Genomic DNA, 57671 nt, shown 5'->3' with positions numbered 1-57671 from the left:
CATCTCCGATATTGAGAACATCGTCGGCTTGGCGGTGATGATAGTCGTCGCCAATGTCACCAGCAATTTACTGGAAAAGGCGCGCCTGCAAGCAGAAATTGCCCGGCAACGCGAAAATCGCACTAATGCGCTGTACCTCTTAAGCCAGGCTTTGTCCGACGCCCAAAATAGCCAAGCCGTCGCCCGTATTGCCGTGCAGCATATTCACGATGATTTTGCAGCGGCGGCTGTGTTGCTGTTTCCGGACGCTAATAATCAGCTGCACTACCCTGGCGCAAAACCGCTCCGGCAATCCCTGCGCGGCGTTAATCTGGCCGCCGCGCAACGCGCCTTTGAGCTGCGCACCCTTGAACGCCATTACGAGCTGAATACACCGATTTATTTCCCGCTTGAATATTCGCAAACCAGGCTCGGCGTACTCGCTATACAATTCGTAACCCTGTCTGCATTGTCCAACCCTGAATTAACCACTTTTTTCGATACTTTCCGGAACTTGATTGCGCAAACCCTGGAACGCCTACGCTTAACCGAACAGGCTAACAACGCCAGTCTTAAAGCCGAGACGGAATCGCTGCGCAATGAGTTGCTGAGCGCTATATCGCATGACTTGCGCACCCCATTGACCCGTATCATTGGCGCAAGCACCGCCCTGGTCGAGAACAGCGCCGGTTTTTCCGAGGAAGAAAAGCTCGATTTCAACAAAGTCATACTCGAAGAGGCGCAGCGTACCTCGGAGCTGACCAATAAAATCCTGGATATGGCCAGACTGAGTAGCGGAGAAATTATTCTCCATCAGGAATGGAACACGATTGAAGAAATTGTCGGCAGCGCGCTGCACCGCTTGGAAAAAAATCTGGGCACTCGTCCAGTCAGGACGCTGTTGCCCGACAATTTGCCGCTGCTCTGGATAGACGCAGTACTGATCGAACAGGTGTTGACCAATCTGATCGAAAACGCGATCAAATACACCCCGGCAGGAAGCCCTATCGACATCAGCGCGGAGCTCTTGCCGACTGCGTTAAAAATCACCGTATCCGATTACGGCCTGGGTATTGCAAAAGGCATGGAAGAAAAAATATTCGATAAATTCTACCGCCTTGAATCCGAAACTCAGCAAAACGGCGTGGGCGTCGGATTGACCTTATGCCGGACGATCATTGAAACGCATGGCGGAACGATTCATGCCGCTAATTGTTCTGAAAAAGGCGCGTCGTTTATCATTTATTTACCGCTCCATGAGCCGCCCCAGATCAATTGGCCTGAGGGAATGGGGACATCATGAACAAAGCCAATCCGTTGATATTAATCATTGAAGACGATCCGCAAACCCGGCGATTTTTGAAAACCACGCTCTGCAATCGGGGATGGCGCATCATCGAGGCCGAAAACGGCAAGACCGGGCTGTCAATGATCAAAAGCGACAGCCCCGATCTGGTGATACTCGATTTAGGCTTGCCGGACATAGACGGCATTTCGGTCACCCAGCGTTTGCGCCAGCTATCCGACTTGCCGGTGCTAATCTTGTCGGCCCGCAGCCAGGAGCAAAACAAGATCATGGCGCTGGATGCCGGCGCCGACGATTACATGACCAAACCGTTCGGCAGCGGAGAGCTGCATGCACGCCTGCAAGCCTTGCTGCGCCGCGTCACCCGCAGTATCAGCAGCAGCGAAACCTTTGAAACCGGCCAACTAAAGGTCGATCTGGTACGGCGTAAAGTCTTCAACGCCGGTAATGAAGTACACATAACGCCGATCGAATACCGGCTGTTAAGCATACTGATTCGTCATGCAGGCCTCGTGGTAACCCAGCGCCAACTGCTCAAGGAAGTCTGGGGCGTCGAGCATATTCACGACCAGCATTATCTGCGGATTTACATGGGGCAGTTGCGGCACAAACTGGAAGTCAATCCGGCACGTCCCCGTTATCTGCTGACCGAAGTCGGCGTGGGCTATCGATTAGTCGACGACGTAAGCTGATCGGCTCTTAGGATAGGGTCTCCCGAAACATAAACTCATCGTTCCCACGCTCTGCGTGGGAAGGCAGCCTGAACTGCTCTGCGGTTCGGGACGCTGGAGCGGCCCTGACTGGGTTACGCTGGTTCCCAAGCTCCCGCTTGGGAACCCAGTGAGCAAAGCTCCAGCTTTGCGAGCCGGGAAGCTAGAGCTTCCCGTACTGAATTCCCAAGCAGGAGCTTGGGAACTAGCGCGCAGGAGAGGGAGCTTTTTTCTTAACTTAATGGCAGTGACGCGGCGCGTGGGAACGAGGGTAATGTCCCACCCGTTCAGAACGTTGTAAGTTAGACCTTCCAGGTTTTAAAAACCTGGAAGGTCTGCCTATCGACATGTTTCTTACCCAACGCCCGGTAAGGGACTGCCGGAATGGCGACAGCGCGCAGGCACTTGTGTATAACGACGAGCGCAGAGCGTGGGAACCCTAAGCGGAAGTTATTATTGATGGAGTCCTTAGTACTGCCTGCCTATCGGTGATCAGGCCGGATTGCTTTTTTTAAAACACCTTAAGTCGTCAGGCGCTGTCAAAAAAACGGTAATTTTTACAAAAATAAACGCCGCATCATCTATTTATTAGATATTTATATCTAATAATGTTGTTTTATTAAACGGGACACGCGCATTAAGCTGTAACTGAAAAAATCGCGTCGGATTATGCTACGCTCTTATGTCCTTGCGGATAAACTCGGCCTGCAAGACTTTTATTACCGCGTATTACATTCCACTCATCAGGAGTCAAATCATGCTAATCGGACTACCCAAAGAAATTAAGGACAACGAGAATCGAGTCGGTCTGACGCCGGGCTCAGTCAAGACCTTAACGCGCCGGGGTCATCAGGTGCTGGTGCAAAGCGGCGCGGGCGAAGGCAGCTCGCTTTCGGACCAGGAATATCAAGCTGCCGGAGCCCAAATCGTCCCCTTCGCTGAAGATGCATGGGCGGCGGACATGGTGGTCAAAGTAAAAGAGCCGATTGCATCGGAATATCGTTATCTGTGTCAGGACTTGCTGCTGTTTACCTATCTGCATTTGGCTTCGGATAAAGCGCTGACCGACGCGCTGTTGGCCAGCGGCACCACCGGTATCGCTTACGAGACCGTACAAACCGAAGACGGCAGTTTGCCGTTATTGATACCGATGAGCGAGGTTGCAGGGCGCATGGCGACGCAAGCGGGCGCAACCTATTTGCAAAAATCGCATGGCGGCCGCGGCGTATTAATCGGCGGCGTGCCGGGCGTCGCCCCCGCCAATGTCGTGATTTTGGGCGGCGGCATCGTCGGCACCAACGCGGCACGGGTCGCGGTCGGCTTGGGCGCTCAAGTCACGGTGCTGGACATCAGCCATGCCCGCTTGAAATATCTGGATGATATTTACCGCGGGCAACTGCAAACGCGCATCAGCAATGAATCGACTATCGAAGAAGTCATCGACACCGCCGATCTGGTCATCGGCGCGATTTTAATCCACGGCGGGCGAGCGCCCTGGCTGATTACCCATAACATGCTGCCGACCATGCGCAAAGGCTCGGTGATCGTTGACGTGGCCGTCGATCAGGGCGGCTGCGTGGAGACCACGCGCCCTACGACCCATAGCCATCCGACTTATGAAATCGACGGCGTGGTGCATTATTGCGTTGCCAACATGCCGGGGGCGGTGCCGCGCACCAGCACCTTTGCGCTGAACAACCAAACGGCCGGCTACGCCTTGCGTCTGGCCAACGAAGGCCTGGACGCGGTGCGTAAAGATACGGCGTTGCAATACGGGCTCAACACCTATCGCGGGGCCGTAACTTATCCCGCCGTGGCGGAAGCGTTCGGATTGAAACATACCGACCCGCTACTGGCATTGGGTAATTCCTAAGACTAAAACTACCCCGGCAGGAGTGCTTACGCCGCTCCTGCCGGGAATCATCTTAAGTAGCCGACGCATGCAGAAAACCGATCAGTAAAGGTGGTTCATGAATAAACTTGCAACACTTGACAACGTCTTCCAATATGCCGACATCGACAGTCCCGAGGTAAAACTTGATCGACTGGCGCATTTACTGTCGCAGGCTCCCGTCACTATTTACACCTGCAAGCCTAATGGTGTTTTCGGCATTACTTTTTTATCCGATAACATCAAGGACCTGTTTGGGTATAAAGCTGAAGAATTTCTGCACAACCCGGATTTCTGGATAAACAATATTCACCCGGAGGACCGGGATCTGGTTATTTCCGGCATGAACGCTATTCATGCCGGTAAATCGCTATTGCGTAAATACCGTTTCAAGATGAAAAACAGTCATTGGAAATGGATCAGGGACCGCGCCAGACTCGTCACTGATCAATCCGGCAAACCTATTGAAATCATTGGCGCTTGGACAGATATGTCTGAACTTATTCAGATTGAGGACGCGCTCCGGCAAAGCGAAGAAAAACATCGTTTCCTGCTTGAGCAAATCAATGCAGGCATAATGATTCATGCCCCGGATACCCGCGTTGCCTCTTGCAACCGGCAAACCTGCAACCTGCTGGGACTGAATGAGCAACAGATATTGGGCAAGGTTGCCGCCGATTTCGAATGCGCCTTTATTTGCGAAGACGAAACCCCGATGCGTTTCGATCAATTTCCGGCGAATCAGGTTATCCGCCAGAACAAGGCGGTAAAAAACCTGGTCATCGGCATAGTCAGATCCGACCTTAGCGACAATAGATGGGTCATGGCGAACGCCTTTCCTGAATTCAACGACGAAGGAGAAATTCTTAACATCACCGTCACGCTTATCGATATTACCGAACACGTCAAGTCGCAGGAAGAGATTCATCGTCTGGCCCATTACGACTCCCTGACCCAGTTACCCAATCGCTTCCTGATCCACGAACGCATCGACCAGGCCATCCATAGTTCCCGCCGGGAGAATCAAAGCTTCGCCTTGCTGTTTCTCGATCTGGACAACTTCAAGATCGTCAACGATTCGCTAGGTCATCATCGCGGCGATCTGTTGCTGCAACAGGTCAGCGACAGGCTAAAGGACTGTCTGCGCAAAGGCGATATGGCGGGCCGGTTGGGCGGCGACGAATTTGTCGTGCTGCTGCCCAATACCGGAGCCGACGGAGCCGCTCATGTATCCAGCAAGATCATTGAAGCCATTAATGCACCGTTCGACGTTGAGGAATATTTGCTGAACATCGGCACCAGCATAGGCATCAGCATCTACCCGAACGACGGACTGGAGAGCGATACGCTGACCCGACATGCGGACATCGCCATGTACCATGCCAAGGCATCGGGCGGCGGCAGGAATTGTTTTTTCGATTCCGAGATGAACGCCAGAATCGAGTATCGCCTGGTGATGGAAAGAGATATGTATTTGGCGCTGGACCAGCATCAATTCCAACTGCACTACCAGCCGCAGATCGATCTTTCCAGCGGTAAAATGGTCGCCGTGGAAGCGTTGATCAGGTGGCCGCATCCCCAGCGCGGCATGATCTCCCCTGCCGAATTCATCCCCATTGCCGAAGACTCCGGGCTCATCATGCAAATAGGCCTGTGGGTGCTGCAGCGAGCCTGTCGCGATATTAAAACCTGGTTGGCGGAAGGACACCCCAGGATCAAGGTGGCGATCAACCTGTCGTTGCGGCAATTGCAAAATCCGCAGCTGTTCGCTCAGATCATCGATATTATCGATGAAACGGGCATTCCCCCCGCTTGCCTGGAGCTGGAGCTTACCGAGAGCGTGATGATGGAAAATCATGACGTGACCCTCGATTTCATGGCGCAATGCAGAAACTTCGGCATCAACTTTTCGATAGACGATTTCGGCACCGGCTATTCCTCGCTCAGCTACCTGACCAAACTGCCGCTGGATAAAATTAAAATCGACCGAGCCTTTGTAAAAGACATCGCTAAAGACAGTGATGCCAATACCATCGTCAGCGCCATTATCAGCATGGCAAAAAGCCTGCGCTTGAAAATCGTGGCCGAAGGCGTGGAAACCGAGGAGCAATTGAATTATCTTAAAGAATGCGGCTGCGATACCGTTCAAGGATTTTATTTCAGCCCGGCAATCAGTTACGCCATGCTCACCCAAATGATAAACCCATAATTATTTCGTCACGGTTATACGACAGACTCAGCCGATTGTTGGACAAGCGATGTTGTATAGATTATGTTGGACGGCGTCAGGAATTTTGTACTCGACCTTATTCAAAAGGAGAATTCAGATGCCGTCATGGCTCATATTCGTGATTATCGGTATTGTCGGCGGCATCGCTGCGGGCTTCTTCGGCATCGGCGGAGGCATCATCATCGTACCGGCGCTTATTTACTGGGCCGGTTTCTCTCAGCACATGGCGACCGGAACGACCCTTGCGTTGCTGCTCCCGCCCGTCGGTCTCGCCGCGGCATTCGAATATTACCGGCACGGAAACGTCGATATTAAGGCGGCCGTCATACTGGCCGCGACCATGTTCCTTGGCTCGTGGATTGGCGCCTACTTCGCAAACCAACTGGCGGGGCCGCAGCTCCGGCTGATCTTCGGACTTTTTGTTTGCGGTCTTGGCGTGTACCTTGTTTATGGCGCTTGCAAGCGGCTTGGGTGGATTTGAATGCTGCCAGCGACACCTTGTCATGTACGTTAGACGTGTTGCTGATTGAGCCTCAAGAAGAGGCTGTGTTAAACTCCCGGCATGAAAGTTAAAGATCTTATCGCTTTGATTGAGTCGGATGGCTGGCAGCTGGTGCGGCAAAGAGGAAGCCATCGTCAGTTTCATCATTCCATTAAATCCGGTACGGTCACAATTGCTGGCAAGCCCAGCGTAGATGTACCGCCCGGAACGCTTATCAGTGTTCTGAAACAAGCGGGTCTCAAGCAGTAGAGGTTTATATGCGTTATATGGTTGTTATTGAAGAAGGCCCAACGAGTTTTGGCGCCTATGTCCCTGATCTTCCGGGCTGCATAGCCGTAGGTGAGACATCCGAAGAGGCGCTGCAACTTATCCAGGAAGCTATCGAATTTCACATTGAGGGCCTTAAAGAAGAAGGTCAATGCATTCCGATGCCGCATTCTTCAAGTTCGTTCGTTGAGGTTCATGCCTGACATTACGCTCAATCGGTTGCGGCTTATACTCCCTCATATTCGTGTAGCTCGTATGTAGCGTAGCGGAATACGAGATGGAGCGTGGGAACCCAGAACGCGAAGCTCTAGCTTCGCGAGACAGGTAGCTGGAACTTGGGGACTAGCGTAATTATTTTCGCCTTACAGCGCTACAAGGCTACTGAAGACTGAGCCAAGCCTTATAGTTTGTATCACCATCGTCGAAACCCACTTCTTTTAATATGACTAGTTGAACAAGTAATTCTAATCTGCGTAAGTAATCAAACAAATCGAGTGAAACAGTTTCCTTTTCGCCTTTTTTAATGGAACCCTTAAACTCGTTTACGTGAAAGAGTTTATTCCGAAGTTCGGCATATGCAGCCATTGCTGCATACTTGTCGTATTTGATGGGTATCTTAGTTTTAATGTCTATCTTATCAGCCTTAAGACTATCGGTAGCGCCAAACACATCGCCATCTTTTTTGAGAAATTTGTAAATTGCATAAGAGGCAGAACGGTAGCTCCGCTTATTTGGCATTGGTTGCATACATTTTTCGCAAATCTGTTCAGGAGTCTCTTTTTTAAAGAGCTCGACTTTATTTGCCCAACTCATAGCAAAGGCTTCCAAGCCAGAAAAAAGGAGATAGTAAGAAATTTCGGGAAACATTGTGTTCTGACGAAACAACTCAACATACTTGAAGAACAAAGAATTAAATAGAGGAATCTTGAGCGTTTTTTCGGCTTCATTTTCTAACTTTTCAGTTTCAGAATTGAATCGAGTAAGCGCTGCTATTATGAATGATGTTCTTGCGGTAGGATTCAAGGTATCATCAAAAATGGCTGCTTTACTAGCCTTACCACGTAGTGAGCCTGCAATGCTCTCTGGAAACTGAGAGAAGGGACTTTCTTCATTGATCAACTCTTCCGCTGGAGTGATCAACACATCACGACTCTCAATAAAAGAGAGTATTGCTTCCAGATTGAAAAGGAAATGGTCAGATGTCGATTTCCTTTTTCCTTTTAATATGGCGGTTAGTTGGTAGCTTTGGTGGTTGTCCGTTCTTAACTTGGCATTAGTATAGTCACCAGTGAACGGTTCAATTCTTAAGTCAAGGCAAGGTAGATCAATTGGATGGGTAATGTGGTAACCATAAATACCGCAAACGAAGCTCACTGGTAAACCTCGTAGATCAGACATGCTATGTATGCACAACATTTCCATGCCCTAATAAGGCGGCGGGTTTTAGGTTTCGAGTGAATATTCATGGGTATATTGCCCCTCTTCTTTAATTGTAAAACTGAAAATGGCAGTGCCAGTCGCAATGTTGGGCATAAAAAGCATGTCCAACTTACAAACTAACGCCATTCACACCCCGCTAAAAATTAAACGCCTTAGCCTTCCCCGCCTGCGCCTTAAATTGCTTCAACCACGATTTCCCGGACAGCTTTTCAGCCAACGCCACCGCAAGATGCTGCGGATCAACCCCCATGCCCTTGTTCCGCCCCAAGCCCTGCATGCAGGACGGGCAGTTGGTCAGGATCGTGGCTCTGCCCTGCTCCGGCATAGCTTCCGCCAACGATTCGCGTTTGCGGTGCAGCATCGCGGCGGAGATGTCGGGACGCGACAACGACAGCGTGCCCGCTTCGGAACAGCAATTGGGTACCGACTGAACGCTGCCGAATCCGCCGAGCTGATCGAGCACGTCCAGCGCCTTGCCGTCCAGCGAGTCGTGGCACGGCGCGTGATACAGATAGCTCTCGCTGCCGGTGCCTGCCAATTGCAAGTCCCGCTCCAGCGCATAACGGGCTATATCGACCAGCCGACCGCCGAACAACTTGGCCGCTTCCATCTCGTTCAAGCCCTCGCGGCAGGTTCCGCAGGTCACCACGCAGCCGTCGAACTCCAGATGGGTGAACATGTCGCGAATTTGGTTCAACAGGATGGTCACGCGCAAGCCGTTTTGCGAATGCATTTCGGCTTGGCCGTTGGCATAGGCTGGAAACCCGCAGCACAGGAACGGCGGCGGTAACACCACACGGGTTTTCAAGCCCATCAGTACATGGATGGCGGCCATCGATATGTCGGACACCATGCGCTCTGAACCGCAACCGGGAAAATAGAATACCGTGCGTTCGGCTTCCTGATCGGGTTCAAACACCAAAACCTGGTCTTCCTTGCAGTTGGGCAACAAATCGCGCAGTGTAAGTGCCGGCACGGTCGGCATCGGCGAGCTCAGCAATTGCAACGGATAATGTTTTGACGGGCCTTTTTTCGGTTGCAACGGCTTGGCTAATACAGCGCCCAACTGCTGGCCTACAAAACCGGCCCTGAGCACTCCGAAGCGGAATACTTTGTTGAAGGTCGGCGAGTCGCTGTGCAAATAGCGCAGCGTCATCTTGGTCGCCGCCGCGGTGTGCTTATAGCCCCAGTCGGCCAGAATCCGGCGTTCCAGCACTGATACGTCGGCGGAATCGATGTCGACAGGACAGGGTTTGGCGCATTTGTGACAGGTCGTGCAATGATCGGACACTTCTTCCAACCATTGCAGCAGCTCAAATTTTGTCGAATATTCGCGCTGCGCATCAAACAGCAAGGCTTCGATAATAGCGCCGATCGCCAGGTTCTTGTTGCGCGGATGATAAAACAGGCTGCCCGCCGGGTGGAACACGCCGCAATCGGGTTTGCATTTTCCGCAACGCACGCAATGGGCGATTTTGTTCGCCAGCTCTTCCAGCTGGCCGTGGCGGAGAATGCGCGCTTCCAGCCCCAGCAGATTGAAAGACGGCGTGAAGATATGTTCCAGCACGGCGAAATCTTCGAGCTTGCCGGGATTCATCAGCCCGGTCGGATCGACTTCGCTGCGATAGGCGCTCAGTGCCGCAATGCGCTCCGGTTCCAGGTACTTGAGCTTGGTGACGCCGATGCCGTGCTCGCCGGACACAACGCCGCCCAATTCGACCACCTTGAACATCACCTGATCGATGACTTCGCCCGAGCGCTCCAGCATGTCCCGGTCGTTGGACAGCACCGGCAAGTTGACATGCACGTTGCCGTCCCCGGCATGCATGTGCGTCGCCAGCACGATGCGCCGGTCGCGCACTTCCTGATGGGCAAGGTTCACGGCGGCGATAATTTTGGGGAAGCCGCGCGCCAGTTCGGCGAATTCCTTTTTGAACTTTTTGATGATCGACAGGCTGCGCAAGGTTTTTTCGTCGGCGGTAGGCAGCGCGTTTCTGGCCGTTGCATCAAGCTCCAACGCAACGCTTGATCGGGCGTCGAATGAATCGTTATTGTCTTCAACCGGCGGTTCGCGGAATAATGCGGCCGCCCGGTCAAGGAACTTCAGCTGGGCATAACGCTCTTCCTCTACGTTGACCTCGTCGATAAAACGGGCAAATTCGGCCAGCGTTTCCAACGGAATGACGACGTCTTCATTCAGCTTGAAGGCGTTGGTGCGCCGTGCAATCGCGCCGAATTTTTTGCGGTCCGCCCAGTATCGCTCGGCCTCGGCCGCATCGTGGGCTTCAAAAAGTTCGCTATTGGGGTACTGATCGAGAATCGCGCGGATCTTGTCGATGCCTTGCTGCGCCTGATCTAAAGAATGCCCCGCGACATCGATCAGCAACACGGCTTTCGGTGTTTTGAATCGGCTCGATTTGACCTGGTAGTCGATCGCTCGCACATATTCGTCATCGAAATGTTCCAGCGCCACCAGCGTATCCTCGCCCTGGTCGGGAAACGGAAACGCCTTGGACAGCTCGACAATCACGCGGCTGGCTTCTTCCATGTCCTGCCCGAAAAACTCCAGGCAAATCGTGCGCGTGGCTTCGAATTTCGGATAAAGGATGAATTCGGCCGAGGTGATAATGCCGTCGGTGCCTTCCTTTTGCAGGCCCGGAACGCCGCCCAAGGCCTTGTTGGTAATGTCTTTCCACAGGCCTTTTTTCCTGATCTCGCTGCCTTTTAAAACAATGGTTTTGATCGACTCGCCGCTGGTCATGTCCGCTACTTCGAAAGTCACGTTATCTTCCGGCAGGATTTTACGCAACTGATGGTCGGTTCTGCGCACTTCCCAACGCTTACCGCCGGGCATCGCCATCCGCCAGGAAATCAGGTTGTCGATGCAGGTGCCCCAGCGCACCGCGCACTTGCCGCCCGCGTTTTCGGCTATATTGCCGCCTATCGAGGACGCCCAGGCGCTGGTCGGGTCGGTTGCAAACACCAAGCCCCGGCTGCCGGCGTATTGGTGGGCTTTTTCGGTGATGACGCCGACTTCAACTTCAAGCACTTGGGCCATGGCGGTCCGCCCATCCCAAAGCTTGAAGGCCATGTCCCGCGTGCCGCGAATGCGGTCGAGCTTTTCGGTGTTGATCACCACGCAGTCCGGCCGCAACGGGACCGCGCCGCCGGTTAGCCCGGTACCGCCGCCGCGCGGCACCGCTTTGAGTCCTATCTTGGCGATGGCGGTAAGCAGCGGCGAGAGTTTTTCTTCCTTGTCAGGCATCACCACCGCCACCGGCAGGTACAAGCGCCAGTCGGTCGCATCGGTGGCATGGGAAACCAGCGTGAACGGATCGAACAATACGTTACTGACACCGGTCACAGCGCCCAGCTCCCTTTTCATCCGGCGGCGCAAGCCCGGCACTTTTTCGACATCGTTGCGAAAATCGTCCAGCAGTTGGCGGGACGCGACCAGCACTTTATGCACTCGGGCTTCGTCGCCGATATTCTGCTCGATGATGCCCAAGTGCTTTTCGGCATTTTCGAACATGCGCTTGCGCCTTGCCGCCGAGCTGACCAGCTCCTGAAACAGATAAGGATTGCGGCGGTAAATCAGGATCTCCCCGAAAAAACGCATCAGCAAGCGGGCGGAGCGTCCGGTGACGCGGCGGTCGCGCAATTCCTCCAAAATCAGCGCGATTTCCGTCCCCAGCAGGAAAGACACGACCTGCCAATCGTCCGCAGACGTGTAGTTGAACGGAATTTCCCGGTAGCCTCTGGGAATGGTTATCGTAGAGTTGGATTCAGTTTTCAATGTGGTCGGCGACATGTTCAATCCTGTCCGGGTAGTCATCAGAACGTATTGTCTCTTAAATGATTGAGACGGTGAAGGTATTCGTTTTTCTGGAATCGTATCTATAGTGTTATACAGATAAATTATGACGAATCTTCGGGGGCTTTGTGCAACCGGCAGGTTGTAAGTTATAAGCGCTCTATTATTCACCACGAAGGCACGAAGAGCGCGAAGAAAAAACATAAACTTCGTGTCCCTCGTGCCTCGGCAACTGCTCCTTGCGTTGCTCTACCTCCTGCATCCTTGCAGTCGTTCGTGGGGAAAAATGATTAACGCTGAGATGCAGGGGCTTGCCTGAAGCCCCTAAAATGACAGGTGATTTCCTTACCGCTAAAAATCTTTGCCGCTCTGAATCCGTCTCACTGTTTTAACCAACAGATCGACTTCCTCATGGGTATTGTAAAACGCCAGTGACGGACGCACGGTGCTTTCCAGGCCGAATCGGCGCAAGATGGGTTGAGCGCAGTGGTGGCCGGTGCGCACCGCAATACCGGCGCGGTTTAATGCGACGCCAATATCCTGGTTGCTGTGCCCTTCCAGCACAAACGACAATACGCTGGTTTTTGCAGCAGCCGTGCCGATCAAACGCAAGCCGGATATGCTTCTCAGCGCATCCATCGCATACACCAGCAACTCGTGCTCGTAACGGGCGATATTATCGATGCCGATTTTCAGCACATACTCAAGCGCAGCGCCCAAGCCAACCGCATCGGCGATATTGCCGGTACCGGCTTCAAAGCGGGCGGGTGCGGGTTGATAGACGATTTTTTCAAAGGTCACGTCGTCGATCATATTACCGCCGCCTTGCCACGGCGGCATGGCTTCCAGTAATTCCGCTTTGCCGTACAACACGCCGATACCGGTAGGACCGAATATTTTATGTCCGGAAAACACGAACCAGTCGCAATCCAGCGCTTGTACATCGACGCGCAAATGCGAAACCGACTGAGCGCCGTCCAGCAACACCCGCGCGCCGACCCGATGCGCCATCTCGATCATTTCCCGAGCGGGCGTCACCGTGCCCAGTGCATTGGAAACCTGCGTGAACGACACCAGTTTGGTATGCGAATTCAGCAGTTTTTGATATTCGCCCAACAATACCTGACCGTCTTCATCAACCGGCACGACGCGCAATGTCGCTCCGGTTACTTCGCACAGCTGTTTCCACGGCACGATATTGGCGTGATGTTCCAGCCAGGTGATGACAATCTCATCGCCCGCACCGATATTTTGCCGCCCCCAACTTTGCGCAACCAGGTTGATCGCCTCGGTCGTGCCCCGCGCAAAAATAATCTCCGCAGAAGACGACGCATTCATAAACTTGGCAACGGTATCCCGCGCTTTTTCGTAAGCGTCGGTCGACCGCGCCGCCAGTTCATGCGCCGCACGGTGAATGTTGGAATTCTCGTGCTCATAAAAATACGAGATCCTATCGATCACCGCCTGCGGTTTTTGGGTGGTCGCCGCGTTATCGAACCAGACTAACGGCTGGCCGTTGACCCGCTCCTTGAGTATCGGAAAGTCCCGGCGCACCGCCTGCACATCAAAAGCCGGATGCGCGGAAGCCAAGGTTGGCGCTTGCGCATTAAATCCGCCGTTTTTCAATTCATCGAGAAAATAAAATGATGAACCCGACTCGGTGTTTGCCGGAATACCTGCTGAAGGCGCAGAAAACGAACCGAAAAGTTCTTTCAATTCGGCTTCGCCCGGCAGGCCATAGGCTTGAGGCGAAAGCCCCGCTATCAATGACGCATCAAAATCAGTCAGGGACGCAGCCAAACCGTACGTTGCCGTGCCCGCCTCACTTTCGGTAGCCGCTGTACTGGCAGCGAAAAGTTTTTGCAATTCCACTTCACTGGCCTGAGGCGAAGTACCTACTTTGGCTAATGGGTCGGCACCAGCCGCCGGAGACGGCACGGCAGGTACTGAAACACCCTCAACGCTTCCGGGAATGTTGCTGCCTGAAGGCACGCGCGAAACCAACAACTGTTGCAATTGCGCCTCATCGGGCAGCCCGAAGTCTTGCGGCAAGATACCCGCCAGCACGGATTTGTCCAAACCCGCCAACGGCGATGTCGTCGCCGAAGACGGATTACCGAACACCGAACCCGTATCAATACTGTCGGGAACGCTATCGAAAGACGGTTGATGCGGAGCAAACAACTTTTGCAGCTCCGCTTCCCCCGGCAAGTCGAAACCTTGCGGGATTGCCGATTTATCGGCACCCGGCAAAGATGACGTCAAGCCGCTCGACACTGCCGAAGCAGCGATGCCGATACGCGATCCATCGCAAGGCAACGCCGTAAACAGCTCATTGGCCAGTTTGGTCAATTGCGCTATGTCGGGCAATGATGCGTTTTGTGTGAAATCGCTGTTACTTGTATTCATGGTACTTGCCCACTTCGACATTCTCGAGCACGCCGAGCGCATCGTCAGTCAATACCGCCAGCGAGCAATACAGTGAGATCAAGTAAGAGGCAATCGCTTTGTGATTGATGCCCATAAACCGGACTGAAAGTCCCATGCTCAATTCGCCGGTCAGGTTAGGTTGATAAAGACCGACCACGCCTTGACGGCTTTCACCGGTGCGTAACAGCAAGATGTTGCTTTTGCCGTTGACCACTTTCAGCTTGTCGCATGGAATAATAGGAATACCGCGCCAAGTCAAAAACTGCGATCCGAACATGCTAACGGTAGCAGGCGGTACGCCGCGGCGGGTACATTCGCGACCGAATGCGGCGATGGCTAATGGATGAGCCAGGAAAAACCCAGGTTCTTTCCAGATTTTGGAAATCAGTTCATCCATATCGTCAGGTGTCGGCGCGCCGGTACGCGGCTGCACTTTAAAGCCCGGCGCTACATTGTTCAGCAAGCCGTATTCGGCATTGTTGATCAGTTCGCTTTCCTGGCGTTCTTTAATAGTTTCGATAGTCAAACGCAGCTGTTCATGGATTTGGTTGTGCGGGCTGCTATATAAGTCGGAAATACGGGTATGTACGTCAAGCACTGTGTTCACCGCATTCAAGCGGTATTCGCGGCCCCATTCTTCATAATCGACAAAAGTTTGTGGCAATTCTTTTTCATCGAGACTGGAACAATCGACCAGCAGGCCGGTTTCGTTTTTAACTTTATTGACGCGGTAAATACCGGCTTCAAGCGGTTTCCATTGCAGCAGATGAACCAACCATCGTGGCGTGATGGTTGATAGCATAGGGACGGTTTTGGTGGCGTTTGCCAGAGTGCGCGCAGCAACATCGCCTAGCGCGGTATGGGTTTGACCTTCGTGAATATCGGACATGACTTTTTCCTATTGTGGTTAGTGTAATTAGTAGTATTGTTCCCACGCTCCGGGCGTGGGAATGCAGTAGTGACGCTCCGGCGTCGCGTTTACGCTGGTTCCCAAGCTCCAGCTTGGGAACCCAGTTCAGAAAGCTCCAGCTTTCTATGTGTCGGGAAGCTGGAGCTTCCAAGACGGCATTCCCAAGCTGGAGCTTGGGAACGAGCGGTTACTCCCCGTCCGGCCCCGGTTTCTTCGCGCTAAGCGGGACGGGGTTTGCAACCCCGTCCCTAACGTTTCGATAACTATTACAATCTCTGCGTCCGTCAAACGTTTCGAACGGGGTAAATACCCCGTCCGGCTCCCGGAACTAGCGGATACTCCCCAAACAGCAGCGACGGGATTCTTTGCCTTTCGCCTATATCCCTCCCCCATCATGAAACAATTCACTGCGAACATGTGCCTGAGTAATATTGCTGCCGGGCGGTACGCTATACGTCAGCCAGACGTTGCCGCCAATCGTCGAGCCGCGGCCGATGGTGATACGGCCTAAAATCGTCGCGCCCGCATAAATGACGACATCGTCCTCAACGATAGGATGCCGGGCATTGCCTTTGACCAGAATGCCGTCATCGTCCTTCTGAAAACGCTTGGCACCCAAGGTGACGGCCTGATACACGCGCACATGCCGCCCGATTACGGCTGTCTCGCCGATGACCACGCCGGTGCCGTGGTCGATAAAAAAACTCTCGCCGATTTTCGCGCCGGGATGAATATCGATACCGGTGGCTGAATGGGCAAGCTCCGAGATAATGCGGGCCACCAGCGGAGCGCCCAGCTGATAAAGAATATGCGCAAGCCGATGGTGAGTGATCGCAGTAATGCCCGGATAACAAACCAGCACTTCGTCGGAACTTCTTGCCGCCGGATCGCCTTCATAGGCTGCCTGAATATCGCTATCGAGCAGCGTCCTTACCTCCGGCAAACGCGCGGCAAACTCGCGGGTGATAGCGACAGCCTGTGGGTACGCATCATCGACAGCCGTATGTCCTGAAGTAAATTGCAGTTCGCGGCGGATTTGCTTGTAAAGCTCGCGTAACAGCGTGTCGAGCGTATGGCCGACAAAGTAATCGATACCCTCGTCGTTCAAATCGGGCAGCCCCAACCGGTTGGGAAACAACACCGCACCCAGGCCGTCGAGAATTTTTTGCAGTTCCTTGCGCGACGGCAGCTTGGGCGGCCTGTCGCGTCGATGCCGGGTTTCCAGCGATTGCACGCGTAAATGGCGCAATTTTGTTACCAGCTCATCAATACCCCAATCCTGTTTGATATTTTGATAGCCGGGACCGTTCATGCTGCAAAACCGTCTGCATCGAAAACACCTTCAAACAAAGGCGAGCTCAGATAGCGTTCGCCGGAATCCGGCAGCACGACCACAATGGTTTTACCGGCGTTCTCGGGGCGCTTGGCGACACGCACCGCGACAGCCACCGCAGCGCCGCAGGAAATACCGGAAAGTATGCCTTCTTCCCTGGCGAGTCGGCGCGCGAAAGCGATGGCTTCTTCATTGCTGACCTGCTCTATTTCATCGATTAGCGACAGGTCGAGCACGTCTGGCACAAACCCCGCACCGATGCCCTGAATTTTATGAGGCCCCGGTTTTAGCGGCTCCCCGGAACGGTACTGGCTGAGCACCGGACTCGCCTCAGGCTCGACCGCAATCGAAATGATAGCCTTGCCCTGGGTCTGCTTGATATAGCGGGAAACGCCGGTAATGGTCCCGCCGGTGCCGACGCCGGAAACCAGAATATCGATAGCGCCATCGGTATCGTTCCAGATCTCGGGCCCGGTGGTTTGCTCGTGAATAGCGGGGTTCGCCGGATTTTTAAACTGCTGTAGCAATACGTAACGCTCGGGGTCCGACGCGGCGATTTCCTCGGCTTTGGCTATCGCGCCGCTCATGCCTTTGGCGCCTTCGGTCAGCACCAGCTTGGCGCCATAGGCGATCAGTAACTTGCGACGTTCCAGGCTCATGGTTTCCGGCATCGTCAAGGTCAACGGGATGTTCCGCGCCGCTGCGACGAACGCCAGCGCAATGCCGGTATTACCGCTGGTCGGTTCGACGAGTTCCTTGCCGGGACCCAGCAAGCCGCGACGCTCGGCATCCCAGATCATCGCCGCACCGATCCGGCATTTGACCGAATAGGCGGGATTGCGTCCCTCTATTTTTGCCAGCACGGTAACCGGCGCACCGTCGATGATCCTATTAAGCCGCACCAACGGAGTCTGGCCGATGGAGTGGGAATTGTCTTCGTACCAATGTGACATAAGAATCTCCTGTGATTTCAGCCGCTAAGCTGCCTGGTGAGCAATGTTCGAGTAACAGTCAGCCAAATTTTAGCCAAAAAAAAGCCAGTGATCCCCTAGGATTCACTGGCTTCCGGTTGTCCGGTCAGCTTGTGTTTTTTATAAAGTACTTTAAGTCGTTACGTTCTGTCAAGGCTCATAGTTGTATTCTCGCGAACACCCTAACGACACATTAGTTATCTTTTTATTAGATATAAGCATCGAATAATATCGTTTTATTAAGCAAAAAAATCACCTTAAGCTATTTCCAGGATTTGAAATATAAACACTTTGGAGAAACAAGCTTATGTCGTTAACAAATTTTAATCAGCCGCTTAGCAAAGCAATTCGACAACAGGGATTATCAGCCGGCATTGCCGCAATTATGCTTGTATTTCCTGCCGTATCGGAGGCAACCAACGGCTATTTTGCTCACGGCTATGGCGCCCGCAGCAAGGCCATGGCCGGCGTGGGCGCCGCCCTGCCCCAAGACGCGATGGCCGCGGCAGTGAATCCGGCCGGTATGGTTTTTGTCGGCAACCGGCTCGATGTGGAAATGGAATTATTCAATCCTAACCGTGAATACACGGTACAAGGCGCGCCTTCAATGGCACCGGGCACTTTTCCGCTAAACCCCGGAACGGTTAAGAGCGATAGCGACCTCTTCCCCATCCCTACGCTAGGCTGGAATCATAAGCTGGACCGCAACCAGTCTATCGGACTAACGGTTTTCGGCAACGGCGGCATGAACACCGATTATCCCGGTTTTACCAGTCAAACCTGCGCGCCCGGAGGAACTGGAACGTTCTGCGGCGGCAGTACCGGCATTGATCTGGTGCAACTGTTCATTAGCCCAAGTTACGCCCGGAGTTTTGCCAATAATCGGTTTTCTGTGGGTATAGCGCCGATTTTCGCGGTTCAATCCTTTAAAGCGCAGGGGCTAAGTTCATTCGCGGGATATTCCAGCGACTCGCAAAATCTTTCCAACAACATCCGGAATTACTCATACGGCGCCGGCGTTCGTATCGGCGGCATAGCGGAACTGCTTCCCGGCCTTCATCTGGGCGTTTCCTATAAAAGCCGCGTGTTCATGTCTCCATTCAGTCATTACGAGGGACTCTTTGCCGAACAGGGCGACTTCGACGTTCCGGAAAGCATTAATGGAGGACTGGCGTGGGACATCAATGACAGCGTCACCGCCGCTTTCGATGTGGAGCATATTCGTTACAGCAGCGTCAATTCGGTGGGGAATTCCTTTTTACCCCATCTGCAAACAGCCCAACTTGGCAAAACCAATGGCGCAGGCTTCGGCTGGAAGGACATGACGGTCTATAAATTCGGCACGCAATGGAAGCAAAACGCGGACTGGACATGGCGCGGCGGTGTCAGCTACGGCGAGCAACCTATCCGTAGCTCGGAAGTGCTGTTTAATATCCTGGCGCCCGGCGTGCAGGAATGGCATTTGACGACAGGATTCACGCGGACCATAACCGACAAAGACGATGTGACCTTTGCTTTCATGTATTCACCGACCAAGAAAGTCAGCGGCCCGAATCCTTTGAGCCCAGGCCAGACTATTGACCTGGAAATGCATCAGCTCTCGTTCCAGCTGGGTTATTCGCGACGATTTTAAAGTCTGCCGAGACCGTTATTTTATTGACCGACAGGACTCTTCAATGGAAAACTTTACACCTTATTCAGCACTGGCCGGCGGCGCACTGATCGGATTATCCGCCGCATTGCTGCTGCTTTTAAACGGCCGAATTGCCGGTATTTCCGGCATTATCGGTAGAGCGCTCCCGCCTCATCAGCGCGGCGATGTCGGTTGGCGCCTGTTTTTTCTTGCCGGTCTGTTATTTGGCCCGCTCATTTTAAGGTTGGCTGACGGTAACGCGGCGAATATCGGCATCGATACGCCATGGCCTATCTTGATAATTGCCGGCCTTTTGGTCGGCTACGGAACCGGCCTTGGCAATGGCTGCACCAGCGGCCACGGCGTATGCGGACTGGCGCGCCTTTCACCGCGTTCGACTGCGGCTACCGTCGTGTTCATGGCGGTTGCAGGCATTACTGTTTATATCGTGCGCCACTGGCTCGGCGCTGAGGATTGAAGCGATGATCAAGAATTTATCGAGCTTATTTTGTGGCATTTTGTTCGGCTTGGGTTTGGTCATATCGCAGATGGTCAACCCGGTGAAGGTGCTCGCGTTTCTTGATATTGCAGGACACTGGGATCCCAGCTTGGCGCTGGTCATGGCAAGCGCCCTGACAACGCTGGGACTAGCTTATAGACTGATTATTCGCAGGCCTTCGCCAATACTGGAACAAAGTTTCCATCTGCCTGATGCGACACGCATCGATGCCCGATTGCTGACAGGATCCGCATTGTTTGGGCTGGGCTGGGGACTGTCAGGATTTTGTCCGGGAGCGGCCATTGCCGCCATTGGCTATGGCCGTACAGAGGCCTTGTTGTTCACGCTCGCGATGTGCGTTGGAATCTGGCTGTTTCGTTTGATTCATAGACCCGCTCACTCTTAAGGCATTACCTGATTAGCAAGATGCTTCAGCCAACCAACCGTAGAGACGCGATTTATCGCGTCTTTCGATTTATCGCGTCTCTAATCGTTGCGCCTTTTCCGGATTGGAGAGCAGACGCGATAAATCGCGTCTCTACAGTGTTGGTATATCGAATATTTTGTCTCTGGCTGAAGCATCTTGCTAATCAGGAGGCATTAAATCTATCTTATCCAATTCACTGTCAGGCTCGAGTACAAAAAACCGGGAACATAGCAAGCCCAGCTCAAACAACATCCACATCGGCATCGCTAATAATGTTTGCGAGACGGCGTCGGGGGGCGTTAAAACAGCCCCTACGATAAACGCGCCGACGATAACATAAGGGCGTTTATCGGCGAGGCCTTCGGGCGTTACCAGTCCTGTCCAGACCAAAAGAATAGTGAATACCGGCACTTCAAAGCAAACGCCAAACGCAAAAAACAAGGCTAAAACAAAATCGAGATACTTGGCAATATCGGTCATTACCGCTACGCCATCGGGCGCGGCGGCGGTCAAGAAGCCGAAAACCAGAGGGAAAACCACAAAGTAGGCAAAGGCCACGCCCATATAAAACAGCAGGGTGCTGGCGATCAGCAGCGGAAAAATCATGCGTCGCTCCCGCTTATACAAACCCGGCGCGACAAAGGCCCAGAACTGATAAAGAATAACGGGAACGGAAATAAAAGCCGAGAACACCAGCGCCAATTTAAACGGCGTGAAAAATGGGGAGGCCACATCAATAGCGATCATGGTGCTGTTTTTCGGCATGTGCTGTAGCAGCGGACCGGCCAGGAAGCTGTAGATTTCATTGGCGTATGAAGCCAGCCCCAAAAATACCGCTAATACGCATAAAACCGCTCGCAACAGGCGGTTGCGCAATTCAATCAGATGGCTGATAAAGGGCTGCTCTCCAGCCTCGTTAAAATTATTTGAGCTCATATTGTCCGGTTATATCGGTCGGCAACGGGTCAATCGTGGCTTTAAGCGCGTCGGATGTTTCATCAAGCAAATGCTGGGCATCGTCCAGCCCGGACTGCTCTTTGAATATCTGGCGCAATTCCTCGGTTTGCAGTTCCAGCTTGATTTCTTCCTTGACGGAAGCCGCCATCCTGCGCGTTTTACCCAACCAGAATCCTGTAAGCCTGGCCACCTTGGGCAATCTTTCAGGGCCTATGACCAATAAGCTGACCAAGCCGATCAGACAAAGTTCCGAGAACCCTACATCAAACATGGAGGTTAAACTTTATCGTTTTTGAAAATAACTTCGCCTTCGATGGCTTCACCCTTATCGGCGACAGGCTTGTCTTCCCCGCCTTCTGCCACGGCCGCGCGAAAGCCTTTGATGGCTCCGCCCAGATCGGTGCCGATATTGCGTAAACGCTTGGTGCCGAAAACAACAATGACGATGGCTAATACAACTAATAAGTGAGTAACGCTGAAACCCATTTTTAACTCCGGTAGTGACGCTGCATGGCAACGCCTTATTGGTTGAAGACCTTGCAAAACAAGGTCTCTACTTGTTACGTTGCGGCTTTCATTTCAGGCCGGACAAGCAAAACGACATTGCAGTGCCTGTAATGCGTCATCCGGTCCCTGATCGGCCAACAACACCCTGCAATGAAACCAACCGCACATCGGCAGTTTCATTAATTCTATAAGGATATGGTCGGTAATAACTTCTCGAAACATAAATTCATCGTTCCCATGCTCTGCGTCACTGCCATTAAGTTAAGGATTTTAGTGAGCGCTAGTTCCCAAGCTCCAGCTTGGGAATTCAGTGTGGGAAGCTCCAGCTTCCCGCCTCACGAAGCTGGAGCTTCGTCAACTGGGTTACCAAGCTGGAGCTTGGGAACCAGCGTAAAGCTTAACTTAATGGCAATGATGCTCTGCGTGGGAACCCTAAGCGAAAGTTATTATTGATGGAGTCCTAAAATCATTCGGTCCACGAAAATCACAAAAAGCACGAAAATATTCCAAGACATAGCAAGTTATAGAAGGTTACCCGCAGTGACCGGCTGTGCAATACAACATACTGTTTTATTTCGTGTCTTTCGTGCTTTTCGTGGACAAATCGGGGAGGGTGCGAAAGTCCCCCTTTAACACCCAGCTAAGTCAATCGGTAAAGATTATTCGGGTCTGCTTTTCCAGCATCTCCGCCTCTTACAACTCCCGTCTCTCTATAGGCGTCCGGCGATTTTTTCTGCGTATTCGGCAACATGCCATAGAGACCCAGCTTATGCCTGAGCACATTACGGCTAATGTCCAGCAAACGCGCGGTTTGAACCTGGTTTTCCTCGCAGAATTCAAAGGCGGTCCGAATAACCGTTTCTTCCAATATCTCAAACAACTTGGGCGGCGCTTGCTCGCAAAGACGCTGCAACGCGCTTTCCAAAGACGTGGTTGAAACGGATGATCCCTGCTCCAAAGTTCTGACGCCGGATAGCTTGAAATCTTCAGGGCGTAAACGATTACCGGGACAGACCAGCAGCGCACGGTGAATAGCGTTTTCCAGTTCGCGAATATTGCCCGGCCAATCGTAATTCAATAAAGTCAATTCGGTTGCCAGCGACAGCTTGATTTCGCCATAACCCAAACGCGCGCCGTAAATTTTCAGAAAATGTCTTGCCAAAGGCAGGATGTCGCCAGGTCGGTCGCGCAAGGGGCTTAACTGAATAGTCGCTACGTTGAATCGGTAATATAAATCGGCCCGAAAGTGCGAAGCCGCAACGGCCTCTTCCAGATTGACATTGGTTGCCGCAATGATTCTGACATCTACCGGCACCGGCTGCCTGGAACCCACTTTGACAACTTCGCGCTCCTGTAGCACACGCAGCAATTTGGCCTGCATCGCAAACGGCAAGTCCCCCACTTCATCGAGGAACAAACTGCCCTTGTTGGCGGTTTCGAACCAGCCTTCCTTGCTCGTCAAAGCCCCTGTGAACGCCCCTTTTTCATGGCCGAACAATTCGCTTTCGATCAGGTTTTCACTCAACGCCGCGCAGTTTAAGGCCCCAAAAACATTTTTGCTGCGCTTGCTGAGCGCATGAACATGACGGGCCACCAGCTCCTTACCGGTTCCGGTTTCGCCGATAATCAGAACGGTTGCGTCGCTGGGCGCAATACGTTCGATCTGTTCCAGCAATCGACGGGAAACCGGATCTTCAAAAACCAACGCCGTCGCCCGGATCGAGAGCGACAGCGAACGTGACTGCAATTCATCAAAAGCCAGCAATGTAGAAGCTTGCTCTGCTTGGCTGGCGGCGAGAATGCTGTCTGAAAGTGTATCCATAATAATGTACTCGTTTGCTTTGCAAAAAGTGGGTAACTCAACCCTTTTCAGGATCGTCATCCGGATTTAAATAAAATCACTGCCATTAAATCGGGTTAACAGAACTGATCATGTCACTCCGCCAGCGTTGGTAGCTATCTTAGGTTGATTGTTATATGGAATAAAACGTTATTATTCGATTTATATATCTTTAAAACAGATATATAAATCGCTGAGATGAAACCAAAAAAGTCAGTGAACCGCTAGATAGATTCACTGGCTTCCGTTATCCGCTTCCTCTCGCTGATATGCCGACAGTTAATGCGGAGGGATTTCAGGCTCCAGTTTTCCAACGCCCCTCGGTGTGCGCCGAATCGCGCGCTTTTTAGGCGCAAAGGTTTTCTTCAGCAGTCGCCAGCCAACCACCAGCGAACTGCCCCCCAGCACCAATCCGAACGATACCCAGATCAGCATCCAGACATCCCAGATTGGCCGATGATAAATCCAGCCGAAATCCCAGTGATGCAGGCCGGAATATAGCCAGCGTAAGACACGTCCGCTTCTATCCACCCGACTCAACAGACGGCCGTCTTGCGGGTCCAGGTAAAAACGGGTTCCGGCCTCGTCGGCCAGTTGCACCAACAGTACCGGCAACGGTTTCTCCACCACGCTTTGATGGTGCCTGGGGTAGTAGTAGCTGTCGTATTCATTCAAGACTGTCTGGGTTTCCACTTCGGCATTACCGGCCACGCGCTGCACGGCCGCCACGAGCGATGCCGGGTTAAACTGCGGCAAGGCACCGGGCAGTGTTTGCGGCAGACGCTGTCCGTCGCGGGTATGAGCCAGCAGCACGGCGTCACCGCCCAGTTGCCGCCAACCCAGTTCGACAATGTCCGCATCGTCGACAGCCAAAGCCAGTAAAACGGGTAAAACCGGCTGCCACAAACGCATTGCCTCAGGCAATTGGCTCCCCAAATAGCGGTTCATTTCTTGCCGATTGGGATTGGCCGTCGAAAATATTTTTCCGGGATTGGTATCAAGAAAACCGCTGAGCGCCCAAGACAGCACCACGATACCGCCGATCAGCCCGCTCCAGAAATGCCATTTAAACCAGAATTCCCGGTAAGGCTGGGTACGGCCTTGGGAATAAGTGGGCTTGCCGCCGAAACCGGGCCGCCAGCGCAACCAGCCGATAATCAGGCCGGTCAATGTCGCCAGGGTCGCGGATAAACCCAACCACAGTTGCGCATCGTTGCGAATTTTACCTAAGCCTATCGACTCCAGCGGCTTTAACAAATGCAGCCAATTGCCTGCCCAGTAGAAAGCCCGATCCAAACGGCTGGAGACGTGCAATACTTCGCCGGTACGCGAGGAGATCAACATTTCCCCGCCGTCGCCGACGGCTATGCGGTGGAAGGGACTCAAGGCATCCTGGTTACGAAGGATGATCGGCTTCTCGACGGTCTCCAGGAAACCGGCCTTGATAACGCCGCCGCTGCTGTCGGCATTGAACCAGTTTTCCGCAATTTTCAACGCTTGATCCGGCGTGGTTTTACGCACTGAACCGTCAAGCGCAGACAAGGCGAAACGCTGTCCCCGACTATCCTCTACCAGCCACACGGGTTCACCGGCGCTACGCACCAATCGGGCATCGGCGATACTGACGGCAGCATCGCCGTCTTTTCCTTTGCTACTTTGAGTTTCGGCACGGGCCGCCGCTTTGGGCTTAGGTTCTGCCGCCTTGCGTTGTTCGACGCTACGGTCCCAAGCCTCGCCCAGGCTCAGCCAGCCGACTTCGGGAGCCAAGGTTTCCGCGTGCGCCAGTTGCTGACTGCGGTTTTGCGTCGTCGGAGTGGAATACATGATCACCAAACCGGTAAAAAACCAAAAAAACATGAATAAGCCCAGCACTACGCCTACCCAGCGATGAACTTGATATAACAGCCAATTCAACGACTTCATTGTTGCCCTCTGAAAGAATAAATAGGGAGGAAATAACTAAATATGTAACTTCTTATTAATCGGTTAAAAAATTATCAAAACGGGAGTGCAAGCTTCGCCTAAAGCGCCTACTGTTGGTGCTTGCGCTTGCAGGCGAAGCCTGCACTCCGGCTACCGGCAACGCCCTTAAAAAGCCTTTACGCTGGTTCCCGAGCGGGACGGGGGTTGCACCCCCGTCCCTACCGTTTTAGATAACTACTGCCATATTTTCATCCGTCAAACGTTTCGGACGGGGTTGCAAACCCCGTCCAGCCACATTAAAAAATTATCACCACGAAGACACGAAGAACACGAAGCTTTATTTCTTCGTGTCCTTCGTGTCCTTCGTGTCTTCGTGTCTTCGTGTCTTCGTGGTAAAAAATTTCCACACGCTACGTCCCATATACGCAAGATGTTAGTCATAACTCATGGCGCAACGCGTTAGAACGAGAAACATCTGCTAAATAGTTACGAAATAAGCACCATCACTTTGCTACAGCCCGGAAATATAATCGGCCAGCGCTTCGATCTCGTCATCGCTCAGCGATTCGGCAATCTTGTTCATTACGCCGCCCGGACTGTTTTTGCGGTCGCCCAGCTTCCAACCGACCAATTGAGAGCGCAGGTAAATCTTGCGCTGGCCGCCAATCACCGGGTAAATCACGTTACCGGCAATGCCGCCCTTGCCGCGTGTGCCGTGGCAACTGGCGCAAGCCGGAATGTCCCGACCCTGGTCGCCGTTGTCGAACAAATTCCTGCCCAACGCATTAGCACCGGCACCGTCGCCTTGCATGATTTCCCGGCTGGCGAAATAAGCGCCAATATCCGCCATGTCGGCGGCGCTTAAATCTTCCGCCATGATGGTCATGATCTCGTGCCGACGCGCACCGGACTGGAAATCGCTCAACTGCTTGACCAGATAAGCGGCGTACTGGCCCGCATGATTGGGAATCTTGGCATCGCTACTATTGCCGTCCGCGCCGTGGCATTCCCGGCAACGCCCGGCCTCGGCTTTTTCCTTGCCGATGACCGGGTTGCCGCTGCCGATGCGTTGTCCGACGATTTCCGCCCCCTCCTCGGCCGCCATAGTTTTGACCGAAGCGAGCAGGGCGAATGTGCTGACGGCAAGAAAGGAGTTTCTCTGCCAACGTCTATTCGAGCGCTTCCGGCAGGAAAAAACCGACGCTATGCTGCATCGCGACACCAAGCGCGATAATCCCACGCCTACTTAACTGACTGTTTGGCAGCCGCAAGCTTTTGCACGATTTCAAGCGATTTTTCAACATTTTCCGCCGGTTTAAGCCCCGTCAACGTAGCGGCGATTTTGCCGTCAGGCGTAACGATGAAGGTGGTGCGCTCGGCAAAGCCGTGAGTGATTTCAACGCCGCGCGAATCTTTTTTCCCCGCCGCCGCTTCCCTGACGGTCAAATCGTAGGACTTGGCGATATTGCCTTCGACATCGGAAGCGACCGCAACTTTACCGCCGCAAAACTCAGGATCGGCGGAGAAATCGTTGAGCCTGTCGATGCTGTCGAGCGACACGCCGATAATGGAGGCTCCGGCGGCGGTGAATTTGTCATGATTCACCGCAAAGGTGTGCGCCTGAATATTGCAGCCGCCGGTGTAGGCCGACGGGTAAAAATAGACCACGACCGGGCCTTTTTTCAGCGCGTCTTGCAGCGAATACGTAAAAGATTTTCCGGCCAACGAGGCTTGCGTCTGAAAATCGGGAGCCGGATGGCCTTCCGGTAATGCGGCGGCAACGGGAAGCGTGATTGCACTCGACAGCAGGCAACCTAGTAAAAAACGTTTCATATATGTACTCTCTTAGTAACACTCAGCAGTCAAAATCAGAACGCTGATGACGCTGATAATTATGATTAAATAAGATTTTTCTTAAATTATCTGTGCTTATCATATTCATCTGCGTTCCATCGTATTTGATAGCGAACCGAGTAATTACCTCTTTTAAAGGGGTTTATAGGTATCGTGACAAGCGTTGTCGCAATTTTTGGTCAACTCTAATGCCTTGTTTGACGCGGTATCAAAATCATTCGCTTCGACAAACTTCACAACTTCGGCAGCCAAGTCTTCGTATTTTTTGGCATCGGTTACCGCATCGGCGGAATTGCCTCTCTTTTCAAAAAAGCCTTCGACCAGCTTGAAGTCGCTCTGCATCTGTTTCGCAAGGGCAATGCTTGAAGTGGCATCTTTGCTGGAAATATTGCTCTGAAGGTTGCGAGAGTTAGTATCTATTTTTTCCATCAACTCCTCGAAATCGAATGCGGCTTCGGCATACACGATGCCGGTTGCCAATATCAAAACAATTCCGAAAAGATTAATCGTTTTACTCATATCAATGTGATCCTTAAAAAATATCCCAGAGTTACGTATTTTTACTCACCACGAACGACTGCATGGACAGATTTTTGCTCCTGCAAAATCTGCATTCCCCACATCCCTGTGGGTTATGCAGGAGGTAGAGCAATGCAGGAGCAATTGCCGAGACACGAAGAAAAAACTTAACCTTCGTGCTCTTCGTGCCTTCGTGGTAAATAACAGAACCGGCATTCTGGACTTCTTGTCTACGCAATCAGCTCCTTAATGACCTTGCCGTAAACAACCGTAGGTCGTTCCGAACGGCCCTGATATTTATAGATCAATTTCAAGTGATCCAAGCCCATCTGGTTCAGGACGGTCGCATGCAAGTCGTAGGTATCGACTGCCTGGCTTTTATCCGCCACCTGCAAGCCGATTTCGTCGGTCGAACCGTAGGTCGTTCCCGCCTTAACCCCGCCGCCAGCCAGCCATTGCGTGTAGCCCCAGGCATTATGGTCGCGCCCGGTGCCGCTTTCGCCCCATGAGGTGCGGCCGAATTCCGATGTCCACACCACCAGCGTCGAATCCAGCAGACCGCTTGCTTTCAAGTCGGTCAACAGCCCGGCAATCGGCTTATCGACGATTCTGGCGTGCTTGCCGTGATTTTCTTCGAGTTTGGTATGCGCATCCCAGTCCCTGTCGTCACCATCGATATCCACCGGCCCGGTGACGACCTGGATGAAGCGCACGCCGCGTTCCACCAGACGCCGCGCGCGCAGCAGATTGGTGCCGTACTCTTTGGTAACGTCGTCGTTCAAGCCGTAAAGCGCCTTGGTCGCGTCCGACTCCTTGCTCAGGTCGACCGCTTCCGGTGCGGAGGTTTGCATGCGTTCAGCCAGATCGTAAGCCCGGATACGCGCCTGAAGCTCGGTGTCTTCGGGATAGGCTTGTCCTTTGAGTTCGTTGAGTTGCTTCAACAGCTTCAGGTTGTCGCTTTGTTGTGATGCCGCAGTGAACTCGGGGCGCTCCAGATGCAGGATCGGCGATTTACCCGAGCGGAAAGCGGTACCCTGATAAACGGCGGGCAAAAAGCCCGAACTCCAGTTGACTGCGCCGCCGCTCGGTTCTTTCTTGCCGTTGTAGAGAACCACATAGGCAGGCAAATCGGGGTTAGCGGAGCCCAAGGCATATTGAATCCATGCGCCAAGAGACGGCCGACCGGGATTCAAGCCGCCGGAGTTCAACTTGAGTATCGAAATGTCATGGGTAGCGCCTACGGTCACGCTGGACTTGATGAAAGCGATATCGTCGGCATGTTGCGCCAGATTCGGGAGCAAATCGGAAAACCAGGCGCCGCTTTGCCCGTGTTGCTTCCAGGTCCGGTTCGAGGCATAGAGCTTGCCGAGTCCGCCCTGCGTACTGGTCTTGATGCCTTTCAGGAAAGAGGCGGGCACCTCTTGTCCTGCCAGCCTGACCAGTTCAGGCTTGTAATCGTACAGGTCGAGCGTACTGGGCGCGCCGTGCTGATGCAGCCAGATCACCGATTTGACTTTACCGGGGAAGTGGGGCTGCTTGGGCCCAAGCGGGTCGATCAAATCGGCAGCCAACGCACTCGATATAAACCCGCCTCCCGGCACCAGACCGCTCAATGCAAGCCCGCCCAAGCCGTATCCTGTTTTGACTAAAAAATCTCTACGCGATTGATTATTCATGATTCATTTTTCCTCTAAGAAAGTGATGTGTGTCATTAAAACCGGTATATGAATTCGTTTGAATTCGCAACCGTATGCACCAGGTCAACAAAAGCCGCGGCACGTATAGGATCCAATTTCTGATCCCCCTTTAAGCCGGTAGGTATGCTGACCGCAAATTTACCTTCCGCTGTTTTTTCCCTGACGACCTTTTCGTGATTGTTCAAAAACTTTTGCAAGGTTTCTTTTTCGGAACCTGTCGCTGCACGTGAGAACAATATTTGATAAAGCCTATCCAACTGAGCCGCTTCGTCATTACCGGCCTCGTTAATGACCCGTCCGGCCAACGCTTGCGACCAGCCGAACACCACATCGCTATTGAACAGCGTCAGCGACTGTAATGGGGAAGTCGTCACTTCGCGTTTGCTGTGCGCCTCTTGCGCGGAAGCCATGTTGAAAGATTCCAGCAACGGATAAGGCACACTGCGCCGGGTAAAAATGTACAGGCTGCGCCGATTCTGGTCATGAACATCCTTGGACACTTCCCATTGATTACCGGCTCCCAGGTTTGCAGGAACTGGAGGAAATACGCTCGGACCGCCGATCTTATCTTCAAGTTTTCCCGAAGCGACCAGTAGCGAGTCGCGAATCTGTTCGGCTTCCAGACGTTTCCGCGGGAAGACTGCCAGAAGCTTGTTGTCAGGATCCGCTTTGGAGACATCTTCACGATAAGCCGATGACTGGCGATAGGCGCTGGACAGCAATATATCGCGGTGCAGTTTCTTAACGCTCCAGCCTTGCTTGATGAAGTTGTCCGCCAGATAGTCCAGTAACTCGGGATTGGTGGGCTTTTGCCCCGCCTTGCCGAAATCGCTGACTGTTTCCACGATGCCGTGTCCGAAGTATTGTTCCCAGACCCGGTTTACAAACACCCGTGCCGTTAGCGGGTTATTTGAGCTGGCTATCCAGTTTGCCAGAGCCGTTCTTCGGCCTGATGAAAACGCGGTGGGTTTAATATCCGGTTTCTCATCGGTAATAGCCTCCGGAAACGCCGGTTGCACCTGTTCCAACGGCCGCTCATGGTCGCCGCCGAAAAATACATAACTGGGCGGCGCATCGGGATAGCCAAGTTCAGTCATTGCGGAAATTTCAGTCGATCCTGATTTAGGCTTAAGATCGTTAAACTTTTTCAGCTCTTCAGACAACTTGTCGTATTCCGTCCACTTGTCTGCGATTTCCTTGGTGTAATTTTTGTCTGCGCCCTTGCTCTCCGCAGTATCCCTGAGATAAGCGGCCAAACTGCGCTCGTCCGTGATATAGCCCAAACGGTGATTGACCCAACGATCCTGAGCATTCCACTGGCTCTTCGGCTTGAAAATCGCCTCCCTGCTGTCCGTCAAGTAACGCTCTTTATGATGTTTTTCGGCCTGTTCCCTGACCGTGTCGATAATCGCTTTTTGTTTACCGCGGATCTCCTTGGTTGCGTCTTCCCACTTAGCCAAGGTAACGTCATACTTGCGTTCCACCTCGCCTTTTTTCGCCGCAGGAATGTTGTCGACGGCGCTCAAGTTGGCAAAAAATGCCTGTAGCGAGAAATAATCCTTCTGACTGATCTTGTCGAACTTGTGGTTGTGGCATCTTGCGCACTCCACGGTTTGCCCCAAAAACACCTTGCCCACGGTATCGGTGATGTCGGTGGTGATTTGATACTTCCGCTGAACCAGGTCGCGGGAGTTGTGATTGTCCGGGAAGTTCGCCATATAACCGGTGGCGATCAACGCTTCCTGGTTATCCGGCCACAACTCGTCACCCGCCAATTGCTCCTGGATAAAGCGGGAATAAGGCTTATCCTGGTTGAAGGCGTTAATCACATAATCGCGGTAACGCCACAAATTGGGCCGCGTTTCGTCATTTTGAAAGCCCGTGCTATCCGCGTACCGCGCTAAATCCAGCCAGCGGCGAGCCTGACGTTCGCCGTATTTGGGCGATGCCAGCAGACGATCCGCGAGTTTTTCGTAAGCATCCGGCGCGGTATCGCCCACAAAGCTTGCGACATCCTCCGGCGTCGGAATAACACCCCAGGCATCCAGCGTTGCACGGCGCACAAAGGCGGCGCGGTCAGTGTCTGCCGAAGGCGTCAGCCCCTTGGCCTCCAAAGGTGCCAGTACGAACGCATCAAGCGGCGTGCGCACCCAATTTTTGTTGTTAACGGTCGGTTGAGTCGGCGCTTTCACCGGTTGATACGACCAGAGTTTCGATTTTGCCGCCTGCGGCGCGCTTGCCTCGGCAGCCGCTGCTTTATTATCCGTCGCTGCGGATGCTGCCTGTGCGGGTGCGGCCTGCGGCGCTTTTATCTCAGCCGCTGCTGCTTGCGTACCGATTACACCGACCGGACTGTTGAACAGGTCCACAGCCGCTCCGACTTCTCCGGCCATCGCACCGGTAAGACCCCACATAACCGCGAGATATAGTTTGTTTTTCATTAACATCCTCCAAAAATAAAAGCGCTCAAGACCTTCGTTAGCATCGCTTTATTAGAATTATTACTTTTGTTCTGTCGCAGGCTTAGGCGCAGGTATTTCTATTTTGGCCAGCTTGCCGCCTTCTTCTTCATAGTTTTGCGCACCCACCGCACCGACTACTTTAAAACCTTTAGCGGTCAGCAGATCACCCGCAGCGCCCGCACGACCGGCGTGGTTGGACACCGTGACAATGTCCCGGTCCTTAGGAATAAAAGCCAAGCTGTTCTCGATTTCTTTGGACTGGATACTTAAATAAACGGGGAATCCGCCTATCTTGGTGAGCTCGTCAGGACGTCGCACATCGATAATCAGCAACTGCTCGGGCTTGGCAAGCAACGCATCCAGTTGAGCGCGATTAAGTTTTGGCGTCTTATACTTGTATTCTTTTGCAGCCGGAGCATCGGCTTTTTTATCATGGTCATGGGCCGCCCCGAACGCAACAGGCGTAGCCAGAACTGTCATCAGTAACATCAATTTGGTAAGTTTTTTCATGGTTATTTATCTTTAGTTTAATTGCTGGGAACGCACAGAGCGCATGTCGTTACGGTATATTCGATTAGGTATATGCAGCTACCGTACCAACACCGCAACAGTCCCCCATCGTTTTCTGGAAAACAGCCAAAATAAAATACAAGCAACTGATTATTAATTAATAATTAATTGACACCTCAGCCATGCCCCACGTCCTTTATTTATCCATGCATACAAGACTTAAACCGGTTTGCTGAAAAATCAGCAGCCCAACACCAGCCCATGTTCCTAGACAAGCAGATACCAGAACCGACCACCCCGACGAACCGGAAAGCAATACGGGTCGGTACGCAACAGCGATTCGCATTTGAGGTCGTTGTATGTGCAACAAGGCGGAGCATTGGAATAATTCAAAACGGTGGCGGTGAGTCCTTCGGCTACGCTCAGGAGGGCCTTGTATATCCCAAAATGGGAGCGCCAATATGAGGGCAATAGCCAAAAGTACATTGATGAAATTTTGGAGTCAGCCGGAACGTGCGAATTCGAAAGGGGCTTTGCAAAGCGGGTACGCCGAGGCGATCAAAGCAAGCAGGGAAACTCCTCAGGAAATAGAGGCGCAATACTGGAATTGCATGGCTAAAATTCGTTGGAACGGATGTACCAAGCGCAAGAAGGACAAGCATCTGCGAGCTGTCGTTAGGCGAGAAACATATCGATATGCAGACCTTCCAGGTTTTTAAAACCTGGAAGGTCTAACTTGCAACATTTCGAATGGAGCAACCCCCCCCATCCTGCTTGACTTGAAAGTTACCAGCCCCTTCGGCTACGCTCAGAAGTAGGCCGGAATAAGCCGGTTCAAACGACAGTGAGAACGGGCGTTTCCGGCAAACACCTCCAAAACCCGCCGGAAACGCCGCCTCGCGCTACGCGCTCGACGGCCTTATTCCGACCTACATTCTAGCCCGCCATTCCAGCGTCTATGCCGAAATGACACGTTTATAACGATGAGCGCAGCGCGTGGAAACGAGGAAATCTAACTAATTTTTCAGCTTTGCGTTATTCCTTAATACGAATCAGGTCATGACAGCTTTTGCAGGATTCGCCGACTTTTCCAAACTGGGTCTTGATCGCGCTGACATCACCGGTTGCCGCCACTTTCGCCAACTCGTTTGCAGCCACGTTAAAGGTGTTGGCGGCCACCGTTACTTCTTCTTTTTTCTGGAAGAATTCAGGCTTGAGCCGGGTTTCCTTCCAGCCGACGCCTTTGTCCGTACCCTCACCATACAGAGCGCCCAATCCGGAATTGGCAACCGCAGCAATCGCATTTGCGGCCGCGGCGACAGAGTCTTTGTTAAAGGTTTCGGGATGATCCACGACTTGGCTTTTGATTTTCGAAATATTCCAGGCTGCAAAAGAATAGGCCGATTGCCGAAATCTTATTTGTTCTTCAATCGGACCGGCTACCGCAGCGTTGGCTGATGCAGCCACCAGAATGGCGAGGGTTAATTTTTTTTTCATTTTTTTAGTTCCTGTATGTTGTAGAAATAATTAAGCGGTTTAAAAACTTGAAGGCGCTTGTGCGATTTGCTGCTGGCTTTGCGCCAGATAGAGTTGCGATACGCCGCCCGAAACACCCCAGACCACCGTGCTGGAAATAATCAGGGACAGAATAAAACGCACAGCGCCAAATCTCTGGTCATGATTTGTCGCAACAGCTTCCGCCAACGCAATAGGGATGTTCTTTTTTCCGGTCAGCATCGGCACAACGAGATTGGTTTTTTTAACCCAACGGTAAAAAATGATCGCCGCTAAATGCAGCACAACCAGCGCCAGCAGAAAGTTGAATGCGGTATTGTGCCAACCGGTCAACTTGTCGCTAAAGGACTTATCGATAAGGTCGAACAACGGCCCCTGAAAGGCGATATCGTCGTTGGCAAACAATCCGGTGCCCACCTGCACCGCCAGCGTAGCGATTAGCGCAATCACCGACAATCCGCCTAACGGATTATGGCCAATGCCCTGCCAGCGGCCCTTAAGGTAAGCGGCCAGCCGTGAGAAGGTAGGGAAAAAAGTTGAAAACCGGGAATGCGTCGAACCTATAAAGCCCCAGATAATGCGAAACACCAGCAAACCCAAAATAAAAATGCCGATACGGCCATGCCAGTCGATCAGCGCGCCGCCGATTTTGGCGGTGACATAGGCCGCTGTCACGGACGCTGCGAGCAGCCAATGAAACAGCCGGTGCGGCAGGTCCCAAATATGAATAGTAACTTTCATCTTGATTCTCCTTTTAACCGGCGTACTTCACGGAGCAGCCGTACGGTTTAGTACTGGATTTTGCCACTTTCCTGCCTGCGGCGAGATCAGCCAAGGCGGCACTGACATAATTTTCGGCCTTGCCGATGTCGGATTGATCGGCAGACGGGATGCTGTCTATGCCGCCTTTGTAAACCAGCACGCCTTGCGGATCGATGATAAAAAACTGAGGCGTATTGGTTGCGCCATAGAGCTTGCCGATTGAACCGTCACTATCCAAAACGGTATTGGTCGGGGTCGCGCCGCGATGCGTATTGAGTTTCCTGGCGGTCTCGCCGTCGACATTGCCTTGTTTGCCCGGCGCCGAAGTGATGACTTGCAGCCAGACGATGCCTTTGGCGACGGCGTCTTTTTGTAAATTAGGGATATTGCCGCTTTCATAATGTTTCACCACGAACGGACATTCATGATTGGTCCACTCCAATACCACGGTTTTGCCGTGCAGATCGGCAAGTTTTATCGTGCTTCCGTCGGCTGCGGCGCCGGAAAATAACGGTGCCGGCTTATCTACTACAGGTTCGGCATTGACTGTTGTGGATGCAAAAGCGAAGGCTAAGCTCACTAAAGTAATTTGATAAAGTCGATGTAAAAACATAATTGGCTCCGTAATAATTATAAAAGGCACGGCACAAACCGTTCCCCGGACTTTCTGTGTAACGGTTTCAAGAAGCCTCTGCGACGACATGATTCTCCCTCCCTGGTAAAAAAATCGTGCGCCGGGAACAACCTGAAAATAGTAAAAAGACAGAAAATCGATCCATCGAATTCCTGCCAAAATTGATCCTTCAAACGCGAATAGCAAATTGTCCCGATAACGCCGTCAGACTTTGTCGTCGCCTCAAACTGAGACTTGATCGGGTCGACACCGTCTGACGACGTTACTTAGCCAGTTTGTTCGCTTCCATTTTGAGATTGCGAGTCCTTCGCGACCTCTTTACTCATAAAGCCACCGCCTGCGTGACAATTTCCGGGGTCAATATCTGCGGCAACACGATCGGTTTCGTTGAGCTACCCGCTCCCGCCGGATAAAAGACATACAGCGGTACGCCGCTACGCCCGAATTCGGTAAGAATCCTGGTAATTTCTGGATCGCGGTTAGTCCAATCACCTTTAAGATAGGTAATCCCGGACCGCTTAAAGGTATCGACGACTGAACTCTGGCTCAGCGCGACTTTTTCATTAACCAAACAACTGATGCACCACGCCGCCGTCATATTTAGAAATACCGGCTTTCCCTGGCTGCGCAATTCATTTAAGCGCTCGGCCGAGTAAGGCTCAGCGTTCCTTACCGGCTCAACGTTAACTAATGGCATAGCAGCCGTGGTCTCTACGCCAAAATAACCGCCGACCAGCACCAATCCCAGCGACAACACGGCGACACCGAATCCGCTGCGCTGTCCCGCCTTCCCGGTGTGTTTAGTAAATTCATAAAGCCAGGCGGCGAACGCGATAATAACCATCCCGCCCAGCGCTATCGCAACGGCATTGACGCCTGCCTGTTGCGCCAACACCCAGACCAGCCACACCGCTGCTCCGTACATCGGGAAGGCCAAGCCCTGCTTTAATCTGTCCATCCATACACCGGGTTTCGGCAGGCGTCGCTGCAAGGACGGCCATTGGCTCAACAGCAAGTAAGGCAGCGCAAGACCCAAGCCCAAACAGAAAAACACCGCCAACAGAGAGGCCGGCGGTTGGCTTAACGCGAATCCCAGCGCCGCCCCCATAAACGGAGCCGTGCAGGGCGTCGCAACAATGGTCGCCAACACGCCGGTGAAAAAACTGCCGCTGTAACCGGGGCGCTCGGCCAGCGAAGAGCCGATTCCCGCTACCGAACCGCCGATTGAAAATACGCCGGATAAACTGAGTCCTACGGTAAACATTAAATAGGCAACCACCAGCACAAATACCGGCGATTGGAATTGAAAGCCCCAGCCGATCTGGGCTCCGCCTGCCTTCACCGCAATCAATACCCCACCGAGCAATGCAAAACTCGTCAGTATGCCCAGTGTGTAGGCCAAGCCTTGCAGCCGGGTTTGCAACGGCGAATGTTGCGCATGTTTTATTAAGGACAAGGCCTTGATGGACAGTACCGGCAACACACAAGGCATCAGGTTCAATGTCACGCCGCCCAATAAAGCCAGCAGCAAGGCGGATGCAAGTACCAAATCGGGTTCTCCGTCCTTAGCCGGAGCGGCCTCTAAAACCTCAGACTTAAGCGCAGTACTCCCCGAAACCGCCGCGTCGCCGGCGACTTGCACGCTATAACCGCGCGTAAGCGGCCCGCTGCCGCTGTCTTGCGTAATCGCCAAAACCCCGGACAGGCTTTCGCCCGGAGACAAACGCACTTCTCCCGGTTTCATTTGCAACTCAAGGGTATCGCCTGAAAGTTGCCAGGGCTGCTCAGCCCCCTGTACGATTTTTCCCCACTCATCGGGATAAAACCAAACCTTTTTAACGCCGGAAGATTGCAGCTTGGCGTCAGTCATTCGCAAAGTTAAAACATCGTTGCTATAGGCTAAGCTTGTCGGCCAAGGGCTGACTGACGGCAAACTCGCACGGGCAAGTTCAATCAGCGGACTGCCGGTTCCGGCGTCGGCACCGGGCGCGACAACCGGCAAATCCAGCGCCAAATCCACTTTCTGGGGAATGCATGATTCCTTGCAGACCAGCCATTTCACTTTAGCTTTGATCGGGAATGTGGTGCCTACACCACTATCTTGCGGCACCTTAATTTTGGTCAGCAAGGTGACTTCATTTTCATAGCCGTAACTCGTGACCGGTCCCAGTGTGATGCGGCTGGGAGTCGGCCACTGAATTTTGCCCGCTTTTGCCCCTATCGGAAGCTCATAGGCTATGGTGGTGGCTAAACCTGAATCGCCGGGATTTTTCCAGTAGGTGTGCCAATGCGGAATAATGCGTTGCTGCACGCCCACCAGAATCTCGTCGCCGGGATGCACCGCATCGACGGACGCGACCAGTTGCGCGGCGACCTGCTCGGTACCCGCTTCAAACGAGCTCGCCTGTGCGTTGCCGCAAAACAGCATAAACAAGGCAAGTGCAATAGACAGTGGACGAAGTTCAAGCATAAAAATCCTGAATTATCAGCACTAAGCTTTAGACGCGCAGATGCTTATTAAAGAAACCAATGGTGCGTTCCCATGCCAACTTTGCAGCGGCCTCGTCGAAACGCGGCGTGGTGTCGTTGTTAAAGCCGTGTTGTACGCCCGGATAAATGTAAGCTTCATAGCTGATTCCGGAGGCTTTTAGCGCGGCCTCGTAAGCCGGCCAACAGGCATTGATGCGCTCATCTTCCCCGGCATAATGCAGTAACAGCGGCGCTTTGATTTTTGCGGTGTCTTCGTCGCTCGGCTGACTGCCGTAGAAAGGTACGCCTGCCGCCAGATCGGGAAGCTGCGTCGCCAGGAAATTAACAATGCCGCCGCCGTAGCAAAAACCTACCGCGCCGACTTTGCCGTTGCCTTCGGGCAGGTTTTTCAGCACCTCGGCGGCGGCGAGGAAGTCGGCACGCGTTTTGGTTTGATCGAGCGATTTGAAAAGCTCGCGCGCCTTATCCTCATCGCCCGGATAGCCGCCTAACGGGAATAGCCCATCGGGAGCGAAAGCGATGAAATTATCCAGCGCGATGCGCCGGGCAATATCTTCGATATGCGGATTCAGGCCGCGGTTTTCATGCACGACCAACACCGTCGGCAGTTTCCCGGTGAATTGGGCTGGCTGGACCAGATAGCCGCGAATCTTGCCGTAACCGGCAGGCGAAGGATATTCCACATATTTCGCCGAGATACGCGGATCGTCCTTGCCTATCTGCTGCGCCTGGGCAAAACGCGGATTCAACGCCTCAAGCAAACCCTCGGCAGTCAGGCCGAGCAGCGTGAATTTTGCGGCCGAAGCCAAAAATCCCCGGCGCGATAGTTCGCCGTGGACATATTTATCGAATAGTTTCAGCACTTCAGGATCGAAGTCTTTTGCTGTTTTGCGTGTCATAGTTTCACCTATTAATTATCGTTGCCTGGCAGAAGCGTGCGTGGAAACGATGTCAATATTCAAGCCATAAAATGGATAAACTCACCACGAAGACACGAAGTTCACGAAGAAAAACCAAGGTAAAAACTTCGTGTTCTTCGTGTCTTCGTGGTGAAATGTCTTAAGTTACCCTCGTTCCCACGCGGCGCGTGGGAACGAGAGCACAGGACCGTTCCTACCCTGCAAACTTATTTCGCCCGCCCTTTAAACCCTTGTGCAAGCAAAGGTATCCTGTAAGCGGAACCGCGTCCTACCGCGTAAAGCGTTTTCTTGTCGGTACCGGCAAAAGCTATGTTTTGCGGCTTTTTAGGCAGTGCAATAACACCCAACGCTTCACCCTTGGCGTCAAACACTTCGATGCCGGAATTCGATGCGACATAAAGCCTGTCGTTATCGTCTATCGCCAGACCGTCCGCACCGCTGGACCATACGTTTTCTTCATTTTTCCAGCCGTCCAGCTTGGCAAAGTTTCTCCGGTTGGAAATCGATCCGTCAGCGGCGATGTCATAGGCAAGCACGTGTTCGCCAAGGGTATTGGCCACATACAGCACCGTTTCATCTTTATTCAGCTGAATGCCGTTTGGACGGTCAACGTCGTTAGCCAGGCGTTTCAATTCGCCGGTCGGTGAAATGTAAAATACGCCCGGATGAGAAGCCGGTGGGTTAGGATTTTCTTTAGTCGGACGCGTGCCGCTGTCGGTAAAGTAAATGCCGCCGCTCTTATGAAGAACCACATCGTTCGGCCGTTGAAAGGCAACGCCTTCGAAATTTTCGGCAAAAACCTTCTGCTTATCGGCCGGATAAACAATGCCGACCTGTGGTTTAAGCGTTTGAACGGCGATGATCTCGCCCCCGGCATTTAAGGCAAGGCCGTTAGCGCCGTTGGAATTCTCCAAGAAGGTTGAAACGGTATTATCGGGCGCAATACGCACAATCCGGTTTTCATTGGTTTCAGTAAACAGCAAGCTGCCGTCCGAATAACCGATGGGGCCTTCGGTGCCTTTGAAGCCGTCCTTGATCAATTCGATAATGACACCGCCTGCTGATACGCCTGGAATAGCAGGCGTAACGGGGTCATCAGCCTGTACGGAAACGGCAAAGACTAAAGCGCCCAGCACTGAAAATAATTTCGCATGTGAAGTTTTGAGTAACATCTTGTTCTCCGGATTAAATATAAATTTTTTAAAGCTGAAGAGTGGGCGAAAAAGCACCGTGCTTGTCGCCCATCACCCTGTAAAACCGGTTAAAATTTCGCCCGGAAATGCACACCGAAATAACGCGCCTCGCCATAAGTACCGGTAGCGGTACCTGTGCCGGACCATGATGAAGCATTGGTCAGATAAATAGTGTCGAAAATATTCCTGCCTACCAAATCCAGGTTGTACTGGCCGCTCTTGGTGCCGATACCTATGCCGCCATCGGTGACATGATAGGCATTTTGTTTACCTGAACCCGATAAGCTGGCGTTATAGTTGGCAGCCGATTTATAACTGTCCACCAGAAACCCATGCCACTGTAAACCGTGATCATTAAACTTGCCGAAGCCGAGCGGAACTTTATAGTCCACCCCATAGTTAGCGGTAAACTGTGGCGCATTGGGCAAGGTCAAGCCGGTTTGGTCGCATGCTCCCGCGTTATTTGCTTCCGGCGGACATGGCGCATCTTTAAAGTCGGTATAGACGGCATGGTTGAAAGACCCGTTTAAGAACAGGTTTAAGCCCTTGGTCACATCCCAGGTGGTCTCCAATTCCACACCGCGCAACTGGATGCCTTTCACATTACCGAGTGTGGTTCTGAACTGACCCGCTCTGGTTTCATCAGGTACAGACAACTGCGATTGGAAGCCTTTAATATCGGTGTTGTAGAGATTCACGTTGACCGCCAACTGACGATTAAACCAGCTGCTCTTAAGACCCAATTCGTAATCCATCACGTCTTCAGGCTTGACGTTTTCCTTGGCTCCGGTATTAGCATTGAATTGTGCCGCTCCGGACTTTTGTCCGCCCGACACCGAGAAATAAGTCATGACATCCTTGGTGATTTTGTAACTGGGATTAACCAGCCAGTTTTGTGCGTTCTGGTCGAAACCTTGCGTGGGAGCGTTCCAATTAACGCCTACCCTACCGTTTCGAATGGCTAACGCATCGGTCAGGTTCTGACCGGTTAAGCCGGTTAAAGCCGAGCCTCCGAAAGATTGCTGATAGCCGCTATTTTCACGATGCTCAAAGGTGTCACGCAAACCCACTGTTAACGTCGCAGCCTTGGTAAGGTGCCAGTTGACCTGTCCATAGGCTGCAAAGCTATTGGTTACCGGGTTCAGATAAGCGGTATTCATAACGCCCCGGAGAGATTGCCGTAACGCCTCCCGACCCGCCGCAGTCGCATTCAACCGGCTATATTGGGCGTTACTGGCATAGAAAGCCCCAGCGTCATTACCGTACAGGTTCTGGCTTAAGGTATTCGCATCGCTATGTAGCGCAAATAAACCGCCCTGATAATCCAATACGCCGGGTTCCTGCGAAGCGAAGCGAAGTTCCTGCGACCACTGGCGGTTTTTTACGGTCACGCCGCCAATCTGCATAATATCCGCCGTTGACCGGTCACCGTCATGATGCGGTTCGAATAGCGCATACTTATAGGCCGTAACCGAGGTAAATTTATGACCGAGTCCGCTCCAATTGATTTCATTGGAAACGCCTTGTTGGTCAGCCCGCGACACCTGTTTGTTGTCCTGGGCAACTTTACGCGGATCGCCTATCACGGTGATCGGCTGGCCGGAGTTGCGCAGGTCGTTAAACCAGCTCCGCTCCAGGCGTGTGCTGTAAGTTGTGCCGCGTGCCGTGCCGTCGGCAAATGTCGCAGGATCGTCCAGGTTGGGATTGACGCTCATGCTTTGCGTGGCCGTGGATCGCTCCAGAATCAATCTTGAGGACACATCGTCGCTTGGCGTCAGTAAAAACTGAAGCCGTCCGCCGAAGGCATTGGTTTCCTGGAGCTTGCCGGTGGTTACCGGTGAATCGAGGTTGGCAACAAAGCCGTCGCGCTTGTCGATAAAAACGGAGCCGCGATAGGCGAGCAATCCGGGCAGAACGGTGCCGGTAGCGCCAACCTTGCCCTGCAAGGAATCGCGATTACCGGCGAAGCCGTCGACGTAATAGCCGGATTTAAACGACGGCGCTTGCGTGACCACGTTGATTAAACCCAGGTTGCTGTTTTTACCCTGCAAGGTGCCTTGCGGTCCGCGTAACACCTCGACATGATCAATATCGGCATAGTTGGTCCAGGTCGAGCCGACCCACGTCGACCAGACGTTGTCGACCATCACGCCGACGCTGGATTCCATCGATTCGTTACCGCTGTTCTTGCCCAAGCCGCGCAGGGCGATACTGGTTTGCCGGGCGTTGGTGCTGGTAACCCCCAGGTTGGGCACTCGACGCGCAAAATCGGCCACGCTGACGATATTATCGCGCTTCATCTGTTCGCCGCTGATCACCGCAATCGGAATCGGCACTTCCTGGAGTTTTTCTTCCTTACGCCGCGAAGTCACGACGACTTCCGATAGATTCTTGGGTTCGTCATCGAAAGATTTCTCTGCTTTTTTCGGCGGCTCGGCTGCTGCAACAGCCGCCGTTGCCGGGGCTGGCTGGGCCGGTGCCGCACTAGCTGCCGTTCCGACATTGCTATTGGAAACCGCTTTTTTAAGCTGCTCGTTTTCCTTCTTGGTTTCGCCCAATTCTTTTCTTAGCCGCTCAACTTCTGCCGCCAAATCACCGGAATTATCCGTGGCAAAGCTGTAGTCCGGCGCTAACAAACAAGCGCCTGCAATAATCATCGCGGCGCCGTTTAGAGCCGCCCAATTATGTTTATGTGTCTCGATTTGCGCTGTGTTTTCACCCGCTTTAGCGGATAAAGACCGGCCGTCAGTCTTGTTTTTTTTCAGCGATTTCGGGCCCTTGGTTGTAGCCGGCCGCCCTAACCTGTCAATACTCATCTAAATTTCCTTCTTAAAAGTCATTCATAAAATTAAGGTCAGCTCTGTTTCGTTGGGCAAAGCATCCCTAGCCGACCCCAAAAAGGCCGGTTTAAATTCTGTTTTTTGCGTTGATTACTTGCCGGGAATAGTCAGAACCGATAACTTGGTAATTCCGGATCGTTCTATCGAGGACATCACTTTGGCTACCGTGCCGTATTGAACGGCATCATCTGCGTTAAGATTGAGTGCAATCTCAGGATCGGCCGCCTTACGGGTTAACAACTCGCTTTCAAAGGCTTCCAGGGCAATCTCGGTTTTGTCGATGAAAACCTTGCCCTTTGCGTCGACACTGATATAGACCGCTTCTTTTTCCTCAGGCGGCGCGGTTTCGGCCGTCTTCGGCAAATTGACATGCACCGCTTGAGTCAATAACGGCGCGGTGACGATAAACACCACCAACAGCACCAGCATCACGTCAACCAAAGGCGTGACGTTGATTTCGCCCATTACGTCATCCTCACCGCCGCTGTCTTTTGTATTCATCGCCATCAGATTTGCGCTCCTTCCGCTTGTAAGTCTTCATGACTGGCTTTTAGAACCGGATGTTTCGCTCCCGTTCCGCTAGTGCGCGGCGATGCAACCGAACCGGACGCCGGACGCTTGATTAAAAACGAGGTTTTCAAGGCGAGATGGACAAAATCGATAGCGAAATCGTCAAGAAATGCCCAGATCACCTTGTTTCTGCGAATAAAAAAGTTGTAGCCGATAACCGCAGGGACCGCGACCGCAATACCGACGGCCGTAGCAATCAGCGCCTCGCCGATCGGTCCGGCCACAACATCCAGACTGGCCGACCCGCTTTTACTGATGCTGGTCAGCGCGCCCATAATTCCCCAAACCGTGCCGAACAAGCCCACGAATGGCGAGATACTGCCGATGGTTGCCAAGATAGCCAGGCCGCTTTCCAGCGCGCCGCGCTCTTTCTGCATTTGTTGTCGCAGGCGTCTGTCCAGCAATTCCTGGCGATCCCCGGTATGCTCCAGATCGTGCGTGGTTGTGCCGCCGTCGGCTTCTATCAAGGTAGTAAAACCAATATCGGCGACTCTGGCAGCGGGTCCTTTATTGCCTTCCAATGCAGCCGCTGCCTGAAAATCCTGGGCTCCCCAAAATTTCTTGCCATAACTTCGATTGTGCTGAGAAATCCGCAGATGCTGTATGCCTTTGATCAGTATCAAAGCCCACGTCACCACAGAAAAGCCGATTAAAATCCATAAAGTGGCATCGACAATCAGCGCCGAAGTAATTTCAGGAGCCGCAGGCGTCGCGCCAGCCGCACTCGCAATATCCGCACCTGAAACCGGTATTTGATTAGCTGCCGGTGGAATTGCCGTTGCAGCAGATGTTGTTTCTGTCATAAATAAAACCTCAAACTTGTAAATTAAAAGAGATAGGAACCGTTACCCAACCGTCGACCGGCGTTTTTCCACGCATGGCAGGAGCAAATGACCATTGTTTTACCGTTCTCACCGCTTCATTGTCCAACACGTCCTTTCCGCTGGATTTAATGACGGAAACGCTGTCAGGCTTGCCACTGGCGAGAACATGCACTTTCATCAGCACTTTTCCTTCCCAACCGCGCTCCATAGCCACATCTGGATAAACCGGCTCCGGATTATCCAGATAACCGGCGCCCGCACGCGGCTCGGTCACCTTTTCTTCTACCGGCGGCGCAGGGGGCGTGGGCGGAGCAGAAACCACCGGCGCATCCGCTTGCACAGCCGTCGGCGTTGCAACAGGAGGCGGTTCGACAAGCTTGGGCACCGGCTTCGGCTGCACCTTAGGTTTAGGCGGCTTCTTAAGCGCCACCACATTCGGCGGAGGCGGTGGCGGCTGGACAACCGGCTTCGGCTGAGGCCGAACAAACGAAATCTGCACCTTGGATGGCGGCTTGACCGGCTCAACCAGCTCTTCTTTTTCAACCGCGACGTGCTTGAAATACTCGACAACGGTGGTATGCACCAATATCGACAGGACCCCTATAATCAGATAGTCGATGGCCTTACTATCGCGAAAATCGGAGCCTGATCTAAAATCACCCAACGCCACGGCAACCGATGAAGCGGACGCGTTTTCCCTCAGCAGACCGATTTCCGGCTTGATGGGAACGACATCGGCCCTTTTTCTCTCAGGCGCGAGAGTTGCCGGTTCAAATTTATCAAAAGCCACCAAAGGACTATTCATGCGAGATCTCCCGTTGCTTAAAAAAATGCCGGCTCCTGCCTACTCATGGATGAACCGAAGGGAATAACCCCTCTGTCGACCGGCTTTAGTTGATACTGTCTTTATGAATAGAGCATGTTCCATGCCATATAATGATCAATCAGTAAAAACACCGAAAAGCCCAACCCACATGAAAAATAAGACTTTGTATTTAAATGATTTATATTTTTTAACGAACATCCGGCAAATGGTCGGCCGATTGAAAATTGAAACATTTTCAACAAGCGCCTAATGCGCGGCTGCTTGCTGAGCATCAACTTGAAGAACCTTTTGCTGTTTATGTGTTTCCTGATCAACACATCTGGAAATACGATACTGTGTGGGAAATTTATAGGCTGTTGTGCCGACAAAAAAGCGAGCAGGGAGTTTGTTTAAGCTTTGCCTGCGGCGAGGAGCGCGGGGCAATCGAAGCGTGTATGACGCCGATACAAGTTCAAAAACGTTACGGCGTAGATCAGGAGATTATCTTTGGCGATTGGATCTGGAAGTAGGTCGCAGGTCGTAGGGTACGCTGTGCGTACCTTTCCAATGGGATGCACAGCGTATCCTACCGGGCTTTTCCGTACTCGAGCAAAACACGTTGCGCTAGTTCCCAAGCTCCAGCTTGGGAATTCAGAAGGCGAAGCTCCAGCTTCGCGAGACAGGAAGCTAGAGCGTCCACAACTGGGTTCCCAAGCTGGAGCTTGGGAACCAGCGAAACCAGATTTCACACTTTAACTCTGATAGACTCTTGCACATTACTTTTACCTTGCGTGATCTATCTCGGCCAGAGACATGCACAGAAAAGAGCGTACTATTTATGAGCAAACAACTTAAAACTATCCCACAATTCGCAGACGAAGCGGAAGAACAAGCTTTTTGGGAATCCAATGATTCCACAGATTATCTCGACTGGAGCAAAGCACAATCCGTAGTGCTACCCAATCTAAAACCAACAACCAAAACGATTTCTCTCCGCTTACCGCAACATTTGCTGGACTCAATTAAGGCCGCGGCAAATTCGCGTGATGTACCTTATCAATCATTGATTAAAGTTTGGCTACAAGGGAAAGTGCATGATCATTAAGCTGGTGGCATGAAGCTCATCGTTCGCGATTAATGGGCTGCACGTTGTTTAGCCTGTCCGTGCCTTTTCGGCATTCAACTACTCGGTTTCACAGTCTCTGGAGCTTAGGAACCAGCACGAACAATGCTGACAGCCGGACGGGGCATGTTGCCCCGTCCGAAACGTTTTGCATTGGTTAAGCGTTAACCGTTTAGTTCAGGCATCACAGAAACGTTAGGGACGGGGTTGCAAACCCCGTCCCGCTTGGATTTTACTGAGTAATCCCCACGTGATATTTGCTGTCCGTTTCGGTATCGCCATCCATGGCTTCTCGGCAATTGCTCCATGCATTGCTCTACCTCCTGCATCCTTGCAGTCGTGGATCCCGGCAATCCGCCGGGATGACGTGCTTTAAAATACTTGTGTAAAAGATGAGCACGCTACGTGGGAACGAGACAAATCAGTCTTACGACGTTAATTTCGAGAACATTAAACAGCTTGCGTGTCGCTATCTTCAAAACTAATGGAAATTTTTTTACCGATAGCCGCGGCAGCTTTGGTCAAAGTTGCCAAGGTAACAGAATGGCAATCAGGATCGAGTAATCTATCCAATTGAGCGCGACTGGTTTTCATGCGTTTAGCCATTTCACTTTTGCTGATATGCGTATCAACCATCGCCTTCGCAATCATGCAGGCAATCACCTTTTTTATTGCCGCTGCTTCCACCTCTTCAAAAATACCTTGTTCTTGGAGAAAAGCGTCAAAGTCAGAGCCAATATGTTGGTTCATTTCGTATCCCTCAATATTTTTAATCTATCCTTGGCAAGCTCTAATTCCTGCCTCGGTGTTTTTTAAAGCCGTAGGGTATGCTGTACGCACCTTTCGGCATTCAATGGTATACACAGCGGACCCTACCCAGCTAACACATCAATTCAAAACCTCATTCAGAGCTCGACCCAGCTCGTCCTGGAATGCCTTAAAACTAGGCATAGCAGAAGCTTTGTCTACGTCAAAAAGATTGTTTTCTAGCCACTCGCACAGCTCAACAGTAGATTTGTGTCCGCCAAATGCGGCATCAAGCTTATTCTTGGCTGAATTTGGGGAATCGTCGTTTCCAGATAAGTCTTCAAGCGTGTCACATCCTTGGTAAGCATGGTTTTTGGCCGCACAAAGCAACCACGCTTCCGATTTTGGTTTCGGCAACATCGGAACGCCTCTGGTAAATCCAGATCTCTTGAAACCATCAACCATGGACTTCCACTTTGCAGCCCAAAGCCCAACCTTGGTCGAGCGGGTACCATCGCAGTCGCGAAATAAAATCGCTATAGCTTTATCCTTGCATGTGATTTCCCTTTCAAGAGCAATATCCCCAAGCATCCATGCGTTTATATAGAAATATCCAGTCTCCTGGTCACGCTTCTTGCCGACCAATGACACTTTGCGGCTTTCATCTTTTCGGATCGATTCTCGGTGTTTCAAAGCCAATTCGCTGACATATTGGAATGCCCCCGGAATGGTTCTCGGCGAATAATCCAACCGTGGTTGAAGCATCTGGTCTAGCAACACAGCCATAGGGCCGACCTGGAATTGTTCATCCGAACAGATACTCTGTGCGTTGTTACATTGGCCAAGGTCTGTGGGACCTTCACCACTCAAAATCACGATCATTTAGTACGATCCTTCTCTTCTCGCTCCTTTTCGTCAAAAGCGACACATTCCTGAGTCAGAGCAGTCAGATCGGTGTCAATAAACGCCTCACCAGGTCCCATGTAGGTGAGTTTTTCGCCAATTCTAGGAATGCTGAAAAACGGCCTTGCGCGAGTTTCGCCCTTATCATTTTTGTAGATGAACTGAACCGACTCACGAGCAGTTGCATCTTCCAGATAATTCAAAATCATCGGACTATGCGTGGTCACCAAAATTTGTTGTGTTGAGTTAACTAGACTATCGACCAGCTTCTCAACGATTTCGGGATTAATGCCGTTTTCAATTTCATCCAGGAGAATAAGCGAATGATTCGAAGATGATTGGGCCAGAATGGCTAATATTCTTAATAAGCCATCATTAATATGCCGCGCCTCTGTTTCGATTTTCTGTTGCCCGAATTTCTCGATGATCGTAAGTTTTTTCCATCCTGATTGCTGGCTGGACACTTTGTAATCTTGCATATTAGGATAAAAACTTTGCAATAGCTTAATCAAGAAATCACGTTTTTCGCCCTTGATGCTATATAAAAATGCTGATAATTTTTCCCCGCCCGGCCCTATATCCACATCGGAACTTCGTGCGCGCTTACGCAAAAGATTGGGTGACAATAATTCCAAGGATAGGATCCTACGCATACCGTCACGGAACTCTAGTATGGGCGCAGGTAACTCAGAATCACGGAGTTGAGAAAGTATCGATCCTTGGTATTTGAAAGCAATCTCGGTGTCACTATTTTCGCCTATCCGATATTGCTTACTTTTTACGTTGAGTTGCTCAATCCCGTTCACTTCGAGTAATTCCGATGTACACAACAGCTCGTGCCTATTAAATGAACATCCCCAAACTATCTCGTCGCCGTTTTCTGTTTGGTATTCAACAGCCAGCTGAATATTGCTTTTCGATTGAAGCTTGCAATTTAACTCTAGTGCAGTCCATTCTCTTCGTATTAGCCAATCATCAACATTGCCTACCATAAGTTGAGCTATAAAATCGATTGCTTGCAGCACTGTACTTTTTCCAGCGCCATTCATGCCAATCAAGCAATTAAACTTACTCAATTTAAAATCGAAATCCGCTAAGGATTTGAAATTTCTAACTGCAATGCTCTTTATCATCTCAAATATCTAGTCTATTTTTCAGAACGTCCACTGACAACCTCCGACTCTGCCGACAAATCGCCGAATTTGCCATAGTTTACCTTTACCCCATCATATAGGTCGAGCTGGTTGCGCATATGTGCGTGATGCCATAGACGCGATTCACAGCTTATTATTCAAAATTGCCTGACAGCCGTTCTTGAACCTGACTATTAATTCCAACTAGCTCCGTAGCCCCGTAGGCCGGAATAAGCCGGTTCGAGCGACAGCGAGAACAGGCGTTTCCGGCAAACACCACCCAAACTCGCCGGAAACGCCACCTCGCGCTACACGCTTGGATGGTCTTATTCCGGCCTACGGGTTTTCCTCGTTCCCACATGCTGCGCGGGAACGAGACAAATCACTCCACCGGAAATATCAAATAATCCGTCCACTTAACTTCGCCGCCCGCTTGGTCGGGACTGGGCAGCATCGCCACATTCCAGCCGCCGCCCAAGGCTTTGACCAGTTGCACCGTGGCAGACATCCGGTTGCTGTGCAGTTGTACGGCGGTCTGCCGGTTGGACAAAGCGGCGGTTTGCGCGGTCATCACATTCAGGTAACTGATGGTTCCGGCCTGATATTGATTGATGGTCAGCGCCAGCGCCTGGTTGGCTGCGGCTACGGCTTTATCCTGCACCTGTTTTTCTTCCTCCAGTATCCGTAAAGCGGCCAGATTGTCTTCCACTTCCTGGAAACCGGTCAGCACCGTTTGCCGGTAAGCGGCGACATTGGCATCAAAACCGTCGATCGCCTGCTTGTACTGGGCGTTTTTAGCACCGCCGTCGAATACCGTCAACGCCGCACCGGCCGGACCCAGCGCCCAATAGCGGCTGGCCGCCTTGAACAAATTATCCAAGGTGGAGGTTTGAAAACCATTGGTGACGGCCAGATTCAAGCTCGGGTAATAAGCCGCTTTGGCTACGCCGATCTGGGCATTGGCGGCGGCGATTTTGCGTTCGGCGGCGGCAATGTCGGGACGCCGTTCCAGCAGCTCCGAAGGCAGGCTGACCGGAATCGACGGCGGCTGCACGTCCAGCGGCGCAGAAGCCAAGGACAATTCCGCCGGGGTCTTGCCGATCAATACCGCAATCGCATGCTCCAGTTTAGCCCGTTGTACGCCGAGATTGATGGCTTGGGCGCGCACCGATTCCAGCTGGGTCTCGGCCTGCATCACATCGCTCTTGGCGACCATGCCGACCGCATAACGGTTTTTGATGATTTGCAGGGTCCGGCTGTAAGCATCCACGGTTTCATCCAGCAACGCTTTTTGCGCATCCAAGGCCTTTAACTGAAAGTAATCGTCGGCCAATGTCGCTTCGCTGGACAGCCGCAATGCCTGCAAGGTGGCGGCGCTGGCTTGGGCGCTGCCGGTGTTGGCTTCAACCTGGCGACTGACGCTGCCCCATAAATCCGGCTCCCAGGCAATTGCCCCGGCGACGCCGAACAGGTTCCTGACCCCCGACACCGCCACGCTTTGGCCGCTGGCGGCGCGGAAACGGTTGGTCGTGCCGGTCAGGTTGAGTATCGGGAAAAAACCGGATTGCGCCGATTGCACCAGATGCTGGGCTTGACGGTATTGCGCCTCGGCCTGGATGATCGACTGGTTGGCGGCGGCGACCTGTTCTTCCAATTTATTAAGCCGGGGATCGTTGAAAATTTCCCACCATTTGCCGGACAGCACATTGTCGCGGGGCTGGGCCTGTTTCCAGCCTTTGCTTTCCTTGAACTCATTGGAAATCTTGGCTTCGGGGCGGACATAGTCGGGACCTACCGTGCAACCGGCCAGTTGTGCGGTTAATAGGGCATAAATCAGGGGGTGGCTAATGCGAACTGTCATGTAAATCTCGTATTGAGTTCATTGTATTGAAAGATTGTCTCGTTCCCACGCGCTGCGTGGGAATGCAGGATGGGACGCGCTGCGTCCTGCTTAGAGATGCTCTGTATTTCAGCTTGTTGACCCGCGCGACTCGCGGCGCAGCGCGCCTTGACTGCATTCCCACGCAGCGCGTGGGAACGAGGAAACGCCTTGCGTTCCGGACGGAACAACATGTTCCGTCCGGCTTGTGAGTCGCCGAGTACACGGAGTTTCATCTCTTCGTGTCTTCGTGGTGAATAAGAAATTTGGGCGTTCATTGTATTGAAAGATTTTGTCTGCTTCGAAAGCGGCCACCAAACCACAGCCGGAAACGATCCAGGTAAAGGTAGACGACCGGTGTCGTATACAGCGTCAGCATCTGGCTAAAAATCAGCCCGCCGACGATGGAAATGCCCAACGGTTGGCGCAGTTCCGCGCCGTAACCGGTGCCCAGCGCCAGCGGCAGCGCACCGAACAGCGCGGCCAGCGTCGTCATCATGATCGGCCGAAAGCGCAGCAGGCAGGCTTGAAAAATCGCCTCGCGAGAATCCAGGCCGTGCTCGCGTTCGGCATACAATGCAAAGTCGATCATCATGATCGCGTTCTTCTTGACGATGCCGATCAGCAAAATCACGCCGATCAGCGCGATGATGCTGAATTCGGTACCGCAAGCCATCAACGCCAGCAGCGCGCCGACGCCTGCGGAAGGCAGCGTGGACAGAATGGTCAGCGGGTGGATATAGCTTTCGTAGAGTACGCCCAGCACGATGTAGATGCTGAACAACGCGGCCAGAATCAAAAAAGGCTGGTTGCGTAACGATTCCTTGAAAGCTTTGGCCGAACCCTGAAAACTGCCTTGAACGGCATTCGGCACACCGATGTCGCGCATGGTTTTTTCGATCAGTTGGGTGGCGGTGGACAGCGAGGTGCCGGGCTTAAGATTAAACGACAATGTGGCGGCGGCGAACTGGCCTTGATGATTGACCGACAGCGGCGTGTTGGTTGGCGCAAAACCGGCCAGCGCCGACAACGGCACCTGGCCTGCGCCCGGTTGTTCGCCGGACGGCAAGCGCTTGGCCGGTACGCTGATATACACCTGCTTCAAGGCTTCGGGACTTTGCCAATATTCCGGGGCCAATTCCATGACTACCCGGTACTGATTCAGCGGATTATAGATCACCGAAACCTGGCGCTGGCCGAAAGCGTCGTTAAGGCTGGCGTCGATCATGGCCTGGCTGACGCCGTAGCGCGACGCCATATCCCGGTTGACCACCAAGCCGATCTGCTGCCCCTTGTCTTGCTGACTGGAGCTGACGTCGCTGAGTTCCGGCAGCTTGGACAGTGCGGCGACCACTTTCGGCATCCACTCCCGGAGCAGGCCCAGATCGTCGGATTGCAAGGCGTAGTCGAACGAGCCGAACGAGGGTCGGCCGCCGATACGCAGTTCTTGCGCCGCGAACATATGCAACTCCGCGCCGGGAATGCGCTTGACCTTCTCGCGCAAACGGCCCATCACTTCTTCAATGGGCTCCCGCTCCTCGTGCGGCTTCAGCACCACGAAGACTCGGGCGCTATTACCGCTCTGTTGGCTACCGGCAAACCCGGCCACAATATTGACCGCCGGATCCTGTCGCAACAGCTCGGAAATCTCGAAGAATTTTTTCTGCAAGGCCCAAAAAGAAGTGCCTTGATCGGTTTGAACCTCGCCCAGCAACCTGCCGCCGTCCTGAGTCGGGAAAAAGCCTTTGTCGATGATGGTGTACAGATAAACATTGAGGCCTATGGTGCCTAGCAAGATCAGCATCATGATACGGCCGTGACGCAACGCCCAGCGCAGCGAACTTTCGTAAGCACCCTGCACCCGGTCGAATGCCCGGCCTATGCCTTGATAGATGCGGCCATGCTGCGGACTTTCCCTGCCCACCCAACGCGCGCACAGCATCGGCGTGACGGTCAGCGAAATCAGCAGCGACACCAGCACCGCCGCCGACAGCGTCACCGCAAATTCCCTGAACAAGCGGCCGACCACGCCGCCCATCAGCAAAATCGGCAGGAACACCGCGACCAGCGACACGCTCATCGCCATCACCGTAAAGCCGACTTCCTTGGCGGCCAACAGCGCGGCCTTGAACGGCGCCACGCCTTTTTCGATATGGCGGCTGGTGTTTTCCAACACCACGATAGCGTCGTCGACCACAAAGCCGGTGGCGATGGTCAGCGCCATCAAGGTCAGGTTATTCAGGCTGTAGTTGAAAAAATACATGGCCGCACAAGCGCCGAGCAAGGACGCCGGCACCGCAATAATCGGCACCAGCGTAGAACGCAGGTCTCGCAAGAACACCAGCACCACAAGGATGACCAGCACGATGGCGATCAACAAACTGTGCTCGACTTCGGTAATCGACGCCCGGATGGTCAGCGACCGGTCGATAACCACCGACAGGTCGATCGCGCTGGGGATCGAGGCGCGCAGTTCCGGCAATAGGGCCTGTACCTGGTCGACGGTTTGAATCACGTTGGCCAACGGCTGCTTCCTGAGAATCAGCAGCACCGACTGCTTGCCGTTTTTCAAGCCGGTATTGCGCAAGTCCTCGACCGAATCGACCACCTCGCCGAGATCGGCAATCCTGACCGGCGCGCCGTTGCGGTAACTGACGATCAGCGGCAGGTAATCCGCCGCTTTGCGAGCCTGGTCGTTGGCCTGAATCTGCCAGCGTTGCTCATCGTTTTCCAGCACGCCTTTCGGCCGGGAGATGTTGGTTTGGGTAATGGTGTTTCTGACATCCTCCAGGCCGATGCCGTATTTGGTCAGCGCATTGGGGTTCAGTTCGACCCGCACCGCCGGTAATGCCGCACCGCCGATCTGTACCTGGCCGATGCCGGGAATCTGCGATATTTTCTGCGCCAGGATGGTCGAGGCCGCATCGTACATCTGGCCTCGGCTCAGGGTGTCTGAAGTCAGCGCCAGTATCAGGATCGGCGAGTCGGACGGATTATCCCGCCGGTAACTGGGACGATTGGGCATACTGGTAGGCAACAGGCTGGCCGCAGCATTGATCGCCGCCTGCACATCGCGGGCCGCGCCGTTGATGTCGCGATCCAGGTCGAATTGCAGGGTAATCTGAGAGGAGCCTTGCGAGCTGCTGGAAGTCATTTCGGTAATACCGGCGATGCGTCCCAAGGCCCGTTCCAGCGGCGTGGCGACCGTGGCCGCCATAGTTTCGGCGCTGGCTCCCGGCAACTGGGCCTGCACATTGATGGTCGGAAAATCCACCTGCGGCAGCGACGACACCGGTAAATTCAGGAAAGCCAGAATACCGGCCAGAACGATGGCCAAGGTCAGCAGACTGGTAGCGACCGGGCGGTAAATGAACAGTGCCGACAGGTTCATAGTTTTTTGTCCACGAAAGACACGAAAAGCACGAAAATGTTCTGGGGGAGACCAATTTGTAGATCGCTACCCCAAAAGGCATAGGCGTCTACACAAAAGTACCCACTCCTTCTCCCTTGAGGGAGAAGGTTGGGATGAGGGGGATATAAATAGTTATTTTTATTCTCCTCTCCCCAACCCTCTCCAGCAGGAGAGGGAGCAACATCCCTTAGAGTGACGGGGTTTGCAACCCCGTCACTCACGTTTCGTAATCTATTGATTCCTTGAAACGTTTCGGTCGGGGTTACAAACCCCGACCGGCATTGGTATGCCAATACAACATCCTGCTTTTTTCGTGTCTTTCGTGTTTTTCGTGGACTAATTAAGGATCTTAAATTCATCACAAATTTCCGTCGCTTTCAGCCGGATTCAACCGCAGCCAGCCATTCACGCGCCGGGCCAGACTATCCATCCATAAATAAATCACCGGCGTGGTATACAAGGTCAATAGCTGGCTGAGCAGCAAGCCGCCGACCATGGTAATGCCCAACGGATGGCGCAACTCCGAGCCGACGCCGCTGCCCAGCATCAACGGCAACGCGCCGAGCAATGCCGCCAACGTAGTCATCAGGATCGGCCGAAAGCGCAGCAGGCAGGCTTGAAAAATCGCATCTTCCGGCGACATGCCTTGCTTGCGCTCGGCATCCAGCGCGAAATCGATCATCATGATCGCGTTCTTCTTGACGATGCCGATCAACAAAATAATACCGATAATGCCGATAATGCCCAGATCGCCGCCGGAAATCATCAAGGCCAGCAATGCCCCGACACCCGCGGAAGGTAGCGTGGACAGAATGGTGATCGGGTGGATATAGCTTTCGTACAGCACGCCGAGCACGATGTACACGGTGACGATGGCGGCCAGGATCAGCCACAGGGTATTGCCCAACGAAGCTTGAAACGCCAGCGCCGCGCCCTGGTAACTGGTGCGGATACTCAACGGCAAATCGATCTCCTGCTTGATGCGGTCGATCGCCTTCACCGCATCGCCCAGCGCCGCGCCCGGCGCCAGGTTAAAAGACAGCGTCGCTACCGGAAACTGGTCGAGATGGTTGATCGACAGCGGCGTCGGCCGTTCCGATAATTCGGCTATCGCCGACAGCGGCACCTGCGTGCCGTTACTGGAAGGAATCCGTAAATCGTTCAGAGCTTCCGGCGAAGTTTGCTCGGCCGGATCGACTTCAAGCACCACCCGGTACTGGTTGGACTGGGTGAAAATAGTCGATACCAGCCGTTGCCCATAGGCGCTGTACAGCGCATTATCGATCGCCGCGGTAGTGACGCCGAAACGGCTGGCGGTGCTGCGGTCGATGTTGACATAGACTTGTTGACCCTGATCCTGCACATCGCTGGTCACATCGGCAAACTCCGGCTGACCGGAAAGTGCCGCCACAAGCTTATGCGTCCAGCGGTTCAATTCGTCAATATCAGGCGTCTCCAGCGTGAACTGGTACTGGGTGCGGCTGACCCGGTTTTCCATGGTCAGATCCTGCACCGGCTGCAAATACAAGGTCACTCCGGTCAGCACGGCCAGTTTGGGTTTCAGCCGGGCGATCACTTCGGTTGCGCTCAGTTTGCGTTCGGCCAGCGGTTTCAGGTTGATCAGGAAGCGTCCGGCGTTGGGCGTGGTATTAACGCCGTCGACGCCGATGAACGACGACAGGCTGTCTACAGCCGGGTCCTCAAGCAGCAGTGCGGCCAACTTTTGCTGATGCTCGGCCATCGCCGAAAAGGACACGCTTTGCGGCGCTTCGGAAAAACCCTGAATGATGCCGGTATCCTGTACCGGGAAAAATCCCTTCGGGATGAAGATGTACAACGCCACGGTCAATGCGGCGGTGGCGAAAAACACCGACATGGTCAGGACTTGCCGCTGCATAACCCATTCCAGGCTGCGGCCGTAAGCGGCAATCAGCTTGTCGAACCAATCGTCGCCGGGCTTTTCGGCATGCTCTTCATGCGGATGCAGCAGCTTGGCGCACATCATTGGCGTCAACGTCAGCGATACGATGGCGGAAATCAGGATCGCCACCGCCAGCGTGATCGCAAATTCCCTGAACAAGCGGCCGACCACGTCGCCCATGAACAGCAACGGAATCAGCACCGCAACCAGCGAAAAAGTCAGCGAAATAATGGTAAAGCCGATTTGTTCGGAGCCTTTCAGCGCGGCTTTCAACGGCGATTCGCCGCGCTCGATATAGCGGGAGATATTCTCGATAACCACGATCGCGTCGTCGACCACGAAACCGGTAGCGATGGTCAGCGCCATCAGCGTCAGGTTGTTGATGCTGAACTCGGCCAGATACATCACCGCAAAGGTGCCGACCAGAGACAGAGGCACCGCGACGCCCGGAATGATCGTCGCCGGGACGTTGCGCAGGAACAGGAAAATCACCATCACCACCAGCGCCACCGCCAGCAGCAACTCGAACTGCACATCATGCACCGAGGCGCGGATGGTTACGGTGCGGTCGGTCAGCGGCAGCACTTCGACGCTCAGCGGCAACGACGCCTGCAATTTCGGCAGCAGTTCCTTGATGCGGTCAACCACCTCGATCACGTTCGCGCCGGGCTGGCGCTGGATGTTGACGATCACCGCCGCATCCTTGTTCGCCCAGGCCGCCAGCCGGACATTTTCCGCGCCGTCGATCACTTCGGCGACTTCGGACAGCCGCACCGGCGCAGCGTTGCGGTAAGCCACCACTAAATCCTGGTATTCCGCCGCCGAGCGCAACTGGTCGTTGCTGTCGATAATCGCCGAGCGCATCGGCCCGTTGAACATGCCTTTGGGCTGGTTGACGTTAGCGGCGGCGATCGCGCTGCGCACGTCTTCCAGGCTGATGCCGTAAGCGGCCAGCGCTTTATGATTGGCTTGAATCCGCACCGCAGGCCTTTGTCCGCCGCTGATACTGACCATGCCGACGCCGGAGAGCTGGGCGATTTTCTGCGCCAAGCGGGTATCGACCAAATCTTCGACCTTGAACAACGGCAAGGCTTTGGAGCTGACCGCCAGCGTCATGATCGGCGTGTCGGCCGGATTGACCTTGCTGTAAATCGGCGCTTGCGGCAAGTCGTTCGGCAGGAAGTTGGCTGCGGCATTAATCGCCGCCTGCACGGTTTGTTCGGCAATATCCAAATCCAGGTTCAGGTTGAATTGCAGGGTAATCACCGACGCGCCGCCGGAGCTGGTCGACGACATCTGGGTCAGTCCCGGCATCTGGCCGAACTGGCGCTCCAGCGGCGCGGTGACCACCGAAGTCATGACCTCGGGACTGGCGCCCGGATACAAGGT

General features: G+C 53.0%; 46 protein-coding genes (2 of these 46 cut by a window edge). 12 read left to right on the top strand and 34 right to left on the bottom strand.

Annotated features, from left to right (window positions below; genetic code table 11):
• The 7 genes from METTU_RS11030 to METTU_RS11000 form a co-directional block, all read left to right on the top strand.
• On the top strand, window positions 1-1282 hold the 3' portion of the coding sequence (locus METTU_RS11030) for a DUF4118 domain-containing protein (protein ID WP_006891636.1). 311 nt of this gene lie to the left of the window's left edge; only the last 1282 of its 1593 coding nucleotides appear in the window; the start codon falls outside the window, past its left edge; it ends in the stop codon at window positions 1280-1282.
• Window positions 1279-1977, top strand: coding sequence for a response regulator (locus tag METTU_RS11025; protein ID WP_006891633.1), 699 nt, complete (start codon window positions 1279-1281; stop codon window positions 1975-1977). Before METTU_RS11030 ends, METTU_RS11025 begins: the two co-directional genes overlap by 4 nt.
• Window positions 1978-2752: 775 nt before the next feature.
• On the top strand, window positions 2753-3868 hold the full coding sequence (gene ald / locus METTU_RS11020; RefSeq protein ID WP_006891632.1) for an alanine dehydrogenase: 1116 nt from the start codon (window positions 2753-2755) through the stop codon (window positions 3866-3868).
• A 97-nt stretch (window positions 3869-3965) separates the two neighbouring features.
• The gene (locus METTU_RS21775) at window positions 3966-6095 is read left to right on the top strand and encodes a bifunctional diguanylate cyclase/phosphodiesterase (protein WP_006891631.1); all 2130 of its coding nucleotides are present in this window, start codon (window positions 3966-3968) and stop codon (window positions 6093-6095) included.
• Window positions 6096-6144: 49 nt separating this feature from the next.
• The gene (locus tag METTU_RS11010) at window positions 6145-6597 is read left to right on the top strand and encodes a sulfite exporter TauE/SafE family protein (RefSeq protein WP_081466905.1); all 453 of its coding nucleotides are present in this window, start codon (window positions 6145-6147) and stop codon (window positions 6595-6597) included.
• A gap of 81 nt (window positions 6598-6678) precedes the next feature.
• Window positions 6679-6867 (top strand): type II toxin-antitoxin system HicA family toxin, encoded by a 189-nt coding sequence (locus tag METTU_RS11005; protein ID WP_040579746.1) that lies wholly within the window; start codon window positions 6679-6681, stop codon window positions 6865-6867.
• Window positions 6868-6875: 8 nt separating this feature from the next.
• Window positions 6876-7088 carry a type II toxin-antitoxin system HicB family antitoxin gene (locus METTU_RS11000; protein ID WP_006891627.1) on the top strand — a complete coding sequence of 71 codons (213 nt, stop codon included), beginning with the start codon at window positions 6876-6878 and terminating at the stop codon, window positions 7086-7088.
• Window positions 7089-7263: 175 nt separating this feature from the next.
• On the opposite strand, the gene METTU_RS10995 is transcribed toward METTU_RS11000, so the two are convergent.
• The 6 genes from METTU_RS10995 to cysK all read right to left on the bottom strand — a co-directional run bounded on the left by METTU_RS10995 (window position 7264) and on the right by cysK (window position 17765).
• Complete coding sequence (locus METTU_RS10995) at window positions 7264-8283, bottom strand: hypothetical protein (RefSeq protein WP_040579745.1); 1020 nt, start codon at window positions 8281-8283, stop codon at window positions 7264-7266.
• Window positions 8284-8461: 178 nt separating this feature from the next.
• Window positions 8462-12136: a DUF3683 domain-containing protein gene (locus METTU_RS10990; protein ID WP_006891624.1), complete on the bottom strand. Its 3675-nt coding sequence runs from the start codon at window positions 12134-12136 to the stop codon at window positions 8462-8464.
• Between the two features lie 354 nt (window positions 12137-12490).
• On the bottom strand, window positions 12491-14548 hold the full coding sequence (locus METTU_RS10985; RefSeq protein WP_006891623.1) for a family 2A encapsulin nanocompartment cargo protein cysteine desulfurase: 2058 nt from the start codon (window positions 14546-14548) through the stop codon (window positions 12491-12493).
• A complete protein-coding gene (locus METTU_RS10980; protein WP_006891620.1) occupies window positions 14535-15458 on the bottom strand; it encodes a family 2A encapsulin nanocompartment shell protein in 924 nt (307 codons plus the stop codon). The genes METTU_RS10985 and METTU_RS10980 overlap by 14 nt, the downstream gene beginning before the upstream one ends.
• Before the next feature lie 397 nt (window positions 15459-15855).
• Window positions 15856-16791, bottom strand: a complete 936-nt coding sequence (gene epsC, locus METTU_RS10975; protein ID WP_006891619.1) for a serine O-acetyltransferase EpsC — start codon at window positions 16789-16791, stop codon at window positions 15856-15858.
• Window positions 16788-17765 carry a cysteine synthase A gene (gene cysK, locus METTU_RS10970; RefSeq protein ID WP_006891618.1) on the bottom strand — a complete coding sequence of 326 codons (978 nt, stop codon included), beginning with the start codon at window positions 17763-17765 and terminating at the stop codon, window positions 16788-16790. The genes epsC and cysK overlap by 4 nt, the downstream gene beginning before the upstream one ends.
• Window positions 17766-18090: 325 nt before the next feature.
• Between cysK and METTU_RS10965 the strand changes: the two genes are divergently transcribed.
• The 3 genes from METTU_RS10965 to METTU_RS10955 are packed head-to-tail and all read left to right on the top strand — an operon-like array spanning window position 18091 to window position 20321.
• On the top strand, window positions 18091-19416 hold the full coding sequence (locus tag METTU_RS10965; RefSeq protein ID WP_006891617.1) for an OmpP1/FadL family transporter: 1326 nt from the start codon (window positions 18091-18093) through the stop codon (window positions 19414-19416).
• Between the two features lie 43 nt (window positions 19417-19459).
• Window positions 19460-19894: a YeeE/YedE family protein gene (locus METTU_RS10960; protein ID WP_006891616.1), complete on the top strand. Its 435-nt coding sequence runs from the start codon at window positions 19460-19462 to the stop codon at window positions 19892-19894.
• A 4-nt stretch (window positions 19895-19898) separates the two neighbouring features.
• The gene (locus tag METTU_RS10955; RefSeq protein ID WP_006891614.1) at window positions 19899-20321 is read left to right on the top strand and encodes a DUF6691 family protein; all 423 of its coding nucleotides are present in this window, start codon (window positions 19899-19901) and stop codon (window positions 20319-20321) included.
• Between the two features lie 180 nt (window positions 20322-20501).
• On the opposite strand, the gene tatC is transcribed toward METTU_RS10955, so the two are convergent.
• The 22 genes from tatC to METTU_RS10840 all read right to left on the bottom strand — a co-directional run bounded on the left by tatC (window position 20502) and on the right by METTU_RS10840 (window position 45164).
• A complete protein-coding gene (gene tatC / locus METTU_RS10950) occupies window positions 20502-21278 on the bottom strand; it encodes a twin-arginine translocase subunit TatC (protein ID WP_006891609.1) in 777 nt (258 codons plus the stop codon).
• Complete coding sequence (gene tatB, locus METTU_RS10945) at window positions 21265-21570, bottom strand: Sec-independent protein translocase protein TatB (protein WP_006891608.1); 306 nt, start codon at window positions 21568-21570, stop codon at window positions 21265-21267. Before tatB ends, tatC begins: the two co-directional genes overlap by 14 nt.
• A gap of 5 nt (window positions 21571-21575) precedes the next feature.
• Entirely contained in the window at window positions 21576-21785 is a 210-nt protein-coding gene (gene tatA / locus METTU_RS10940; RefSeq protein ID WP_006891607.1) for a twin-arginine translocase TatA/TatE family subunit, read from the bottom strand.
• 93 nt (window positions 21786-21878) lie between these two features.
• Window positions 21879-22028 carry a hypothetical protein gene (locus tag METTU_RS24445; protein ID WP_254257893.1) on the bottom strand — a complete coding sequence of 50 codons (150 nt, stop codon included), beginning with the start codon at window positions 22026-22028 and terminating at the stop codon, window positions 21879-21881.
• Between the two features lie 418 nt (window positions 22029-22446).
• Window positions 22447-23628 (bottom strand): sigma-54 interaction domain-containing protein, encoded by a 1182-nt coding sequence (locus METTU_RS10935; protein WP_006891606.1) that lies wholly within the window; start codon window positions 23626-23628, stop codon window positions 22447-22449.
• 297 nt (window positions 23629-23925) lie between these two features.
• The gene (locus tag METTU_RS10930) at window positions 23926-25569 is read right to left on the bottom strand and encodes a PepSY domain-containing protein (RefSeq protein ID WP_006891605.1); all 1644 of its coding nucleotides are present in this window, start codon (window positions 25567-25569) and stop codon (window positions 23926-23928) included.
• A 511-nt stretch (window positions 25570-26080) separates the two neighbouring features.
• Complete coding sequence (locus METTU_RS10925; protein WP_006891604.1) at window positions 26081-26674, bottom strand: c-type cytochrome; 594 nt, start codon at window positions 26672-26674, stop codon at window positions 26081-26083.
• A 137-nt stretch (window positions 26675-26811) separates the two neighbouring features.
• Entirely contained in the window at window positions 26812-27402 is a 591-nt protein-coding gene (locus METTU_RS10920; protein ID WP_006891603.1) for a peroxiredoxin, read from the bottom strand.
• Window positions 27403-27555: 153 nt separating this feature from the next.
• On the bottom strand, window positions 27556-27942 hold the full coding sequence (locus METTU_RS10915; RefSeq protein WP_006891599.1) for a hypothetical protein: 387 nt from the start codon (window positions 27940-27942) through the stop codon (window positions 27556-27558).
• A 230-nt stretch (window positions 27943-28172) separates the two neighbouring features.
• Entirely contained in the window at window positions 28173-29618 is a 1446-nt protein-coding gene (locus METTU_RS10910; protein ID WP_006891598.1) for a DUF1501 domain-containing protein, read from the bottom strand.
• Window positions 29619-29653: 35 nt separating this feature from the next.
• Entirely contained in the window at window positions 29654-32080 is a 2427-nt protein-coding gene (locus tag METTU_RS10905; RefSeq protein WP_006891597.1) for a DUF1549 and DUF1553 domain-containing protein, read from the bottom strand.
• A gap of 60 nt (window positions 32081-32140) precedes the next feature.
• Window positions 32141-32611: a rhodanese-like domain-containing protein gene (locus METTU_RS10900; protein WP_006891595.1), complete on the bottom strand. Its 471-nt coding sequence runs from the start codon at window positions 32609-32611 to the stop codon at window positions 32141-32143.
• A gap of 1035 nt (window positions 32612-33646) precedes the next feature.
• A complete protein-coding gene (locus METTU_RS10885; RefSeq protein WP_006891592.1) occupies window positions 33647-34108 on the bottom strand; it encodes a c-type cytochrome in 462 nt (153 codons plus the stop codon).
• Window positions 34109-34147: 39 nt separating this feature from the next.
• Entirely contained in the window at window positions 34148-34867 is a 720-nt protein-coding gene (locus METTU_RS10880) for a cytochrome b/b6 domain-containing protein (protein WP_006891591.1), read from the bottom strand.
• Between the two features lie 13 nt (window positions 34868-34880).
• Complete coding sequence (locus METTU_RS10875) at window positions 34881-35501, bottom strand: redoxin domain-containing protein (protein ID WP_006891590.1); 621 nt, start codon at window positions 35499-35501, stop codon at window positions 34881-34883.
• A 343-nt stretch (window positions 35502-35844) separates the two neighbouring features.
• The gene (locus tag METTU_RS10870) at window positions 35845-37992 is read right to left on the bottom strand and encodes a protein-disulfide reductase DsbD family protein (RefSeq protein WP_006891589.1); all 2148 of its coding nucleotides are present in this window, start codon (window positions 37990-37992) and stop codon (window positions 35845-35847) included.
• Window positions 37993-38020: 28 nt separating this feature from the next.
• On the bottom strand, window positions 38021-38911 hold the full coding sequence (locus METTU_RS10865) for a dienelactone hydrolase family protein (protein WP_006891587.1): 891 nt from the start codon (window positions 38909-38911) through the stop codon (window positions 38021-38023).
• Between the two features lie 227 nt (window positions 38912-39138).
• On the bottom strand, window positions 39139-40104 hold the full coding sequence (locus METTU_RS10860) for an SMP-30/gluconolactonase/LRE family protein (protein ID WP_006891586.1): 966 nt from the start codon (window positions 40102-40104) through the stop codon (window positions 39139-39141).
• Between the two features lie 89 nt (window positions 40105-40193).
• Complete coding sequence (locus METTU_RS10855; protein ID WP_006891585.1) at window positions 40194-42941, bottom strand: TonB-dependent receptor domain-containing protein; 2748 nt, start codon at window positions 42939-42941, stop codon at window positions 40194-40196.
• Window positions 42942-43055: 114 nt separating this feature from the next.
• A complete protein-coding gene (locus METTU_RS10850; RefSeq protein ID WP_006891584.1) occupies window positions 43056-43472 on the bottom strand; it encodes an ExbD/TolR family protein in 417 nt (138 codons plus the stop codon).
• A complete protein-coding gene (locus METTU_RS10845; RefSeq protein WP_006891583.1) occupies window positions 43472-44338 on the bottom strand; it encodes a MotA/TolQ/ExbB proton channel family protein in 867 nt (288 codons plus the stop codon). Before METTU_RS10845 ends, METTU_RS10850 begins: the two co-directional genes overlap by 1 nt.
• Before the next feature lie 10 nt (window positions 44339-44348).
• Window positions 44349-45164 carry an energy transducer TonB gene (locus METTU_RS10840; protein ID WP_006891582.1) on the bottom strand — a complete coding sequence of 272 codons (816 nt, stop codon included), beginning with the start codon at window positions 45162-45164 and terminating at the stop codon, window positions 44349-44351.
• Between the two features lie 245 nt (window positions 45165-45409).
• On the opposite strand from METTU_RS10840, the gene METTU_RS23650 reads away from it, so the two are divergent.
• The gene (locus tag METTU_RS23650) at window positions 45410-45694 is read left to right on the top strand and encodes a hypothetical protein (protein WP_040579743.1); all 285 of its coding nucleotides are present in this window, start codon (window positions 45410-45412) and stop codon (window positions 45692-45694) included.
• Between the two features lie 308 nt (window positions 45695-46002).
• A complete protein-coding gene (locus tag METTU_RS10830) occupies window positions 46003-46269 on the top strand; it encodes a BrnA antitoxin family protein (protein WP_006891581.1) in 267 nt (88 codons plus the stop codon).
• Window positions 46270-46737: 468 nt separating this feature from the next.
• Here the strand turns inward: METTU_RS10830 and METTU_RS10825 are convergent, their stop codons facing one another.
• The 6 genes from METTU_RS10825 to METTU_RS10790 form a co-directional block, all read right to left on the bottom strand.
• Complete coding sequence (locus METTU_RS10825) at window positions 46738-47037, bottom strand: helix-turn-helix domain-containing protein (RefSeq protein ID WP_006891580.1); 300 nt, start codon at window positions 47035-47037, stop codon at window positions 46738-46740.
• A 138-nt stretch (window positions 47038-47175) separates the two neighbouring features.
• Window positions 47176-47916 carry a hypothetical protein gene (locus METTU_RS10820; RefSeq protein ID WP_006891579.1) on the bottom strand — a complete coding sequence of 247 codons (741 nt, stop codon included), beginning with the start codon at window positions 47914-47916 and terminating at the stop codon, window positions 47176-47178.
• On the bottom strand, window positions 47913-49070 hold the full coding sequence (locus METTU_RS10815; RefSeq protein WP_006891577.1) for an AAA family ATPase: 1158 nt from the start codon (window positions 49068-49070) through the stop codon (window positions 47913-47915). Before METTU_RS10815 ends, METTU_RS10820 begins: the two co-directional genes overlap by 4 nt.
• Before the next feature lie 382 nt (window positions 49071-49452).
• On the bottom strand, window positions 49453-50931 hold the full coding sequence (locus METTU_RS10810) for an efflux transporter outer membrane subunit (protein WP_006891576.1): 1479 nt from the start codon (window positions 50929-50931) through the stop codon (window positions 49453-49455).
• Window positions 50932-51223: 292 nt separating this feature from the next.
• Window positions 51224-54340: a multidrug efflux RND transporter permease subunit gene (locus tag METTU_RS10800; protein ID WP_006891573.1), complete on the bottom strand. Its 3117-nt coding sequence runs from the start codon at window positions 54338-54340 to the stop codon at window positions 51224-51226.
• Window positions 54341-54719: 379 nt separating this feature from the next.
• Window positions 54720-57671, bottom strand: partial view of an MdtB/MuxB family multidrug efflux RND transporter permease subunit gene (locus METTU_RS10790; protein WP_006891571.1) — the 3' portion only. Its footprint extends 174 nt past the window's final position; 2952 of the gene's 3126 nt are visible here — the last part of the coding sequence; the start codon falls outside the window, past its right edge — the gene reads right to left on this strand; the stop codon is at window positions 54720-54722.

Source organism: Methylobacter tundripaludum SV96 (genome assembly GCF_000190755.2).
In the GTDB taxonomy this organism is placed as follows: Bacteria; Pseudomonadota; Gammaproteobacteria; order Methylococcales; family Methylomonadaceae; genus Methylobacter_A; species Methylobacter_A tundripaludum.
This window is presented reverse-complemented; position numbering and strand designations above follow the sequence as displayed.

Coding starts and splice junctions, on each gene's coding strand:
- METTU_RS11025 (WP_006891633.1), top strand. CDS start 1,279: ATGAACAAAGCCAATCCGTTGATATTAATCATTGAAGACGATCCGCAA.
- ald (WP_006891632.1), top strand. CDS start 2,753: ATGCTAATCGGACTACCCAAAGAAATTAAGGACAACGAGAATCGAGTC.
- METTU_RS21775 (WP_006891631.1), top strand. CDS start 3,966: ATGAATAAACTTGCAACACTTGACAACGTCTTCCAATATGCCGACATC.
- METTU_RS11010 (WP_081466905.1), top strand. CDS start 6,145: ATGTTGTATAGATTATGTTGGACGGCGTCAGGAATTTTGTACTCGACC.
- METTU_RS11005 (WP_040579746.1), top strand. CDS start 6,679: ATGAAAGTTAAAGATCTTATCGCTTTGATTGAGTCGGATGGCTGGCAG.
- METTU_RS11000 (WP_006891627.1), top strand. CDS start 6,876: ATGCGTTATATGGTTGTTATTGAAGAAGGCCCAACGAGTTTTGGCGCC.
- METTU_RS10995 (WP_040579745.1), bottom strand. CDS start 8,283: ATGTCTGATCTACGAGGTTTACCAGTGAGCTTCGTTTGCGGTATTTAT.
- METTU_RS10990 (WP_006891624.1), bottom strand. CDS start 12,136: ATGTCGCCGACCACATTGAAAACTGAATCCAACTCTACGATAACCATT.
- METTU_RS10985 (WP_006891623.1), bottom strand. CDS start 14,548: ATGAATACAAGTAACAGCGATTTCACACAAAACGCATCATTGCCCGAC.
- METTU_RS10980 (WP_006891620.1), bottom strand. CDS start 15,458: ATGTCCGATATTCACGAAGGTCAAACCCATACCGCGCTAGGCGATGTT.
- epsC (WP_006891619.1), bottom strand. CDS start 16,791: ATGAACGGTCCCGGCTATCAAAATATCAAACAGGATTGGGGTATTGAT.
- cysK (WP_006891618.1), bottom strand. CDS start 17,765: ATGTCACATTGGTACGAAGACAATTCCCACTCCATCGGCCAGACTCCG.
- METTU_RS10965 (WP_006891617.1), top strand. CDS start 18,091: ATGTCGTTAACAAATTTTAATCAGCCGCTTAGCAAAGCAATTCGACAA.
- METTU_RS10960 (WP_006891616.1), top strand. CDS start 19,460: ATGGAAAACTTTACACCTTATTCAGCACTGGCCGGCGGCGCACTGATC.
- METTU_RS10955 (WP_006891614.1), top strand. CDS start 19,899: ATGATCAAGAATTTATCGAGCTTATTTTGTGGCATTTTGTTCGGCTTG.
- tatC (WP_006891609.1), bottom strand. CDS start 21,278: ATGAGCTCAAATAATTTTAACGAGGCTGGAGAGCAGCCCTTTATCAGC.
- tatB (WP_006891608.1), bottom strand. CDS start 21,570: ATGTTTGATGTAGGGTTCTCGGAACTTTGTCTGATCGGCTTGGTCAGC.
- tatA (WP_006891607.1), bottom strand. CDS start 21,785: ATGGGTTTCAGCGTTACTCACTTATTAGTTGTATTAGCCATCGTCATT.
- METTU_RS24445 (WP_254257893.1), bottom strand. CDS start 22,028: ATGTTTCGAGAAGTTATTACCGACCATATCCTTATAGAATTAATGAAA.
- METTU_RS10935 (WP_006891606.1), bottom strand. CDS start 23,628: ATGGATACACTTTCAGACAGCATTCTCGCCGCCAGCCAAGCAGAGCAA.
- METTU_RS10930 (WP_006891605.1), bottom strand. CDS start 25,569: ATGAAGTCGTTGAATTGGCTGTTATATCAAGTTCATCGCTGGGTAGGC.
- METTU_RS10925 (WP_006891604.1), bottom strand. CDS start 26,674: ATGGCGGCCGAGGAGGGGGCGGAAATCGTCGGACAACGCATCGGCAGC.
- METTU_RS10920 (WP_006891603.1), bottom strand. CDS start 27,402: ATGAAACGTTTTTTACTAGGTTGCCTGCTGTCGAGTGCAATCACGCTT.
- METTU_RS10915 (WP_006891599.1), bottom strand. CDS start 27,942: ATGAGTAAAACGATTAATCTTTTCGGAATTGTTTTGATATTGGCAACC.
- METTU_RS10910 (WP_006891598.1), bottom strand. CDS start 29,618: ATGAATAATCAATCGCGTAGAGATTTTTTAGTCAAAACAGGATACGGC.
- METTU_RS10905 (WP_006891597.1), bottom strand. CDS start 32,080: ATGAAAAACAAACTATATCTCGCGGTTATGTGGGGTCTTACCGGTGCG.
- METTU_RS10900 (WP_006891595.1), bottom strand. CDS start 32,611: ATGAAAAAACTTACCAAATTGATGTTACTGATGACAGTTCTGGCTACG.
- METTU_RS10885 (WP_006891592.1), bottom strand. CDS start 34,108: ATGAAAAAAAAATTAACCCTCGCCATTCTGGTGGCTGCATCAGCCAAC.
- METTU_RS10880 (WP_006891591.1), bottom strand. CDS start 34,867: ATGAAAGTTACTATTCATATTTGGGACCTGCCGCACCGGCTGTTTCAT.
- METTU_RS10875 (WP_006891590.1), bottom strand. CDS start 35,501: ATGTTTTTACATCGACTTTATCAAATTACTTTAGTGAGCTTAGCCTTC.
- METTU_RS10870 (WP_006891589.1), bottom strand. CDS start 37,992: ATGCTTGAACTTCGTCCACTGTCTATTGCACTTGCCTTGTTTATGCTG.
- METTU_RS10865 (WP_006891587.1), bottom strand. CDS start 38,911: ATGACACGCAAAACAGCAAAAGACTTCGATCCTGAAGTGCTGAAACTA.
- METTU_RS10860 (WP_006891586.1), bottom strand. CDS start 40,104: ATGTTACTCAAAACTTCACATGCGAAATTATTTTCAGTGCTGGGCGCT.
- METTU_RS10855 (WP_006891585.1), bottom strand. CDS start 42,941: ATGAGTATTGACAGGTTAGGGCGGCCGGCTACAACCAAGGGCCCGAAA.
- METTU_RS10850 (WP_006891584.1), bottom strand. CDS start 43,472: ATGGCGATGAATACAAAAGACAGCGGCGGTGAGGATGACGTAATGGGC.
- METTU_RS10845 (WP_006891583.1), bottom strand. CDS start 44,338: ATGACAGAAACAACATCTGCTGCAACGGCAATTCCACCGGCAGCTAAT.
- METTU_RS10840 (WP_006891582.1), bottom strand. CDS start 45,164: ATGAATAGTCCTTTGGTGGCTTTTGATAAATTTGAACCGGCAACTCTC.
- METTU_RS10830 (WP_006891581.1), top strand. CDS start 46,003: ATGAGCAAACAACTTAAAACTATCCCACAATTCGCAGACGAAGCGGAA.
- METTU_RS10825 (WP_006891580.1), bottom strand. CDS start 47,037: ATGAACCAACATATTGGCTCTGACTTTGACGCTTTTCTCCAAGAACAA.
- METTU_RS10820 (WP_006891579.1), bottom strand. CDS start 47,916: ATGATCGTGATTTTGAGTGGTGAAGGTCCCACAGACCTTGGCCAATGT.
- METTU_RS10815 (WP_006891577.1), bottom strand. CDS start 49,070: ATGATAAAGAGCATTGCAGTTAGAAATTTCAAATCCTTAGCGGATTTC.
- METTU_RS10810 (WP_006891576.1), bottom strand. CDS start 50,931: ATGACAGTTCGCATTAGCCACCCCCTGATTTATGCCCTATTAACCGCA.
- METTU_RS10800 (WP_006891573.1), bottom strand. CDS start 54,340: ATGAACCTGTCGGCACTGTTCATTTACCGCCCGGTCGCTACCAGTCTG.